At 68.4% G+C, this 57671-nt stretch carries 47 protein-coding genes (1 of these 47 running past the window's edge); 14 read left to right on the top strand and 33 right to left on the bottom strand.

The genetic code is table 11. The annotated features are described in order from the left end of the window. From iolD to DIE03_RS30575, 4 genes are all read left to right on the top strand, one after another. A protein-coding gene (iolD, locus tag DIE03_RS30590; protein ID WP_124455953.1) for a 3D-(3,5/4)-trihydroxycyclohexane-1,2-dione acylhydrolase (decyclizing) crosses the window boundary here: on the top strand, positions 1 to 197 show its end. Its footprint begins 1687 nt before the window's first position; 197 of the gene's 1884 nt are visible here — the last part of the coding sequence; the start codon falls outside the window, past its left edge; the stop codon is at positions 195 to 197. 65 nt (positions 198 to 262) lie between these two features. Beyond that, positions 263 to 1192 (top strand): myo-inosose-2 dehydratase, encoded by a 930-nt coding sequence (gene iolE / locus DIE03_RS30585; protein WP_124455952.1) that lies wholly within the window; start codon positions 263 to 265, stop codon positions 1190 to 1192. Between the two features lie 52 nt (positions 1193 to 1244). Beyond that, complete coding sequence (iolB, locus tag DIE03_RS30580; RefSeq protein ID WP_124455951.1) at positions 1245 to 2063, top strand: 5-deoxy-glucuronate isomerase; 819 nt, start codon at positions 1245 to 1247, stop codon at positions 2061 to 2063. Between the two features lie 98 nt (positions 2064 to 2161). Beyond that, positions 2162 to 2656 carry a heme-degrading domain-containing protein gene (locus DIE03_RS30575; RefSeq protein ID WP_124455950.1) on the top strand — a complete coding sequence of 165 codons (495 nt, stop codon included), beginning with the start codon at positions 2162 to 2164 and terminating at the stop codon, positions 2654 to 2656. 48 nt (positions 2657 to 2704) lie between these two features. Here DIE03_RS30575 and DIE03_RS30570 read toward each other — a convergent pair whose 3' ends face one another. From DIE03_RS30570 to DIE03_RS30535, 8 genes are all read right to left on the bottom strand, one after another. Then, on the bottom strand, positions 2705 to 3451 hold the full coding sequence (locus DIE03_RS30570) for an SDR family NAD(P)-dependent oxidoreductase (protein WP_124455949.1): 747 nt from the start codon (positions 3449 to 3451) through the stop codon (positions 2705 to 2707). 168 nt (positions 3452 to 3619) lie between these two features. After that, positions 3620 to 4324 (bottom strand): ABC transporter ATP-binding protein, encoded by a 705-nt coding sequence (locus tag DIE03_RS30565; RefSeq protein ID WP_124455948.1) that lies wholly within the window; start codon positions 4322 to 4324, stop codon positions 3620 to 3622. Further along, complete coding sequence (locus DIE03_RS30560; protein WP_124455947.1) at positions 4321 to 5073, bottom strand: ABC transporter ATP-binding protein; 753 nt, start codon at positions 5071 to 5073, stop codon at positions 4321 to 4323. The genes DIE03_RS30565 and DIE03_RS30560 overlap by 4 nt, the downstream gene beginning before the upstream one ends. Continuing rightward, positions 5070 to 6299 carry a branched-chain amino acid ABC transporter permease gene (locus DIE03_RS30555; RefSeq protein WP_124455946.1) on the bottom strand — a complete coding sequence of 410 codons (1230 nt, stop codon included), beginning with the start codon at positions 6297 to 6299 and terminating at the stop codon, positions 5070 to 5072. The genes DIE03_RS30560 and DIE03_RS30555 overlap by 4 nt, the downstream gene beginning before the upstream one ends. Further along, entirely contained in the window at positions 6292 to 7227 is a 936-nt protein-coding gene (locus tag DIE03_RS30550) for a branched-chain amino acid ABC transporter permease (RefSeq protein ID WP_124455945.1), read from the bottom strand. The genes DIE03_RS30555 and DIE03_RS30550 overlap by 8 nt, the downstream gene beginning before the upstream one ends. A gap of 9 nt (positions 7228 to 7236) precedes the next feature. Next, entirely contained in the window at positions 7237 to 7674 is a 438-nt protein-coding gene (locus tag DIE03_RS30545) for a thioesterase family protein (protein WP_124455944.1), read from the bottom strand. Between the two features lie 139 nt (positions 7675 to 7813). After that, entirely contained in the window at positions 7814 to 8350 is a 537-nt protein-coding gene (locus DIE03_RS30540; protein ID WP_124455943.1) for an NUDIX domain-containing protein, read from the bottom strand. Between the two features lie 120 nt (positions 8351 to 8470). Beyond that, complete coding sequence (locus DIE03_RS30535; RefSeq protein WP_124455942.1) at positions 8471 to 9733, bottom strand: YbfB/YjiJ family MFS transporter; 1263 nt, start codon at positions 9731 to 9733, stop codon at positions 8471 to 8473. A 123-nt stretch (positions 9734 to 9856) separates the two neighbouring features. On the opposite strand from DIE03_RS30535, the gene DIE03_RS30530 reads away from it, so the two are divergent. Next, the gene (locus DIE03_RS30530; protein ID WP_124455941.1) at positions 9857 to 10771 is read left to right on the top strand and encodes a LysR family transcriptional regulator; all 915 of its coding nucleotides are present in this window, start codon (positions 9857 to 9859) and stop codon (positions 10769 to 10771) included. Between the two features lie 130 nt (positions 10772 to 10901). Here DIE03_RS30530 and alaS read toward each other — a convergent pair whose 3' ends face one another. Continuing rightward, on the bottom strand, positions 10902 to 13526 hold the full coding sequence (gene alaS, locus DIE03_RS30525; protein ID WP_124455940.1) for an alanine--tRNA ligase: 2625 nt from the start codon (positions 13524 to 13526) through the stop codon (positions 10902 to 10904). A gap of 254 nt (positions 13527 to 13780) precedes the next feature. On the opposite strand from alaS, the gene DIE03_RS30515 reads away from it, so the two are divergent. Then, the gene (locus tag DIE03_RS30515) at positions 13781 to 15001 is read left to right on the top strand and encodes a CaiB/BaiF CoA-transferase family protein (protein WP_124455939.1); all 1221 of its coding nucleotides are present in this window, start codon (positions 13781 to 13783) and stop codon (positions 14999 to 15001) included. A gap of 60 nt (positions 15002 to 15061) precedes the next feature. On the opposite strand, the gene DIE03_RS30510 is transcribed toward DIE03_RS30515, so the two are convergent. From DIE03_RS30510 to DIE03_RS30495, 4 genes are all read right to left on the bottom strand, one after another. After that, positions 15062 to 15634, bottom strand: coding sequence for a hypothetical protein (locus DIE03_RS30510; RefSeq protein ID WP_124455938.1), 573 nt, complete (start codon positions 15632 to 15634; stop codon positions 15062 to 15064). Next, positions 15631 to 16059, bottom strand: a complete 429-nt coding sequence (locus tag DIE03_RS30505) for a L,D-transpeptidase (RefSeq protein WP_124455937.1) — start codon at positions 16057 to 16059, stop codon at positions 15631 to 15633. Before DIE03_RS30505 ends, DIE03_RS30510 begins: the two co-directional genes overlap by 4 nt. 276 nt (positions 16060 to 16335) lie before the next feature. Continuing rightward, positions 16336 to 16890 (bottom strand): alpha/beta hydrolase, encoded by a 555-nt coding sequence (locus tag DIE03_RS30500; RefSeq protein WP_124455936.1) that lies wholly within the window; start codon positions 16888 to 16890, stop codon positions 16336 to 16338. Between the two features lie 192 nt (positions 16891 to 17082). Beyond that, positions 17083 to 17292 carry an ornithine acetyltransferase gene (locus tag DIE03_RS30495; protein WP_006497729.1) on the bottom strand — a complete coding sequence of 70 codons (210 nt, stop codon included), beginning with the start codon at positions 17290 to 17292 and terminating at the stop codon, positions 17083 to 17085. 253 nt (positions 17293 to 17545) lie between these two features. Between DIE03_RS30495 and DIE03_RS30490 the strand changes: the two genes are divergently transcribed. Then, a complete protein-coding gene (locus DIE03_RS30490) occupies positions 17546 to 19255 on the top strand; it encodes a glutamine--tRNA ligase/YqeY domain fusion protein (RefSeq protein WP_124455935.1) in 1710 nt (569 codons plus the stop codon). Positions 19256 to 19384: 129 nt separating this feature from the next. Here DIE03_RS30490 and DIE03_RS30485 read toward each other — a convergent pair whose 3' ends face one another. From DIE03_RS30485 to DIE03_RS30475, 3 genes are all read right to left on the bottom strand, one after another. Beyond that, positions 19385 to 19855 (bottom strand): NUDIX hydrolase, encoded by a 471-nt coding sequence (locus DIE03_RS30485; protein ID WP_124455985.1) that lies wholly within the window; start codon positions 19853 to 19855, stop codon positions 19385 to 19387. An 11-nt stretch (positions 19856 to 19866) separates the two neighbouring features. After that, positions 19867 to 20253 (bottom strand): hypothetical protein, encoded by a 387-nt coding sequence (locus tag DIE03_RS30480; protein ID WP_124455934.1) that lies wholly within the window; start codon positions 20251 to 20253, stop codon positions 19867 to 19869. Between the two features lie 398 nt (positions 20254 to 20651). After that, positions 20652 to 22004 carry a cytochrome-c peroxidase gene (locus tag DIE03_RS30475; RefSeq protein ID WP_124455933.1) on the bottom strand — a complete coding sequence of 451 codons (1353 nt, stop codon included), beginning with the start codon at positions 22002 to 22004 and terminating at the stop codon, positions 20652 to 20654. 231 nt (positions 22005 to 22235) lie between these two features. Here DIE03_RS30475 and DIE03_RS30470 point away from each other — a divergent pair, with 231 nt between their 5' ends. The 4 genes from DIE03_RS30470 to DIE03_RS30455 all read left to right on the top strand — a co-directional run bounded on the left by DIE03_RS30470 (position 22236) and on the right by DIE03_RS30455 (position 26922). After that, a complete protein-coding gene (locus DIE03_RS30470; protein WP_124455932.1) occupies positions 22236 to 23822 on the top strand; it encodes an acid phosphatase in 1587 nt (528 codons plus the stop codon). 169 nt (positions 23823 to 23991) lie between these two features. Beyond that, a complete protein-coding gene (locus DIE03_RS30465; protein WP_124455931.1) occupies positions 23992 to 25572 on the top strand; it encodes a sodium:proton antiporter in 1581 nt (526 codons plus the stop codon). Between the two features lie 52 nt (positions 25573 to 25624). Continuing rightward, positions 25625 to 26017 carry an OsmC family protein gene (locus DIE03_RS30460; protein WP_124455930.1) on the top strand — a complete coding sequence of 131 codons (393 nt, stop codon included), beginning with the start codon at positions 25625 to 25627 and terminating at the stop codon, positions 26015 to 26017. A 20-nt stretch (positions 26018 to 26037) separates the two neighbouring features. Beyond that, on the top strand, positions 26038 to 26922 hold the full coding sequence (locus DIE03_RS30455; RefSeq protein ID WP_124455929.1) for a pirin family protein: 885 nt from the start codon (positions 26038 to 26040) through the stop codon (positions 26920 to 26922). 55 nt (positions 26923 to 26977) lie between these two features. Here DIE03_RS30455 and DIE03_RS30450 read toward each other — a convergent pair whose 3' ends face one another. From DIE03_RS30450 to bcsB, 9 genes are all read right to left on the bottom strand, one after another. Then, positions 26978 to 27175, bottom strand: coding sequence for a hypothetical protein (locus DIE03_RS30450; RefSeq protein WP_124455928.1), 198 nt, complete (start codon positions 27173 to 27175; stop codon positions 26978 to 26980). Continuing rightward, a complete protein-coding gene (gene bcsG / locus DIE03_RS30445; RefSeq protein WP_124455927.1) occupies positions 27157 to 28713 on the bottom strand; it encodes a cellulose biosynthesis protein BcsG in 1557 nt (518 codons plus the stop codon). Before bcsG ends, DIE03_RS30450 begins: the two co-directional genes overlap by 19 nt. A gap of 27 nt (positions 28714 to 28740) precedes the next feature. Beyond that, on the bottom strand, positions 28741 to 31278 hold the full coding sequence (bcsA, locus tag DIE03_RS30440; RefSeq protein WP_124455926.1) for a UDP-forming cellulose synthase catalytic subunit: 2538 nt from the start codon (positions 31276 to 31278) through the stop codon (positions 28741 to 28743). Continuing rightward, entirely contained in the window at positions 31275 to 32054 is a 780-nt protein-coding gene (bcsQ, locus tag DIE03_RS30435) for a cellulose biosynthesis protein BcsQ (protein ID WP_124455925.1), read from the bottom strand. Before bcsQ ends, bcsA begins: the two co-directional genes overlap by 4 nt. Continuing rightward, the gene (locus DIE03_RS30430; RefSeq protein ID WP_124455924.1) at positions 32051 to 32257 is read right to left on the bottom strand and encodes a hypothetical protein; all 207 of its coding nucleotides are present in this window, start codon (positions 32255 to 32257) and stop codon (positions 32051 to 32053) included. Before DIE03_RS30430 ends, bcsQ begins: the two co-directional genes overlap by 4 nt. Further along, positions 32254 to 34191: a cellulose biosynthesis protein BcsE gene (gene bcsE, locus DIE03_RS30425; protein WP_124455923.1), complete on the bottom strand. Its 1938-nt coding sequence runs from the start codon at positions 34189 to 34191 to the stop codon at positions 32254 to 32256. The genes DIE03_RS30430 and bcsE overlap by 4 nt, the downstream gene beginning before the upstream one ends. 294 nt (positions 34192 to 34485) lie before the next feature. Beyond that, entirely contained in the window at positions 34486 to 38364 is a 3879-nt protein-coding gene (locus tag DIE03_RS30420) for a cellulose synthase subunit BcsC-related outer membrane protein (protein WP_124455922.1), read from the bottom strand. After that, positions 38349 to 39569, bottom strand: a complete 1221-nt coding sequence (gene bcsZ / locus DIE03_RS30415) for a cellulose synthase complex periplasmic endoglucanase BcsZ (RefSeq protein ID WP_124455921.1) — start codon at positions 39567 to 39569, stop codon at positions 38349 to 38351. The genes DIE03_RS30420 and bcsZ overlap by 16 nt, the downstream gene beginning before the upstream one ends. A gap of 3 nt (positions 39570 to 39572) precedes the next feature. Further along, positions 39573 to 41891, bottom strand: coding sequence for a cellulose biosynthesis cyclic di-GMP-binding regulatory protein BcsB (gene bcsB, locus DIE03_RS30410; protein ID WP_124455920.1), 2319 nt, complete (start codon positions 41889 to 41891; stop codon positions 39573 to 39575). 468 nt (positions 41892 to 42359) lie between these two features. On the opposite strand from bcsB, the gene DIE03_RS30405 reads away from it, so the two are divergent. After that, positions 42360 to 43382, top strand: coding sequence for a sensor domain-containing diguanylate cyclase (locus DIE03_RS30405; RefSeq protein ID WP_260434982.1), 1023 nt, complete (start codon positions 42360 to 42362; stop codon positions 43380 to 43382). Between the two features lie 23 nt (positions 43383 to 43405). Here the strand turns inward: DIE03_RS30405 and DIE03_RS30400 are convergent, their stop codons facing one another. The 4 genes from DIE03_RS30400 to DIE03_RS30385 all read right to left on the bottom strand — a co-directional run bounded on the left by DIE03_RS30400 (position 43406) and on the right by DIE03_RS30385 (position 47716). Next, positions 43406 to 43858 (bottom strand): hypothetical protein, encoded by a 453-nt coding sequence (locus DIE03_RS30400; RefSeq protein WP_124455918.1) that lies wholly within the window; start codon positions 43856 to 43858, stop codon positions 43406 to 43408. Beyond that, a complete protein-coding gene (locus DIE03_RS30395; protein ID WP_124455917.1) occupies positions 43858 to 45264 on the bottom strand; it encodes a phosphatase PAP2/dual specificity phosphatase family protein in 1407 nt (468 codons plus the stop codon). The genes DIE03_RS30400 and DIE03_RS30395 overlap by 1 nt, the downstream gene beginning before the upstream one ends. Continuing rightward, positions 45261 to 47030, bottom strand: coding sequence for a bifunctional alpha/beta hydrolase/class I SAM-dependent methyltransferase (locus tag DIE03_RS30390; RefSeq protein ID WP_124455916.1), 1770 nt, complete (start codon positions 47028 to 47030; stop codon positions 45261 to 45263). Before DIE03_RS30390 ends, DIE03_RS30395 begins: the two co-directional genes overlap by 4 nt. An 80-nt stretch (positions 47031 to 47110) precedes the next feature. Further along, the gene (locus DIE03_RS30385; RefSeq protein ID WP_124455915.1) at positions 47111 to 47716 is read right to left on the bottom strand and encodes a CDP-alcohol phosphatidyltransferase family protein; all 606 of its coding nucleotides are present in this window, start codon (positions 47714 to 47716) and stop codon (positions 47111 to 47113) included. Positions 47717 to 48184: 468 nt separating this feature from the next. On the opposite strand from DIE03_RS30385, the gene DIE03_RS30375 reads away from it, so the two are divergent. Together DIE03_RS30375 and DIE03_RS30370 are read left to right on the top strand one after the other, a co-directional pair. Then, complete coding sequence (locus DIE03_RS30375) at positions 48185 to 48817, top strand: lysophospholipid acyltransferase family protein (protein WP_124455914.1); 633 nt, start codon at positions 48185 to 48187, stop codon at positions 48815 to 48817. Between the two features lie 35 nt (positions 48818 to 48852). Then, positions 48853 to 49782 (top strand): phosphatidate cytidylyltransferase, encoded by a 930-nt coding sequence (locus DIE03_RS30370; RefSeq protein WP_124455913.1) that lies wholly within the window; start codon positions 48853 to 48855, stop codon positions 49780 to 49782. Between the two features lie 234 nt (positions 49783 to 50016). On the opposite strand, the gene DIE03_RS30365 is transcribed toward DIE03_RS30370, so the two are convergent. The 4 genes from DIE03_RS30365 to DIE03_RS30350 form a co-directional block, all read right to left on the bottom strand. Further along, positions 50017 to 51756 carry a ShlB/FhaC/HecB family hemolysin secretion/activation protein gene (locus DIE03_RS30365; RefSeq protein ID WP_124455912.1) on the bottom strand — a complete coding sequence of 580 codons (1740 nt, stop codon included), beginning with the start codon at positions 51754 to 51756 and terminating at the stop codon, positions 50017 to 50019. 367 nt (positions 51757 to 52123) lie between these two features. After that, on the bottom strand, positions 52124 to 53350 hold the full coding sequence (locus DIE03_RS38870; protein ID WP_260434981.1) for a hypothetical protein: 1227 nt from the start codon (positions 53348 to 53350) through the stop codon (positions 52124 to 52126). A 595-nt stretch (positions 53351 to 53945) separates the two neighbouring features. After that, on the bottom strand, positions 53946 to 54395 hold the full coding sequence (locus DIE03_RS30355; RefSeq protein ID WP_124455911.1) for a hypothetical protein: 450 nt from the start codon (positions 54393 to 54395) through the stop codon (positions 53946 to 53948). 12 nt (positions 54396 to 54407) lie between these two features. After that, positions 54408 to 57671: hemagglutinin repeat-containing protein (locus tag DIE03_RS30350; RefSeq protein ID WP_185658255.1), on the bottom strand; the 3264-nt coding region annotated here is incomplete at its 5' end.

Genomic DNA, 57671 nt, shown 5'->3' with positions numbered 1-57671 from the left:
TCGAATTGCGTCACGAGATGACACGCGCCCGCGCGGCGAAGAAGAGCCAGGTGCTCGTGATCGACACCACGCACCGGCGCACGACCGACGACGGCGGCGCGTGGTGGGAGGTCGCGTTGCCGCAGGTATCCGAACGCACCGGCGTCGAAGCGGCACACCGCGCGTATCTCGACGCGAAAACGCGGCAGCGGCGCTGAGCGCGCACGCTGCGCCACGAAGACCACGCCCTGCACCCACATCATCCGAACCAAGGAAGCACCTCATGAGCTGGAACGTCCGCATCGGCATCAATCCCCTGTCGTGGATGAACGACGACCTGCCGTCGCTCGGCGGCGAGACACCGCTCGAAACGGCACTGAAGGAAGGCGCCGAAATCGGCTATGCGGGCTTCGAGCTCGGCAACAAGTTTCCGAAGACGGGCCCCGAGCTGAAGGCGAAGCTCGCCGAGTTCGGCCTCGTGTGCGTGTCGGGCTGGTATTCGGGCTTCCTCGCGGAAGTCGCGCCGGGCATGAGCGACGCCGATGCGGTCGCGGCGGAGATCGAGCGCTGCCGCGCGCACCTGACGAAGCTGCAGTTCAACGACGTGAAGGTCGTGGTCTACGGCGAATGCGCGGGCACGATCCAGGGCAGCATCGACACGCCGGTCGCGAAACGGCCGCGCTTCGTCGACGACGACGCCTGGCGGCGCTATGCGGCACGCCTCGACGCGTTCGGCGCACACCTGCTCGACACGTACGGGATCAAGCTCGCCTACCATCACCACATGGGCGCGTACGTCGAGTCGCCCGACGACGTCGACCGCCTGATGGCGCTGACCGACCCGGCGAAGGTGTTCCTGCTGTTCGACACGGGCCATGCCTATTTCGGCGGCGCGGCCGACCCCGTCACGCTGCTGAAGAAGCACGTGGCGCGCGTCGCGCACGTGCATTGCAAGGACGTGCGGCCGCAGGTCGTCACGCAGGCGCGCAACGGCGGCTGGAGCTTCCTGAACGGCGTGATCAACGGCACGTTCACGGTGCCCGGCGACGGCGCGCTCGATTACGACGCGACGCTGCGCACGCTGAAGGACGCCGGCTACGAAGGCTGGCTCGTCGTCGAGGCCGAGCAGGATCCGGCCGTCGCGCCGAGCTATGCGTATGCGAAAAAGGGCTACGAGTCGCTGCGCGCGATCGTCGACCGGTTGAGTGCATGAGTGCATGAGCGCGTGAACGCGTGAGCCCTACCCTATTGCGGAGCCCCATCCCATGACGATTTCTCCCCTGCTGGTCAAGGCCTCGGCCGACCGTGAAATCTGCAACGTCACGCCCGAATCGGCCGGCTGGAAGCACGTCGGCTTTCGTGCGCTGCGCCTGAAGGCCGGTGACACCGAAACGCTCGACACCGGCACGCGCGAGCTGTGCGTGGTCGTGCTGACGGGCACCGTGCGTGCCGAAGTCGACGGCGAAACCTACGATGCGCTCGGCAAGCGCGACAGCGTCTTCGACGAGGTGTCGCCGGACGCACTGTACGTGCCGGGCGGCAAGACCGTCACGCTGGTCGCGACGCGCGATGCGGAAATCGCGCTGTGCACCGCGCCGTACGCGAGCGGCGACAAGCCCGTGCGGCGCCTCGACGGCGAACGGATGCGCCGGTCGGTGCGCGGGCAAGGCACCAACACGCGCTACGTCTGCGACATCCTGATGGGCGACAACCCGGCGGCCGACCGGCTGCTCGTCGTCGAAGTCGTCACGCCGGCCAGCCATTCGAGCAGCTATCCGCCGCACAAGCACGATCGCGACGCGGCGCCCGACGAGACGTCGCTCGAGGAAACCTACTATCACCGGATCGATCCGCCGCAGGGCTTCGCGTTCCAGCGCGTGTACACGGACGACCGCAGCCTCGACGAAGCGTGCGCCGTCGAGAACCACGACGTCGTGATGGTGCCGCGCGGCTACCATCCGGTCGTAGCTCCGCACGGCTACAACCTGTACTACCTGAACGTGATGGCGGGCCCAAGCCGCGCATGGGCGTTCAAGAACGATCCCGCGCACGAGTGGATGATCGACGCGGCGCCGAAACGCTGAGGAACCCTGAAGCATTGAACGGAAGACGGGCCCGCGCGGCCCGTGACGATGCGACGCCCGGCACGCGCACACTGAGCCGGCGACGCCACGGAGCCGCCATGGTGACGACCCATTTTCGCCTCGAACCCCACGCCTTCGACGACGACGCATCGAATCCGGCGCTGCCGCGCTTCAATGCGGCCGCCGCACGGCGGATGGGGGAAATCGCGGTCAACCTCGCCTCGCGGCGCGGGCTGCCGATCGCGGTGAGCATCGTCGGCGAGCAGGCGCCGTTGTTCTACTGCGCGCTCGACGGCAGCGGCGCACACGACAGCGACGCGATCCGCCGCCGGCAGAACACGGTGCTGCGTTTCGGCCAGAGTTCGCTCGCGGTCGGCGCGTGCTTTCGGCGTGCCGGCTGGTCGCTGCAGTCGCAGGGACTGTCCGACGACGACTATGCGCTCGACGGCGGCGGCGTGCCGCTGCGGCTCGCCGGGGGCGGCATCGTCGGCGCGATGACGATCGCGGGGCTCGACTCCGCAGACAATCACGCGCTCGTCGTCGAGTGCCTGCAGTGGCACGTCGGCGCGAACGCGCTGGCAATGCTGGCGTAACGACGCGATCGGCGCACGCACGCCGATCGCGCAGTCACGCAGGATGGGTCAGTTCAACCCGCCGCTCACGACGAGGTGCTCGCCGGTCATCCAGCGCGCATCGTCCGACGCGAGGAACACGGCCACCGACGCGATGTCGTTCGGCTCGCCGAGGCGGCCGAGCGGCGTCTGCCCGAGCACCTGCGCTTCGAGATCGGAACCGATGATGCCCGCGCTGTGCGTGCCTTCGGTCACGACCATGCCGGGGTTGATCGCGTTCACGCGGATCTTGCGCGGGGCGAGTTCGAGCGCGAGCACGCCGGTGATCGCGTCGACCGCGCCCTTCGTGCCGCTGTACACGGCGCTGGCCGGCGGCGTGATGCTGGTCACGACCGAGCTGATGTTGATGATGCTCGCGCCTTCGCCGAGATGCTTGACGGCCGCCTGCGTGGTCAGCAGTACGCCGAACACGTTCGTGTCGAACTGGCGGCGATAGTGCTCTTCGGTGATCGCTTCGATCGGCGCGAATTCGTACACGCCCGAATTGTTGACGAGCACGTCGAGTCGGCCATACGTTTCGATTGCGGTATCGACGATGCGCTGCGCGTCGGCTGCCTTCGACACGTCGCCGCCGACCGCGACCGCGCGGCCGCCCGCTTCGGTGATCGCGCTCACGACCGCGTCGGCACCTGCCTTGCTGCTCGCGTAGTTGACGACGACCGCCGCGCCTTCGTCGGCCAGTGCCTTCGCGATTGCCGCGCCGATGCCCTTCGATGCGCCCGTGACGATCGCTACCTTGCCTGTCAGCTTGCTCATGATTTCATTCCTCAGTCAGAAGACCTTCGATGGTTGGCGCCGGTTGCCGCGTCGATGCGTGGCCGCGGCAATCGGCCTGACTGGAAATTTACGTTGCGGCACTGCAGCGATAAAGCGGCTCGAGACGAATTGACTGGCGGAGTTTGCCGAACAATCGATCGCGCGCCGTCAGCCGGCGCTCAGCCACGCGTTGGCGACCTCGCCGCCCAGCCCGTCGAGCGCGCCGTCGTAGACGATCCGTCCGCGCCCCATCACCGCGACGCGCCGCGCGAGCCGCGGCGCGAACTGCAGCCGCTGCTCGATCAGCAGGATCGCGACCCCGTCGGCCTGCAGCGCGGCGAGGCAGGCGCCGACTTCGTCGACCGCGAGCGGCGCGAGCCCTTCGGCCGGCTCGTCGACGATCAGCACGCGCGGGCTCCCGGCCAGCGCGCGCACCAGCGCGAGCACCTGCTGCTCGCCGCCCGACAGGCGCCCTGCTTTCACGTCCGCGCGCGCGGCCAGCAGCGGAAAGCGACCGAACAGGCGGTCGAGCGCCGCGCGTTCGGCCGGGCCGCGTGCGCCGCGCAAGCCGAGCCGCAGGTTGTCGCGAACGGTCAACAGCGGAAACACGTCGCGGCTTTCGGCCACGTAAGCAACGCCGCGCCGCGCGATCTCGAACGTCCGTGCGCCCGCGCATTCTGCACCGGCGATGCGCACCGAGCCGGCCGTGCGGACGAGCCCCATCACGGCCTTCGCGAGCGTCGAGCGCCCCGAGCCGTTGCGGCCGAGCAGCGCGAGCGTCTCGCCCGGCGCGAGCGCGAGATCGACGCCGTCGAGCACGGGTTGCAATCCGTACCACGCGCGCAGGCCGCGAATGTCGAGCAGTGCGCTCATGCGCGACCCTCGCCCAGATACGCCGCACGCACGCGCGGATCGGCACGGATGGCATCGGGCGCGCCGGTCGCGACCACCGTGCCGCGCACGAGCACCGTGATACGTTCGGCGAAGTCGAACACCGCGTCCATGTCGTGCTCGATCATCAGCACCGTGCGGCCCTGCGTCGTCGCGCGGATCAGTGCGATCATCCGTGCCGCCTGCGCGCGGCTCATGCCGGCCGTCGGCTCGTCGAGCAGCAGCGTGCGCGCATCGCTCGCGAGCGCGATCCCGAGGTCGAGCGCGCGCTGTTCCGCATAGCTCAGTTCGGCGGCCGGCGTGTCGCGCCGCGCATCGAGGCCGATGTCGTGCAGCACGCGCGCGGCCGCGAGATCGACCGACGCCGATTCGCGCAGCCGGTTCCACCATCGGCGCCGTTCGGCCGGCGCATGCAGCGCCGCGCAGCGCAGGTTGTCGAATACCGTCAGCCGCGCGAACGCACTCGTCTGCTGGAAACTGCGGCCGATGCCGAGGCGGCTCGCGACGACCGGCCCGCGCCCGCGCAGCTCGACGCCGTGCAGCACGACGCGCCCGCGCGTCGGCCGCGTCGCACCGGCAATCACGCCGAACAGCGTCGACTTGCCCGCGCCGTTCGGCCCGATCAGCGCGTGACGCTCGCCGGCCGCGATGCTCAGTTCGACGCCGTCGAGCACGGTCTGCGCGCCGAAGCGCTGCACGACGCCGTGGAGCGCGATCGCATTGCCGCTCATCGTGCGTCCTCCCGCTTGCCGGCCTGCCCGCCCTGCACGAACCGCGCGCGCCAGCCCCACAGCAGCGTACCGATGCCGGCCGCCGAGCCGGCGACGGCCCAGCCGGCCGGCGTATCGGCATCGATCGCCCATGCGCCGAACGCGAGGCCCGTGCCGTCGTCCTGCGCGAAGCGCCACGCGTAGCCGAGCTCGGCCGCGCAGACGATCGCGACGCCCCAGAACATGCACGCGCCGAGCGCGCACAGCATCCGCCACCGCTCGGCCGCCGGCGCATCGCGCCGCATCGCGTGCGCGAACGCCTGCGCGATACCCGCGAGCCCGCGCGGCGCGGCCACGACGATCGCGACGAACAGCACGCCGAGATACAGCGCCCATGCACGCGACACGCCCGCGACGCCGATGCTCAGCGCGGTCAGCACGGCAGCGCCGGCCGCCGGCCCGAAGAACGCGCCGGTGCCGCCGATCACCGCGGCGATCAGCACGGTTGCCGAGCGCGCCATCGACACGCTGTCGGGCGTCGCGATCTCGATGTCGATCAGCGTCAGCGTGCCGGCGATGCCCGCGAAGAACGACGCGCAGGTGACCATCGCGAGCCGCACGCGGCGCGGATCGGTGCCGAGCGCGGCGACGCGCGCGGGGTTGTCGCGCACCGCGTTCGCGAGCCGCGCGAGCGGCGTGCGCGTCAGCGCGTGCATGGCCCACGCCGACACGACGCACCACGCGGCGATCACCGCATAGGCATGTGCCGGTGCGCCGAAATGCCAGTTGCCCCACGGCGCGCCGCTCGCGCGGTCGATCGGCACGCCGCCCAGGCCGCCGAACCACGCGGGCACGCTCCACGCGGCGGCCGCGACGCATTCGCCGAGCCCGAGCGTGATCATCGCGAACGCGGTGCCGGAGCGGCGTGTCGCGAGCAATCCGGCGACGAACCCGAAGCCCGCGCCGGCCGCGCCGCCGACGAGCGGCAGCAGCGGCAGCGGGCCGCCGACATGATTGAACCAGTGCGCGGCCGCGAACGCGCCAAGGCCCGCGAACGCCGCGTGCCCGAACGACAGCAACCCGGTCGTGCCGAGCTGCAGGTTGTACGACAGCGCGAGCACGACGAGCGCGGCCGTCTGCGCGAGATAGCCGAGCACCGCGCCATGCGGCCACAGCCACGCGGGCAGCGCGAAGCACGCGGCGAACAGCGCCCAGCGCACGCAGCCGGCGAGCACGCGGCTACGCATCGACACGCTCGCCGAACAGCCCGCGCGGCCGCGCGACCAGCACGGCGACGAGCAGCAGGTACGGCACCAGCGGCGCGAGTTGCGCGATCGTCACCGCGGCGACGCGATCGGGCAGCGCGACGCCGGCCCATTGCGCGAGGTCGCGCAGCGACGTATCGCTCGCGGCCGCGAAGGTCTGCGCGAAGCCGACCGCGAGCGACGCGACGAACGCGCCGCCGAGCGAGCCGAGCCCGCCGATCACGACGACCGCGAACACGACCGACCCGACGGTCTCGGCCAGCGCGGGCTCGATCACCGCGAGCGGCGCGCCGATCACGCCGGCCAGCGCCGCGAGCGCGGTGCCGGCGCCGAACAGGCCCGTCATCACGCGCGGCACGTCGTAGCCGAGCGCCTCGACGGCCGCGCGATGCGTGAGCGCCGCACGCACGACGAGCCCGATGTGCGACACGCGCAGCAGCGCGCCGAGCGCGACCAGCATCGTCGCGGACATCGCCATCATGAACAGCCGGTAGCGCGGCAATGCGAGGCCGAAGACGGTCACGGGCGCGCCGTCGAACAGCGGCGGCACGGGCGCCGGCAGCGGCGCGAGGCCCCAGGCGAGTTTCGCGCCCTCGCCGATCAGGTAGGCGAGACCAAAGGTCAGCAGCAGTTCGCTCGTATGGCCGCGCGCCTGCACGCGGCGCAGCAGCGCGCGTTCGCAGCCGGCGCCGAGCAGCCCGACCGCGAGCGGCGCGAGCACCAGCGCGGGCCAGAAGCCCGCGTAGGCCGCGATGCTGTAGCCGACATACGCGCCGAGCATATAAAAGCTCGCATGCGCGAAGTTCAGCACGCCCTGCACGCTGAAGATCAGCGTGAGGCCGGCCGACAGCATGAACAGCAGCAAGCCGTAGCTGAGGCCGTTGAAGGCCTGGAGCGCGAACGCGTGCACCGCGCGCCGTCAGGCCGTGAGCGGCTCGAGCGCGGCGCGCAACGCATCGGGCAGCGGCACGGGGCGGCGTGTCTCGCGATCGACGTACACGTGCACGAAATGCCCCTGCGCGGCCGGCGCCGCGTCGCCTTGCGCGAACAGGCCGACCTCGTAGCGCACGCTCGACGTGCCGAGCTTCACGACCCGCAGCCCCGCGTCGATCGACTGCGGGAACACGAGCGGCGCGAAGTAGTTGCACTGCGTCTCGACGACCAGCCCGATCGTCTGCCCGTGCTCGACATCGAGCACGCCGGCGCGGATCAGGTACTCGTTCACGACGGTGTCGAAGTAGCTGTAGTAGACGACGTTGTTCACGTGCCCGTAGACGTCGTTGTCCATCCAGCGGGTCGTGATCGGCAGGAAGTGGCGATAGGCGTCGCGCGGACGCGGCTGCGGCTTGTCGGACATGGCGATGGCGGTCAGGACGAGGGAAACGACGAGGATGACGCGCGGCGGCCATGCGGCACGGCACGCCGGCGAGAAGCGGAACGCCGCGTCGCGATCGCTCGCGGCGCGGCGGCAGACACGCTGCGGACCGGCCGGCCCATCACTGCCCCGGCCGGTCGACGAACTCGAAATCGAGGCCGCGCGCGCGCATCCAGTCGGCGAGCGCGATGCCCGTGCCGGCACGCCACGGGCGCAGCAGCGGCGGATCGACGAGCTTGTATTCGAGCAGTTCCGGCGACAGCGACACCGTGCCCGACGCACGCACGTGGTACGCGATGATCAGCTCGTTCTTGCGAATGAATTCGTACACGCCGACGAGCGACACCTGCTCGGCCTTCAACGCGGTTTCCTCGAACACCTCGCGCGCGATGCCGTCCTCGGGCGTCTCGCCGTTTTCGAGGAAGCCGGTGATCAGCGCGAACATCCCTTCGGGCCAGGCCGCGTTGCGCGCGAGCAGGATCTTGCCGCCGAGCTCGACGATCGCGGCGACGACGGGCAGCGGATTGTTCCAATGCACATAGCCGCAGGTATCGTCGGGGCAAGCCTGGCGCACGCGGCCGCCTTCATGTTCGGGATCGGCTCGCTCGGTCAGCGGGCTCGCGCAGCGCGGGCAGAAACGGTAGTCGGCGGTGGTCATCGGTGAGGATCTGGCGAGCGCCGGACGGCGCCTCACGGCTGCCCGCGCACCCGCTCGGCGCGGGAAAGGCTTCATTCTAGCGAGTTTGCCCGCGCCGCAGACGATCCGTCCCCGCCGCCGTCAGGGTTGCCGGCGCCCGCTCACGGCAGTCGCCGCAAAACCGGCCGCACCGGCGAGCAACGCGCCCACCGCGACCCACAACGCCGGCGTAAACGACCCGAAACGCGCGGCCAGCGGCGCCGCGACGAGCGGCCCGAGGATCTGCCCGATGCCGTATGACGCCGTCGCATAGCCCATCAGCCCGGCTGCGCGCTCGCCGTGCAGGCGCCGCGCCTCGCGCATCGCGAACAGCGTGATCGCGGTGAACGGCAGGCCGAGCAGCGCGCTGCCGGCCGAGAAACCGGCCGCGTTCGGCCACACGATTCCGGCCACGATGCCGAGCGCCTGCGTCGCGCAGCCGGCCGCGAGCAGCAGGCGGTTGTCCCAGTGCGCGGGCAGCCGCGCGGCGGAGATCGCGCCGACGATCAGCGCCGCGCCGAACATCGGCCAGAACAGGTCGGGCCACGGCGAACCGGCCGGCAGCGCGGCGCGCGCGATCACCGGCAGGAACGTCGCGGTGATGATGTAGCCGAAGCCTGGCGCGCCGTACAGCACGACGAGCCACGCGGCATCCATGCGGCGGCTTCGCAGGCCGGCGGCAGGCGCCGTCGAAGCGGCCGCTGCTCCGGCAGCCGCATGCGGCGCGGCGGCGGCCGGCGGTGCCACGTGCGCCGGCGCCGGCACGGTGCCGAACGTGCGCCAGATCGCAACCGACAGCACGGCCGACAGCGCCGCGAAGCCCAGCCAACCCGACGCCGCGCGCTGACCGGCCAGCGCGCTGCCGATCACCCCCGTCAGCACGATGCCGACGCCGGGCCCCGCGTAGATCACCCCGCTCCATTCCGGCGCGTGCAGCTCGGCCAGGCGCCGCAATCCCCACTGCGACACGAACACGAACGTCCAGGCACTGACGACGCCCGCGACGAAGCGCACCGCGAGCCACACGGGCAACAGGTGCCCGACGCCCATCGCCGCCGTCAGCAGCACGGTGGCCGCGAGCCCGAAGCGCACCATCCGCGCGGGCGCGACACGCAGCGCCGCGCAACTGACCGCGCCGGCGAAGTAGCCCGCGTAGTTTGCCGACGCGAGCCAGCCGCCGGCCTTCAGGCCGATCGAGCCGTCGGCGAGCATCAGCGGCAACAACGGCGTGAACGCGAAGCGGCCGACGCCGAGCACGACGGCGAGGCCGACCATGCAGGCCAGCGCGGCCGCGCGGGCGCGACGATCGGCCTGGTCTGACGAAAGCACGCCGGCAGCGGCGGTCGGGGCATCGAAGCGGGACATGGCGGCATCGGCCGGCACTCAGCGCGCCGGCCGGATCGGAAATCGGAATGCCTTCATCGTAGCTTGACCAAACGTTCTCAAAAAATGAATAATTGAGAATCGACTCATCCTCTGGAGAGAATCATGGATCTGGCCGCGCTGGCGATATTCCGGGCGGTCGTGCGCGAGAACGGTGTGACGCGTGCGGCGGCCAAGCTCAATCGCGTGCAGTCGAACGTCACGACGCGCATCAAGCAGCTCGAGGAGGAACTCGGCGCGGCGCTGTTCGTGCGCGACGGCCGCCGGCTGGTGCTGACGCCGGCCGGCCACACGCTGCTGCCGTATGCGGAACGCCTGCTCGCGCTCGCCGACGAAGCGCGCGACGCAGTGCGCGAGGACACGCCGCGCGGCCGTCTGCGGCTCGGCACGATGGAAAGCACGGCCGCAAGCCGGTTGCCGACGATACTCGCACGCTATCACCACGCATGGCCCGACGTGTCGCTCGAACTGCTGACGGGCACGACGGGCTGGCTGATCGACCGCGTGCGCGACTTCGAGGTCGATGCGGCATTGTTCGCCCGCCCGCCCGAGCCGGACGCGCTGCCCGACACGTTCGAGACGGTGCCGATCTTCCGCGAGGATCTCGTGCTGCTGACGCCGCGTGGCCATCCGCCGGTGCGCACGCCGCGCGACGTGATCCTGCCGACGCTGATCGCGTTCGAGCGCGGGTGCACGTATCGCAAGTACGTCGAGCGGTGGTATGCGGCGCATGGCGTAAAACCGGCGCGCGTGCTCGAACTCGGCTCGTATCACGCGATCGTCGCGTGTGTCGCGGCCGGCGCGGGTGTCGCGGTCGCGCCGCGCTCGGTACTCGATCTGCAACCCGAAACCGGCAACATCGCCGCGCACACGATCCCCGAACTCGAAGGCATCGACACGCTGCTCGCGTGGCGGCAGGGCTATGCATCGGCGGCCCTCGCCGCGCTGCGCGATGCGCTCACGGAAGCCGGACGGCCGCCCGCCGATGCGACGCAGCCGACGGCGACCGTGACGGCCTGACCCGTGTTCGCGCGTCGCCGCACGGAGCGACGCGCACAAACAAAACGACCCGACCGGCGCGTGCCGATCGGGTCGTTTTTCAGTCAGGCAATGCCGTCAGTGAAACGGCATCGCCTCGATGACGTGACGATCAGAGCCGCTCTTCGACCCAGCCCTTCACGCCGGCCAGCGCGCCCGGCAGGTTGGCCGGCTCGGTGCCGCCTGCCTGCGCCATGTCCGGACGGCCGCCGCCCTTGCCGCCGACCTGCTGCGCGACGAAGTTCACGAGTTCGCCGGCCTTCACCTTCTTGCTCGCGTCCGGCGTGACGCCCGCGATCAGGCTGACCTTGCCGCCCTCGACGGCCGCCAGCACGATCGCCGCGCTCTTCAGCTTGTCCTTCAGCTTGTCGACCGTTTCGCGCAGCGTCTTCGCGTCGGCGCCGTCGAGCGTCGCGGCCAGCACGTACACGCCGCCGATTTCGACGGCCTGCTGCGCGAGCTCGTCGCCCTGGCTCGACGCGAGCTTCGACTTCAGCGCGCCGAGCTCCTTCTCGAGCGACTTCACCTGGTCCTGCACCTGTGCGATGCGCTGCGTGAGTTCCGACGGTTGCGCCTTCAGCGCAGCAGCCGCTTCGTTCACGCGCGCGTCGAGCTCCTGCACGTAGCGCACCGCGTTGTCGCCGGTGATCGCCTCGACACGGCGGATGCCGGCCGCGACGCCGCCTTCGACGACGATCTTGAAGAAACCGATGTCGCCGCTGCGCTGCACGTGCGTGCCGCCGCACAGTTCACGCGAGAAACCGAGGTCGAGCACGCGCACTTCGTCGCCGTACTTCTCGCCGAACAGCGCCATCGCACCGCCCTTCACCGCTTCGTCGTACGGCATCACGCGCACGATGCCCGGCGCGTTGGCCAGGATCTCGTTGTTGACGATCTGCTCGACGCGACGGATTTCGTCGTCGGTCATCGGCGCGTTGTGCGCGAAGTCGAAGCGGGTCTTTTCCGCGTCGACCAGCGACCCCTTCTGCTGCACGTGCGCGCCGAGCACTTCGCGCAGCGCCTTGTGCATCAGGTGGGTGGCCGAGTGGTTGCGCTGCGTGCGGGCGCGGCGATGCGCGTCGATTTCCGCGCGCAGCACGTCGCCGACCTTCAGCGTGCCCTGCTCCAGCGTGCCGTGATGGCCGATCACGTCGGCCTGCACCTTCAGCGTGTCGGCCACCGCGAAGCGCGTCGCGGCGTTCGCGAGCACGCCCTGGTCGCCGACCTGGCCGCCCGATTCCGCGTAGAACGGCGTGTGATCGAGCACGACGACCGCGTCCTGGCCGGCCTTCACTTCGTTGACGGCCGAACCGTCGACGTACAGCGCGACGACCTTCGCGTCGTCGAACGCGATTTCCTCGTAACCGTGGAAGGTGGTCTTCGCGCCCGAGTATTCGAGGCCCTGCGCGGCCTTGAACTTGCCGGCCGCGCGCGCCTGCTCGCGCTGGCGCGCCATCGCGTCGTCGAATGCCGGCTCGTCGACCGTCATCCCGCGCTCGCGGCAGACGTCGGCCGTGAGGTCGAGCGGGAAGCCGTACGTATCGTGCAGCTTGAATGCGAGTTCGCCGTCGAGCACCTTGCCGCCCTTCGCCTCGACGTCGGCAAGCGCCCCTTCGAGGATCGACATCCCGTGCTCGATCGTCTCGAAGAAGCGCTCTTCTTCCTGGCGCAGCACGTCGGTCACGCGCTGTTCCGCTTCCTTCAGCTCCGGATAGGCCGTGCCCATCTCGGCGACGAGGTCGGCCACCAGCTTGTGGAAGAACGAACCCTTGCGGCCAAGCTTGTAGCCGTGGCGGATCGCGCGGCGCACGATCCGGCGCAGCACGTAGCCGCGGCCTTCGTTGCCGGGGATCACGCCGTCGACGATCAGGAACGAGCACGCACGGATGTGATCGGCGATCACCTTCAGCGAGTTGTTCGTGAGGTCGCTGATCTCGGTCACGCGCGCGGCGGCCTTGATCAGGTTCTGGAACAGGTCGATCTCGTAGTTGCTGTGCACGTGCTGCAGCACCGCGGCGAGGCGCTCGAGGCCCATGCCGGTGTCGACCGACTGCTTCGGCAGGCGCGTCATGTTGCCCTGCGCGTCGCGGTTGAACTGCATGAACACGAGGTTCCAGATCTCGATGTAGCGGTCGCCGTCTTCTTCAGGCGACCCCGGCGGGCCGCCCCACACGTCCGGGCCGTGGTCGTAGAAGATTTCGGTACAGGGGCCGCACGGGCCCGTGTCGCCCATCGTCCAGAAGTTGTCCGACGCGTAGCGCGCGCCCTTGTTGTCGCCGATGCGGATGATGCGCTCGGTCGGCACGCCGACTTCCTTCGCCCAGATGTCGTACGCCTCGTCGTCTTCCTGGTAGACGGTGACCCACAGCTTGTCCTTCGGCAGCTGGTAGACCGTGGTCAGCAGCTCCCACGCGAACTTGATCGCGTCGTGCTTGAAGTAGTCGCCGAACGAGAAGTTGCCGAGCATCTCGAAGAACGTGTGGTGGCGCGCCGTGTAGCCGACGTTCTCGAGGTCGTTGTGCTTGCCGCCCGCGCGCACGCTGCGCTGCGCCGTCGTGGCGCGCGAGTACGGGCGCGGATCCGTGCCGAGGAAGACGTCCTTGAACTGGACCATGCCCGAGTTCGTGAACATCAGCGTGGGGTCGTTACCGGGCACGAGGCTCGACGAGCGGACGATCGTGTGGCCCTTCGATTCGAAGAATTTGAGGAATTTCTCGCGGATTTCGGCAGCTTTCATGGCGTGCGGGGACAGTCTGGCAAAGACGGCTTCAAACGCCGGCGCCCCAGGCGGGGCGCGCGGCGGCATGGATTCGGAAACGATCGATTATACGGGATCGGGGCCGGCTTCCGGGCAAAGCGCCGGCAAAGCGGCTCGGCCATCCGGCCGGCCCGGCTGGGCCACCCGCGCGGCCGATTCGCCTTAAGATGCTCGGCATGCCAATCGGCCCGGCCGGACAAGACGGGCCAGCCATGAAAGGAGACGATTCGACGATGGGTGCCCTGAGCCATATCCGCGTGCTGGACCTCACCCGCGTGCTCGCGGGGCCGTGGTGCGCGCAGACGCTTGCCGATTTCGGTGCGGACGTGATCAAGGTCGAGCGCCCGGGCGCCGGCGACGACACGCGCCACTGGGGGCCGCCGTACCTGAAGGACGCGGACGGCGCGGATACCGCCGAGGCCGCGTACTACCTCGCGGCGAACCGCAACAAGCGCTCGGTGACGATCGACATCGCGACGCCCGAAGGCCAGCAGATCGTGCGCGAGCTCGCCGCGCAAAGCGACGTCGTGCTGGAGAACTACAAGGTCGGCCAGTTGAAGAAATACGGGCTCGATTACGACTCGCTGCGTGCGGTGAAGCCCGATCTCGTCTACTGCTCGGTCACCGGCTTCGGCCAGACGGGCCCGTACGCGCACCGCGCGGGCTACGACTTCATCGTGCAGGGGATCGGCGGCTTCATGAGCATCACCGGCGAGCGCGACGGCGAGCCGGGCGGCGGCCCGCAGAAGGCCGGCGTCGCGATCGCCGACCTCGCGACGGGCCTCTATTCGACGATCGCGGTGCTGGCCGCGCTCGCGCACCGCGACCGCACAGGCGTTGGCCAGTACATCGACATGGCGCTGCTCGACGTGCAGGTCGCGCTGCTCGCGAACATGAACACCAACTTCCTCGCGAGCGGCAAGCCGCCGGCACGCTGGGGCAACGCGCATCCGAACATCGTGCCGTACCAGACGTTCCAGACGCGCGACGGCTGGATCATCGTCGCGGTCGGCAACGACGGCCAGTTCCGCAAGTTCGTCGAGGCCGGCGGCCGGTCCGAACTGGCCGACGACGAGCGTTTCGCGACGAACCCGTCGCGCGTGCGCCACCGCGACACGCTGGTGCCGATCCTCGCGGAGATGGTGAAGGCGCGCGACAAGGCCGACTGGATCGCCGTGCTCGAAGCGGCCGGCGTGCCGTGCGGGCCGATCAACGATCTCGACGAAGTGTTCGACAACGAGCAGGTGGTCGCGCGCGGGATGCAGGTATCGCTGCCGCACCCGTGCGGCGCGGACGTGAAGCTCGTGCGCAACCCGATCCGGATGAGCGCGACGCCGCCCGATGCGCGCACGGCCCCGCCGCTGCTCGGCGCGCAGACCGACGACGTGCTGCGCGACATGCTCGGCTACGACGACGCACGGATTGCCGCGCTGAAGGCGAAGCAGACGATTTGAGCGCGCGTGACACCCGGCCCGACTGCCCACGTAAGGAGCGTCGGCCGGGTATATCGGGAGTCAGCGCTGCGCAAGCGTATCGCACCCACCAGCAAGCAGTGCGAGCGCCGCACGCGCGGCCGGATCGACGACGATTGCGCGATCGCCCGCGCCCGGGAGGCCGGTGACCACCACCGCGTCCGTGTCGGCCGCCCCCCGGAACACTAATGTCGGAAGCGGTTCGGAGGCGATGCGATCGCGCATTTCCAGCGTGCCGAGCGGCGCCGGGAACGCCGTCTCGAGCTCGGCGCCGGACACACCACCGCGCGCGATCAGCGTGGTGAGCGGCGCGAGCCGGTCGGCCAGCCCAGGTGGCGCGACACACTGCCGGGAAGCGCGGCCATCGGAAAACGTGACGCGCACGGAGAACGGTGCCGCCGGCTGCACGCGATGCGCGTTCACGCTCAGCGTACCCGCGGTGTAGACGAACGACATCACCTCATCCGGCTGCACGCTGAGTATTTCGGTACCCGGCGCGATAGGCGCGGGACTGCCGGCGCTTCCGACCATGCTTCGCCAAGCCAATCCCACGAGCACGGCGACGAACACCACGCCAGCCGCGCGAACGAGCCGGCCTGTTGCCGCGCGCGTCATGACACGTGCACCATGGTTCCGACCGGTGTCCATTCGTACAGTTGCCGCGCATCGGCTTCGCTCAGCCGCACACATCCGCGCGAGCCGAACCGGTCACTCACCGAATGGCGAGCCAGCCGCACGACGCCGAGCGGCATTGGTCCGTGATATTGATGAAAAGCTTTGCCATCCGTGGTGAAGAACATTGCACGATCCATCTGCACGTTATACGTGCGGCTACGATAAGGGTGATGCTTGCGGAGGATTCTGAACGTGCCCCGATCGGTCGGGTGCTCGCGGTCGCCTGTCACGCAGTCGAAGCGGAACACGCAAACGCGCCCCTCGTATGCTTCCACGCATTGCCGTGACAGATCAACCTGAATCCGTTTCGTCGCGGCTCCGTTGTTTTCTTTGGTGCGGTCGGATCGTGCGGGCTGGACTGGCATGGAGGCTTTCCGTCTGGTCAAATGGCCCGCCAGACTACCCACTACCGACTTCAAACGATATGGGACACGTCAGAAATTCGGAGCGCTGCCCAACGGCAGACGTGCCTGCTGCCGCACATGCCCACCAAGCGATGAGCCCGGATGGCGCGACATGCGTCGGGGGACTGCCGACGCGCGTGGCTCCCCCCGCTGCTCGGCGACGACGACGAACGGATCGCGGCGTTGAAGGCGAAGCAGACGATCTGACGGTCCTGCGATCAGCCCTGCGCAACACGGTCAACCTGCGACCGCCAGCGCGTCGAGCCAGCCGCGCGCTTGCGGCCAGTCGCCGAGCCCGCTGTCCGCGTTGATGTGGCCGCGCGGGCCGATGTCACGGAATTCACTGCCCCACGCGTGCGCGCAGCCGTGCGCGAACGCAAGCGAACCGTACGGATCGTCGCTGCTCGCGACCACGCAGGTCGGAAACGGCAGCCGCTCGTGCGGCACCGGGCCGAAACCGTGCGCATCGGCCGGAAACGCCGGCGCGGCGGGATCGGGCAACGCGACGAGCAGCGCCCCGCGCACTTTCGCGAGCGCGGCCGGGCGCGCATAGCGTGTCGCCCACCATGCGGTGGTCAGCGTGCCGAGGCTGTGGCCGGCGATCAGCACGGGCCCGCGCGCGGCTTCGACCGCACGGTCGAGCGCGAGACACCAGCCGTTGCGGAACGCGCGATCCCAGTCGGGCATCGCGACCCGCGAGAAGCGCGCGTCGGCGCGCTCCCAGCGGCTTTGCCAGTGAAGCGGGCCCGAATTGGCGTAGCCCGGCAGGACGAAAACGAAGGGGGCGCTCATGGAGGAATGCGTCGACGAATGGAATCGTGTTGTGGCGTCGACGCAGTGTCGCACACCCTCCTCTCCCTGATGCTGCCTGTCGAAAACCGGAGGGATGTGCGAGAAGGCCGAGCGGGCCGTGACGCGTGTTCAGGTCGACGTCACGACCGTCCGGCGTTCAATGGCGCCTGCGTCGCGGGCGCCTGCCTGCGATCAGCGTACGCCGGCGCCGACCAGGCCGCCTGCCGCCGCACCGGCCACCGTGCCGACCGGGCCGCCCGTGATCAGGTAGCCGAGCGCGCCGCCGGCGGCCGCGCCGATACCGGCATTACGCTGCGTATGCGTCATCGCGCATGCGCCGAGTTGCGACAGGGCCGCGACGATCACCGCGGTACGAACGAGAAAAGTGGTCTTCTTCATCATGGTTATTGGCTTCCTTCCGCCCGGAACAATATACAAATGGCGGCGTTGTATCGGTAAAGCCATCATAGGAAAACCCGAACGCCGCCAGCAATCCGATTTACGTCGTGTTACAGCCGACACACACTCGATATATTGCGGTACGCATCGCGAACGCACGGTGCCGGACCCGCGAGCCGCGCGGGACGGACCCCGGTCAGGTAGAATTACAGGATTAAACCGGCGCGACGCGCCGACACAACCTGACGCCAACCGCATGAGCACCGAACGCAACGACGCCCCCGCGGCTTCCAATTTCATCCGCAACATCATCGACGACGACAACCGCACCGGCAAATGGGGCGGACGCGTCGAGACGCGCTTCCCGCCCGAGCCGAACGGCTATCTGCACATCGGCCATGCGAAGAGCATCTGCCTGAACTTCAGCGTCGCGCGCGACTACGGCGGCGTGTGCCACCTGCGCTTCGACGACACGAACCCGGAAAAGGAAAGCGTCGAGTACGTCGACTCGATCGTCGACGCCGTGCGCTGGCTCGGTTTCGACTGGCGCAAGGACGCGGTCGATCACCAGTATTTCGCGAGCGACTACTACGACAAGCTGTACGAGTTCGCCGAGCTGCTGATCAAGCGCGGCAAGGCGTACGTCGACAGCCAGAGCGCCGACGAAATGCGCGCGAACCGCGGCTCGCTGACGGAAGGCGGCAAGCCGTCGCCGTTCCGCGACCGCACACCGGAAGAGAACCTGGACCTGTTCCGCCGCATGAAGGCCGGCGAGTTCAAGGAAGGCGAGCACGTGCTGCGCGCGAAGATCGACATGGCTTCGCCGAACATGAACATGCGCGACCCGGTGATCTACCGGATCCGCTACGCGCATCACTACCGCACCGGCGACGCATGGTGCGTGTATCCGATGTACGACTACACGCACTGCATCTCGGATGCGCTCGAAGGCATCACGCATTCGCTGTGCACGCTCGAATTCGAGGATCACCGCCCGCTGTACGACTGGGTGCTGAACGAACTCGCGGAAGCCGGCATGTTCACGCGCCCGCTGCCGCAACAGATCGAATTCTCGCGCCTGAACCTCACGTACGCGATCACCAGCAAGCGCAAGCTGCTGCAGCTCGTCACCGAAGGCCACGTCGACGGCTGGGACGACCCGCGGATGCCGACCATCGTCGGCGTGCGCCGTCGCGGCTTCACGCCGGAGAGCATCCACCTGTTCTGCGAACGGATCGGCGTGACGAAGATCGATTCGTGGATCGACATGAGCATCTTCGAAGGCGCGCTGCGCGACGACCTCGACGACAAGGCCGCGCGTACGGTCGCGGTGCTCGATCCGCTGAAGCTCGTGATCGACAACTATCCGGAAGACCTCGAGGAAGCGTGCACGGCGCCCGTGCATCCGCACCACCCGGACCGCGGCGTGCGCACGTTCCCGATCTCGCGCGAGCTGTGGATCGAGCGCGAGGATTTCGTCGAAAACCCGCCGAAGGGCTATTTCCGCCTGTTCCCGGGCAACAAGGTGCGCCTGCGCTACGGCTACGTGATCGAATGCACGGGCTTCGACAAGGACGCCGACGGCAACGTGACGGCCGTGCACTGCAACTACTTCCCCGACAGCAAGTCGGGCACGGAAGGCGCGAACACGTACAAGGTCAAGGGCAACATCCACTGGGTCAGCGCGAAGCATGCGCAGCCGGCCGAAGTGCGGATCTACGACCGCCTGTTCAAGGAGCCGCACCCGGACGCGGGCGGCGCGAACTTCCTCGAAGCGCTGAATCCCGATTCGAAGAAGATCGTGCAGGCTTATCTGGAGCCGGGCAACGGCGACATCGCGCCGGAAACGCGCCTGCAGTTCGAGCGCCACGGCTACTTTGTTGCCGACCGTGTCGATTCGAAGCCGGGCAAGCCGGTGTTCAACCGGATCGTCGGGCTGCGCGACAGCTGGGGCAAGCCGGCCTGACGGCCTGCTCCCGCACGCGGCGCGCGGCTGCGACGGCCGCCGTCGCGTGACCATGAAAAAACCGGCACTCAGGCCGGTTTTTTTATTGCGTGTATCGAAGCGGAACGCGACGGCGCAAGCCGCGCCCGCTCACTCGCCCGACAACCGCCGATGCAGCGCCGCCAGCGACAGCTTCGTGCGAAACAGCCGCGCGAGGCTGCGGCTCGCATACGCGTCGACGTCGCCCGGCACGGTCCAGCGGTACGCGTCCATCTCGGGAATCATCGAACCGTCGCGACGGCTCGGGAACAGCGACGTGCACGTGCAGTGCGCGGGATCGATCTCCCCTTCGGCCACCCGCACCGCGAACAGGTGCAGGTCCTTGTCGTGCCGGTACGCAAAGCGGCCGAGATCGAGCAGCCTGGCCGGCGCGAATTCGATGCCGGTTTCCTCGAGCAGCTCGCGCAGCGCGGCGTCGGCCGGCGTCTCGCCCGGCTCGCCCTGCCCCTTCGGGATGTCCCAGTGCGTGGTATCCGTCGCGTGCGCGAGGAACACACGGCCGGCCGCATCGAGGATCACGATGCCGCACGACACCGTGCGCGGCGCACCGCCCCGCCTCATCACACGCGTGCTCAGCGCTTCTGCAGCTGCCACTTGCCCGCGGCCGTCTTGCAGTAGACGGGCTTGAGCGTCATCGTCTGGCCCTTCGCGGTGATTTCGGTGGCGATCTCGCGGCAGGTCTTGCCGTCGCTCTCGGACGTGGTCGGCGTGAGCTTCGCGTCGATCTGCGTGCCGCGACCGCTGCTCTGCCACGTCGTGGTTTCGCCGTCCTTGCCTTCGTCGCGCACTTGCACGACCGCCTTGGACAGCGACGCGCGATCGGTCTTGCTGAAATAGCTGATCGGCGTGTCGTTCAGGAAGTTCAGGTTGTTCTGCGCATGGGCGGGCAGCATCGCGGCTGCGCACGCGGCGCCGGCCAGCACGCGCGTGACGACGGAAAGGGATGCACGCATCGACATGTTTTTTCTCCTTGGATGTTCGATCGAACGGCGTGGTGCATGCCGGCGGACCGGTACGCACCACGCCCGTCAGCGAGCGAGCATAGCATGCGTGCTGTAATGAATGCCTCTAGGGCCTGTTCCCGCTAATAACGGGCTTGCGAACGTGCCTTCCCGCCTGCAGTGCAAGGAGTAAGGAGCGCCGTTTGGCCGTGCCAAACAAGCGACGCACGACGCCGCAATGTGGGCGGAAAGGCACGTTCCCCTGTTTGGAAAAATGCATTCGTGGGGCTGGCTCCCAGAAGGGCCGATCGCCGCGTCATGCTCCTCGCGAATACGTCGAGTATTCGCTTCGTCGCAATCCTCGCGCTCGGCCCTTCTGGGGGCCAGCGCAAGCCCGTTATTAGCGGGAACAGGCCCTAGGGCTTGGCCGGCGCCGCCGTTTGCTGATATCCGTCAGTCAGCGTGCCGAGGAACGCGATCACGTCCTTGATCTCGACCGCGTTCAGCGCCGGCTGGTCGCCGCGCTTGCGGTCGAACGGCGGCTCGCGGTTGATGTTCGGCCAGTAGCGCTTCGGCAAATCGTCGTAGATCTGCACCTTGCCGTGCACGACCGGGTAGAACTTCTCCGGATGGATGTCGCGCTCGACGTAGAAGCGCATCACGTCCTCGAGCGAGTGATACACGCCGTTGTGGAAGAAGGTCTTGCGCAGCGCGACGTTGCGCAGCGACGGCGTGCGGAACAGCCCGCAGAATTCGTCGCGGCCCTTCAGGTCGGTGCGCTCGGGGCCGCACGCGCCGAGATCGTAAAAGCGCGGGTCGCGGTTGACGGGCAGCGCGCGGTTGCGCGGCACCGCGACCGCGATCAGCCCGAAATCGCTGAACTGCGGCGGGCCGCCTTCGAGCGTGCGCTGGCTGATGTGGCAACTCGCGCAGTTGCCCTTCTTCTCGTCGTTGAACAGTTGCAGCCCGTGCAACTCCGCGGGCGTGAGCTGCGCGTGGCCGGCCAGGTACGCGTCGTATTTGCTCGTATACGGATCGAACAGTGCCGGCTGCTGCTGGAATGCGTCGAGCGCGCGCAACACTGCATTGAACGTCGCCTGGTCGTCGCCGAGCACCTGGTCGCCGAACGCCTTGCGGAACGCGTCGGCATACGGTGCGGCGCGAACCGCCTTCGCGACCCACGCGGGCGAGCTGCTCATCTCGAACGGCGACATGAGCGGAATGCGCGCCTGCGCATCGCGCGTATCGACGCGGCCATCCCAGGTCAGCCCGCCGGTCGGACCCGCGTCGATGCTTTCGTCACCTTCGTCCGGCGAATCGTGGAAGTGCTCGCTGAACGGCGGGATGCCGCGCAGGTACTTCAGCGACGGCACCGCGCGAAAGCCGGTACGGTGCATGTCGTCGCCGCCGAGCTGCACCGACAGCGCATTCGGCGGCCCGAACGCATGCTCGGCGCTATGGCACGACGCGCAAGCGAGCTTGCCGGACCCGGACAGCGACGGATCGAAGAACAGCTGCTTGCCGAGCGCCGTCATCTGCTTCACGCCCTCGAATACCTGCGCGCGCGTCTGCGGCTGGCCGGCCGGCGCGACCGCCGGGGCGGCCGGAGCAGCAGCCTGGGCCGCCGGTACGACGGACACGGCCGACGCATTCGTGCCGGGCTGTGCATCGCAACCGGCGAGCGCCGCGAGCGCGCCGACCAGCGCCAGCGTCGCCGCGGCGGAAACCAGCGAGCGCGCGGACGCGAAGGATTTCAGAAGGGTGTGCATCGTCGTTGTTCTAGTAGCGGTGGGCAGGTGGGCAATCGGCCGGAGCTTATGTCAGTTCCGTGACCGTTGAATGACGTTCGACCGACAGTCAATTGAAAGCGTGCCTACACCCGGCTGTCAAATCGGTTCCAGATAATGCGCGCAGCCGGGCGGTACCGCGAGGTTCGTGCGCCGGCCCTCCCGCCACCTGGTTCCCACACGCGACCAACGACGAATGAGAGAGAACATCGCATGAAGAAGTACGCCTGGATTCGCTACACGCCGATCGCCCTCGCGGCGGCGCTCAGCCTGACCGCCTGCGGCGGTGACGATGTCACGCAGCAAGGCCTGTCGGCCGTCAAGAACGTCGTCGTGATCTACGCGGAAAACCGCAGCTTCGACAACCTGTACGGCAATTTCCCGGGCGCGAACGGCCTGCAGAACGCGACGGCCGCGAACTCGGTGCAGAAGGATCGCGACGGCTCGACGCTGGCGACGCTGCCGAAGATCTGGGGCGGCCTGACCGCGACCGGCATCACGCCGGCGGTGACCGAGGCGATGACGGCGAACCTGCCGAACGCGCCGTTCGCGATCGACGATCCGAAGGGCTTCAACCAGTCGATGAGCATCGCGACGCGCGACATCGTGCACCGCTTCTACCAGGACCAGATGCAGATCAACGGCGGCAAGAACGACATGTACGCCGCATGGACCGACGCGGGCGGCCTGACGATGGGCCACTACACGGCCGATCCGTCGAAGCTGCCGCTGTGGAAGATCGCGCAGCAATACGTGCTCGCGGACAACTTCTTCATGGGCGCGTTCGGCGGTTCGTTCCTGAACCACCAGTACCTGATCTGCGCGTGCGCGCCGTACTACGCGAACGCCGACAAGAGTCCGGCGGCCGGCAAGATCGCCGTGCTGAATGCCGACGGCAAGTCGCTGAAGGTCGCGACGAACTCGCCGGCCTCCGCGCTGAGCGGCCCGCCGAAGTTCGTCAACGACGGCGCGCTCACGCCTGACTTCTACGGCATCAACACGATGCAGCCGGCGTACCAGCCGAGCGGCAACAAGGCGGCCGCAGGCGGCGACCCGCTGCTCGCCGACCCGGCCAATCCGTCGACGATGCCGCCGCAGACGGCGACCAACATCGGCGACCTGATGACCAACGCGGGCGTGTCGTGGGCGTGGTATGGCGGCGCATGGGGCCAGGCGCTGCAGGCGAGCCAGAACGGCACGTCGAACGTGATCTACGGCGCCGACCTGTCGACGCCGAACTTCCAGCCGCACCACCAGCCGTTCAACTACTTCGCGAACCAGGCGCCGGGCACCGCGAGCCGCGCGCAGCACCTGCTCGACGGCGGCGCGAACGGCGCCGAGTTCATCAAGGCGATCGATGCGGGCACGCTGCCGCAGGTCACGTTCTACAAGCCGCAAGGCAACCTGAACGAGCACCCGGGCTACACGGACGTCACGTCCGGCGACCAGCACATCGCCGACGTGATCGCACACCTGCAGGCCAGCCCGCAGTGGAAGAACATGGTCGTGGTCGTCACGTACGACGAAAACGGCGGCTTCTGGGATCATGCCGCGCCGCCGACCGCCGACCGCTGGGGTCCGGGTACGCGCATTCCGGCGCTGATCGTGTCGCCGTTCGCGAAGAAGGGCTTCGTCGACCACACGCTGTACGACACGGGCTCGATCCTGCGCTTCGTCACGCGCCGCTTCTCGCTGCCGCGCCTCGCGGGCCTGCAGCAGCGCGACGACGCGCTGAAGGCGAACGGGTCGCAGCCGATGGGCGACCTGACGAACGCGCTCGCGCTGTCGCCGAACCTGTAATCGCGTCACCGTTACGGCAAACCGGCCGGTCGCACGGCCGGGCCGGACCAACGAAGGACGGCCCCGCGGGGCCGTCCTTTTTTTCTTTACGCAAACCCGCTACGCTTTCAACACTTTGACGGTGCCGTTCCGGTAGCCGTCGTGATGCCCCCCTCGCTCGCGGCCGCGCATGACCAACGTCGAACTGTTCCATTACCTGCTGTTGCTGATCTGCGGCGCGGGCGCGCTCACGTGGCTCGCCGAGCGGATCTCGATTCCGCCGGCCGTCGTGCTGCTGCTCGGCGGCTGCGTAATTGCGGTCGCCGGCAAGCGCGTGCCCGACATGGATCCGGCGCTGCTGCTCGCGGCCGTGCTGCCGCCGCTGCTGATGTCGAGCGGGTTCTACACCGCATGGAAGGAATTCCGCGAGCAACTGGCATCGATCGCGTCGCTCGCGCTCGGCGCGGTGGCGTTCACGACCGTCGCGGTCGCGCTCGCCGTGCATGCCGCGAACCCGGGGCTGCCCTGGGCCGCGTGCTTCACGCTCGGCGCGATCGTCTCGCCGCCCGACGCGGTCGCCGCGAAAGCCATCCTGCAGCGCCATCCGCTGCCCGCACGACTCGTCGCGGTGCTCGAAGGCGAAAGTCTCGTCAACGACGCATCGGGCCTGCTGCTGTACCAGATGGCCGTCTCGGCCGCGCTCGCCGTCTCGATCACGGCCGCGAGCGCCACCGGCCTGTTCTTCTCGCTCACGCTGATCGGCATCGCGGTCGGCCTCGCCTGCGGCCATGCGATGAGCTGGGTGCTGCCGCGCCTGCGCGACCCGATGCTCGGCATCGTCGTGACCTTCGCGATGGCCTGGGGCAGCTACGGCATCGCGGAAGCCGTCGACGGCTCGGGCGTGCTGTCGGTCGTCACCTGCGGCCTCGTGCTCGGCGTACGCCAGCATCGCGTGTTCGACGCCGACATGCGGATCAAGGCGAAGGCCACGTGGGAAGCGATCGTGTTCGTGCTCGACGCGCTCGTGTTCATCCTGATCGGCCTCGCGCTGCATGCGATCCTCGCGCGCGTGAACCACGAAGGCGCGGTGCTGATGGCCGGCCTGCGCGTCGCGCTGCCGGCCACTGCCGCCGCGATCGGTGCGCGCGTCCTGTGGGTATTCGTCGCGATGTGGCTGCCGGGCCGCCTGCGCGCGCCGCGCGCGGGTCACGCGCCGTGGTCGTGGCGCGAAGCCGTCGTGCTCGGCTGGTCGGGCATGCGCGGCGTCGTGAGCCTCGCGGCCGCGATCGCGCTGCCGGGCAACTTCCCCGGCCGCGACCTGATCCTGTTCAGCACGTTCCTGCTGATCATCGCGACGCTCGTCGTGCAAGGCGGCACGCTCGCGCCGCTGATCCGCGTGCTGAAGCTGCGCCCGGCCGCGCGCCACACGATGTCCGAACATGCGGTGCGGGCGCACACGTTCGGCGCGGCGCTCGCCGAACTCGACGCACGCGAGCGGCGCGGGTCGGATCTCGAACGCCCGTCGCTCGACCGCCTGCTCACCGAATACCGCAACCGCGTCATGTTCAACGAACGCGCGCACCGGCAAGGCGCCGAACCGGCCGGCGTGCGCGCGCGCATGCTGCGCGTCGAGCTCGAACTCGTCGGCGTGTCGCGCGGCGCGCTGCTCGACCTGCACCGCGACGGCAAGGTCGACGACGCGACGCTGCACCGCATAGAATCGGAACTCGATTTCGAGGAACTGCGCCTGCAGCGGCTGCTCGAACCGTAACGCCCGGCCGGCCACGCCGCCGGCCCACCCTCCTTCCCCACCTGGAATTGCAATGAGCGAACTGTCCGTCGAAGCGAGCATCGGCTCGGTCGATTACCTCGTCCACTTCAGCGATGGCGTCCACCAGTGGCGCGCCGACGAACCCGCGCCGCTCGGCGGCGGCGATGCGGCACCGACGCCCGTCGCGCTGCTGCTGTCGAGCCTCGGCGCGTGCACCGCGATCACGCTGAAGATGTATGCGCAACGAAAAGGCTGGCCGCTCGCCGAAGTGCACGTGAAGCTCGCGCACGAATCGGGCAGCGCGGGCAGCACGATCGTGCGCCGCATCACGCTGGACGGCGACCTGACCGGCGAGCAGCGCGAGCGCCTGCTGCAGATCGCGAACGCGTGCCCGGTACACAAGATCCTCACGCACCCGATCACGATCGACACGGCGATCGCCTGACGCTTCCCGGGATCCCCACCATGTCCGCCTCGATCAAGACCCTGCTCACACCGCGCGAAAGCGACATCGGCAACCTCGTCGTGCGCCGCGTGCTTCCCGCGCGTGCCGCGCGCCTCGTCGGCCCGTTCATCTTCTTCGACGAAATGGGCCCGGCCGTGCTGCCGGCCGGCCGCGGCATCGACGTGCTGCCGCATCCGCACATCGGGCTCGCGACCGTCACCTACCTGTTCGACGGCTCGCTGATGCATCACGACAGCCTCGGCTTCCGGCAGAAGATCGTGCCGGGCGACGTGAACTGGATGACGGCCGGCCGCGGCATCGTGCATTCGGAACGCTCGCCCGACGAGGACCGGCCGCGCGAGCAGCCGGTGCACGGGATCCAAACCTGGGTCGCGCTGCCGGTCGAGCATGAGGACACCGCGCCCGCATTCGTTCACCACGCGGCCGACACGCTGCCGTCGTTCGTGCGCGACGGCGTGAACGTGCGCGTGATCGCGGGCACCGCGTTCGGACTCACGTCGCCGGTCGCCGTGTTCTCGCCGACGCTCTATGCGTATGCGGAATTCGCGTCGGGCGGGCAACTCGCGCTCGATGCGGAGCACGACGAGCGCGGCGTGTATCTCGTCGACGGCGATCTCACCGTCGACGGCACGCCGCTCGCCCCGGCGACGATGGCCGTGCTCGAACCGGGCGCGACCGCGGCGCTCGCCAGCGCGAACGGCGCGCGCGTGATGCTGCTCGGCGGTGCACACCTGCCGGGCGAGCGGTTCATCGAATGGAATTTCGTCTCGAGCGAACGCGCGAAGATCGACGCGGCGCGCGCCGCGTGGGCCGATCAGACGTTCGGCAAGGTGCCGGGCGAAGAAGACGAGTGGACGCGCCAGCCGGCGCGCAAGGCGCAATAGGCGGACGCGCGCGCCCGACCAAGGACGGCCGGCACGCCTGCCGGCCGTCGTGCGTTTACGGCTTCAATCCCATCAGCTTCGCGAGCGTCGGCCAGCGGTCGAGCGACTCGACGAACGCGCGGCGCGCCTGCTCGTCGACATAACGCTCGGGATCGAGCGCGGGCAGATGCCGCGCGAGACCGATCACGTCGTTCGGTTGCGACAGGCGATCGTCGTCGCCGTCGCCGGGAAGGATTACTGTTCGTCGATCCATACGCCGTCCGGAGTTTTCACCGCGTAGCCCGCGGCCGTCTGCATCGTCACCGTGCCCTCGTTCTCGCCGACCATCCGCGTGCGCGGCAGGTCCGCCGCGTACTGCGCGAGCGTCGTGCCCGGCTTGAACGGGCTGTTCGACACCAGGTTCGACAGCAACTGCGACAGTGCGAGGAAGCTGGTCGGCTGGTCGATCACGGTCGTCGCGCCGTGGTTGCCGGTGAAGCCGACGAGCCGCACGCCGACCGGCCCGTGCACGATGCGCGGCGTCGGGATCTCGCGCAGGCCCGCGACCTGGTTCTTGTCGCCGCGCAGCGCGGCACCGTGCTCGGGCACGAACACGATCACCGCGCGGCGGCCCGACTGCGCGATCAGGTCCGCGAGCCGGTCGAAGTCGTTCATCAGCTTCGTCGCGCGCTGCGGATACGAGTCGATGCTCGTCAGCGCGCTGCCGACGATGCGGTTGCCGTCATGCAGGCTGATCGTGTTGTAGTACAGCGCGACGGGGCCCGGCACCGACGCGCGCTGCGCGTACCAGTTCGCGAGCGTCGAATAGTCGTCCTTGATCGCCGAGCCGTCGAACGCGTGCATCGCGACGGGCGCGGCCGCGTTCGAGATCATCGGCGCATCGGCCACGCCGATGTTGTCGTGGACCACCTGCAGGAAGTTGTCGAAATGGCCGTCGTGGTTCAGCAGCGACTGCACCGAGTAGCCGGCGCTCGCCAGTTGCGAGAACAGGTGGCACTGCTGCGGCGCGGGCTTGTACAGGTCGGCGTGCGCTTCCTGGCCGCAGCTCGCGCGCAGCACGCGGATCGCCGCCGGGCCGCTGTAGCTCGCCGCCGTGCTGAAGTTCGAGAACAGGTAGTCGAAGTGGCTCAGCATCGGGTGGTTGCGCACCTTCGCCGCGTCGAGGTCGTCCCACGACAGCGAGCAGATGTGCAGCACGATCACGTCGAACTGCGCGGCCGGATCGCTGCCGAGATGGCCGAACGCGACCTGCCGCTGCGACTCCTGGGCGCGGAACGTCGCGAGCGCCGCGTTGTGGTCCTCGGGCTGGTCGGCGCGCGCGGCGCCCGTTGCGTTCGCCTGCTGCTGGGCCGGCGCGACGACGCGCGCCATCAGCCCGCTGCCGGCCTGCCACAGCGGCATCACGATCAGCACGGCCAGCACGAACGTCGCGACGCGCAGCCAGCGGTTGACGATGAAATAGACGATCAGCGCGCCGACGACCGTCAGCACCAGCACCGGCGGCAGCAGGCGCGGCAGCAGTTCCATCCAGTAGTCGAGGCGGAACGTGCTCACTTCGCGCGCGGCCTCGGCGAGACGCGCGAGCGGCGGCGCATGCATCTCGCGCGCGAGCAGCGGCACCGCGACCAGGATCGCCACGACCTGCCGGACGATGCGCCAGGCGCGCTGCCGGATCGGCGCGCTCGCCACGAGCGCCACCGCGAACGCGAGGTTCGCGAGCCAGAACGGCTGCAGGTGCCCGGTCGCGAACAGCGCGAACTTCAGGATGAAATACAGATTCCAGAACGTCATCTAAACCACTCCATGATGAGCGCCGCGTCAGTCGCGCGCCCGATCGAGTTTCGGCGCCAGCATCGCCTGCACGCCGCGCGCCGCACCCTTCCACATCCGCACGTAGCCGTCCAGCCCGATCCGCAGCACTTCCTTCAGCCCGCCGAGCGGCGTGTCGAGACGCTCGCCCTCGTGCCAGTCGAGCCAGGCATCGGCACGACCGAACGTGCACTGCACGAGCTGGCGCTCCTGTTCGAGCGTCAGTTCCTCGAAGCTCACGCCGACATGCGTCGGCGTCACGCGGGTCACGCGCACCGGGAACGGGAACGCGCGGTCGCCGCGCGTCACGCACACCGTCAGCGTGTCGCCGACGGCGAGCGGCAGCCCCGGCACGGCCTCGAGGCCGAGGCCGCCGGTCGAGTAGTCGCTCGTGAAGCACGCGGCCGTCGACCCGTCGGCCAGCAGCAACATGGCCGGCACGCGCATCGCGATCCGGTGCGTGACGCGCACCTGCTTGGTCTCGCGCGCGACGGCCAGCGCCGCGCCGAGCATCGCGAGGTTGTACACGGTCCAGCCGAGCGTGATCAGGATCGTCGACGCCTCGTCGCCCTGGTCCGCCGCGAGCCGCCACAGGCCGGCGAGGATCGCGAGCACGTTCATCCCGAACAGCACGAGATACGGCTTCGACGTCGACCAGTCGACGTAGCCTTCGTCGATCTTGCCGCCCTTGTCGGTCACGTTGAACTTGCCGTGCTTCGGGCTGAAGAAAGCGACGGTGGTCGGCAGTGCGATGTACCACGCGAGCACCGACTCGTACACCTCGGCCCAGAACGAATGGCGATAGCGTCCCTGCATCCGCGAGTTCGCGACGTTCGCGAGCACGAGGTACGGGATCACGTAGCTCGCGAGCGCGAGCGACGACGCGTTGATGAAGTACAGGTGGAAGAACAGGTACGCGAGCGGGATCGTCAGGAACACCAGGCGCGGAATCCCGTAGAAGAAGTGCAGCATCGCGTTGCCGTAGCAGATCCGCTGGATGAAGCCGAGCCCGCGCCCGAGGAACGGGTTATCGATGCGGAAGATCTGCGCCATCCCGCGCGCCCAGCGCGTGCGCTGCTTCACGTGGCCCGCGAGGCTTTCGGTCGCGAGGCCGGCCGCCTGCACGGTCGGCAGGTACGCGGACGTATAGCCGCGCCGGTGCAGCTTGAGCGCCGTGTGCGCATCCTCGGTCACGGTCTCGACCGCGACGCCGCCGACCTCCTCCAGCGCCGTGCGCTTGAGCACCGCGCACGAGCCGCAGAAGAACGTCGCGTTCCACAGGTCGTTGCCCGACTGCACGAGCCCGTAGAACAGGTTGCCCTCGTTCGGGATCTCGCGGAACGTGCCGAGGTTGCGTTCGAACGGATCGGGCGAGAAGAAATGGTGCGGCGTCTGCACGAGCGCGCACTTCGGGTCGCGCAGGAACACGCCCATCGTCGTCTGCAGGAACGAGCGCGTCGGCACGTGATCGCAGTCGAAGATCGCGATGTATTCGCCGTGCGTCTTCGGCAGCGCGCGGTTGATGTTGCCGGCCTTCGCGTGACGATTGTCGTCGCGCGTCACGTAGTCGATGCCGGCCTCGCGCGCGAACGCCTCGAATTCGGGGCGCTTGCCGTCGTCGAGCAGGTACACGCGCAGCTTCTCCGTCGGCCAGTCGATGCTCTGCGCGGCGAATACCGTCGGCTTCACGACCGACAGCGGCTCGTTGTAGGTCGGGATGTAGATGTCGACGGTCGGCCAGGTGTCGGGGTCGTCGGGCAGCGGCACGATCGGCCGGTCGAGCGGCCACGCGGTCTGCACGAAGCCGAGCAGCAGGATCATCCACGTATAGGCTTCGGCGCCGTACAGCAGGTAGCCGGCGACAGCCTCGACCGGGCTGCGGAAGTCGAGCGTCTGCGTCGTGCGCCACCACACGTAGCGCACCGTCGCGAGCAGCGCCAGCGACGCGAGCGCGAGCGTCGGCAGGTGGCCCGGCAAGCGCCGCAGCGCGAGCGCCAGCACCGCGACGATCGCGAAGAACGCGAACTGCGCGCCGGGCATCAGCGGCGACATCCCGGCCGCGGCCCACAGCACCGCCCCGGCTACGAGCAGCAGCGGCGCGAGCCAGCGGCGGCGGCCGACGCCGTTCGCGCGCGCATCGAGCCAGCCGCCCCAGCGCGTCCACGGCAGCCGGTCGAGCAGCGCGTTGATGCGCCGGCCGACCGCGCGCCCGGCCACGTAAGCCGGCACGACGGTCTTGTCGAACCACGCGAGCGGATCGCGCGCAGGCCGGCCGTCGGCCGCGCGCGGCGCGCGCACGATCGCGCGCCACAGCCATTCGCGCGGGCTCAGCGGCTGCAGCACGCCCCAGTCGTGCGCGAGCCGCAGGAACGCGACGCGCACCCAGCGGCGCACGTGATCGGGCCGGCCGGGCGGCGGTGCATGGAAGAACAGCCGCACGAACCAGTCGACCAGCGTGCGCTCGGCGGGCAGCCCGATGCCGCGTGCGCACCAGTCGGCCACACGGCGGCCGAGCGTGCGCAGTCGCGGCGCGAACGCGGGCTTCATCGCGCCGCTCCGCTGCGGCCCGCGGCGACGGCGGTCAACCATGCATGGACCCAGTTCGCGATGCCGTTCAGGTCGTGCGACACCTGCGAATACGGCGCGTCGTCGAAGATCCAGCTGCCGCGCGCGAGCGCTTCGGGCACGGCCGCGTCGACGTGGATCCGTTGTTCGAGCATCGATGCCGGCCCCGCGACCGCGCGCAGCATCGCGAGCGCGTCGCGCTGCATGTCGCGTGCCGGATTCAGCCGGTTCACGACGATCTGCAGTTCACCGGCGCCGGCCCGCAGCGCACCGAGCCGCGCGGCCGTCGTCGCGCAGGCGGCCGGCTCCGGCGGCACGACGACGAGCGTCAGGTCCGCGCGGCGAATCGCCTGCTCGGCCTGCGGCGACGGATAGCGCGCGGTGTCGACCAGCACGACGCCGTCGGCCGGCAGCGCGATCTCGTCCAGCGCGCGCGACAGCCACGCGGGATCGGCCGCGAGCCGTGCATCGCATGCGGCTGCATCGGCGGCATCGACTTGCCCGTACGGCACGAACAGCACGTCGTCGGCGTTGCGCCACGTATGCGTGTGCCACGGTTCCGCGCCGCCGAGCACGCTTTGCGCGAGACCCTGTTCGGCCAGCGTGTCGAGGCCGAGCGCCGCGCCCATCAGGTTCTGCGGATCGAATTCGATGGCGACGACCGGCCGGCCGCGGCGCGCAAGCAGCACCGCGAGCGCGGCGGCGAGCGTCGTGCGGCCCGCGCCGCCGGTCGTCGACGTAATGGCGATCGTCTTCATCGCGCCGCCTTGTCGTCGACGGCGCCGGGCAGCAACCGGCCGCGCAGCGCAACCGGCACGAGTTCGCACGGCACCGCGTCGTGCCGGTCGATCCCGCGCGGCGCATGAAAGCCGCGGCCGATGCCGAGGTGCTGCGCGACGATCCACACCGGCACCGCGATCACGATGCCGGCGATGAAACCGATGACGAGTACGGCAATCATGCGCGCTCCTGCTTGCGCAGCGGCATCGCGCTGCGGGTAGCGCCGCGCGCACGCGCGGCGGGAATGACGGGAGGCGGCGCCGGTGCGTCGACGGCATCGGGCGCCGGCGATTCACCGATCGCCTCGAGCGCGACGATCGCGTCGATCTGCTCGATCGCCTCGCTCGCTTCGGCCGGCGTCACACCGAGATCGGCGCCCGCGGGCGGCGTGCGTGCGCCGCCGGCCGGGTGCGTCGCCGCGAACAGGTCGCTGTAGTCGGCGATCGGCGCGCGCCGGTTCTCGGCCTTCAGCGCATCGAGCTCGGTGTCGATGCTGCCCTGCCCGAGGCACACGACGCGATCGGACAGCGTGTCGACCGGCACGTCGAAGATCCGCGCGAGCGCGTCGTCGGCGTCGACCGGTTCGCACGCGAACAGGAACACGAACAGATGCCCGGGATCGGCCGTCACGACGTCGCCCGCACGGCGCGGGCGGCAGTGCCGCAATGCATCGACGTGCGACACGCCCGGCAGCAGCGTGATCTTCGCGAGCGTGTGCGGCAGCGCGAGCACGGCGCCGCGATCGAGCACCGCGCGAATGCGCAGGCAGAACGCGCCGACCGGCAGATAGCCGAGCACCGAATCGCCGAGCGCGGCCGCGAGCGCCGCGCGATAGTCGGGCGCGACCGGCCGCGCGTAGAGCTGGCCGCGCAGCGCATGCACGGCGGCCTGCATCCGCGAGACCGGCAAATCGCGCGCGACGACACGGTTCGCGCCGACGCTCAGCACGAGCATCTCGAACTGCTGGCGCAGCACTTCGCCGCGCTCCACGACCGCGATCTTCAGCGCGCCGCCGCATTGCCGGCGCAACGCATGCACGTCCGCGCACAACGCTTCGAGCTGCGCATGCGAACGGAACACGAGCACCGCGGTGGCAGCCTGGGCATGCGCGCACGCCGCGACGACGGCCGCGTTGTCTTCGACGATTTCCCAGCCGGCCGGCACGCGATTCGTGCCGTCGAGCACCGCGCGGCTGACGACGACACGATCCTCGTCGCTCGCGAGCTTCATCCGGTGCGCCGGCTCGGTCGCGCCGCCGTCGACGCTCGCGGACAGCCGGCCGCCCGGCGCAAAGCGCAGCGGCCGCACTTCACCGGCCGCGAGCGTGTCGCCCGCGCGCCAGAAATCGACGATCCACAGCAGTTCGCCGTGCGTGCGCTGCAACTGCGCGACGCCCGAGCAGATACCGTGGAAGCCGCTGCGCGGCGTTCGGTCCGCCGCGCGCACGAGCGGCGCATCGTCGGTGCGCACGCCGTCGCCCGCCCGCGCCGCTTCGGGATCGAGCAGCAGCACGAGCGCGATCCGGTGCGTCCGGCACCAGTCGGCCAGCGCGCGTGCTTCATCCGCGAGCGCGATCGGGTCGTCCCAGCTGAACCAGCGCTGGGCGCCTTCGACGAAATACAGCGAACGCGCGCGAAAACCGTAGCGCTTCATCGCGCGCAGGCCGCCGGTCAGCCGTGCGAACGGGCCCGGCGCCGCGCGGCGCGGCGCGTCGGTGCCGTCACCTTTGGCCGGCTCCGCCGCCGGCATCGCCAGCACGTTCAGGTTGCGCGGCCAGCCGGCCGGTTGTGCGCCGTCCGCGAAACCGAGCGACTCCATCTGGTCCGCGACGCGCGCCGCATCGCGCGCGAGCACGACCGTCACGTTGCGCGTGCGCGCCTGTCGCGCGCTTTCCCAGACGAGTGCGTCGCACCCCGGCGTGCCGCCGGCCGCGTAGATCGCGTACAGGCCACCCGCCTCCAGTTGCGTCCATGCGTCAGGCAGGCCGTCGATCGCGAGCCGGCTCAGCGTGCCGACGCGGCCGCCGGCCGGCCCCATGCGCAGCAGCGCACGCAGGCGGCCCAGCAGGCCGGCGGCGCCGAGCGCGGAACGGGTGGCATCGATTTCCGTATTCACGACGTTCCCCTAGGGTCTGTTTCCACATGGAACGCACATGCGTTGCCACGAGAACGGCCGCTCGCGAGGCGCGTGACGCCGCGAATACTGACGTATTCGCCAGGAGCGCAACGCGGCGAGCGGCCGTTCTCGTGGCAACCCCAAATTAAAAAATCCATTCCACGGGAATGCCCGAAATCGCCCGTATGGCGGCGTCGCTCGTCGCTTGTTTGGCTCGGCCAAACGGCGCTCCTCACTTCTTGCCCTACGAGCGATTTCGGGCATTCGCATGTGTGTTCCATGTGGAAACAGACCCTAGTAATCCGAATAAAGCCGCACGGGCGTCGGCGTCACGAGCCAGCTGCGCGGCGCACGCGCTTGGAACGCATAGCGCAGGTACACGAGCGCCGAGCTCGGCGCATAGTCGTGCGACCGGTCGATCTGCAACTGCGCGCCGACGCTCAGGTGCGGGTTCACGCGGTACTCGACGATGCCGTTGACGCCGTACGAGAACGACACGCCGCGCGTCGAACTGCCCGCATACACGAACCCGGCCGCGACCTGTGCGGCCCGCTGGCTCGAGAACGTCGGGTAGTACAGCGAATCCTTCTCGTAGCTGTTCGAAATCCCGCCCGTGAACGTCAGGTCCCACGACAGCGCGTCGCGCCGCCCCGCCCATTCGATCGGCACGCCGAGCGACAGGTAGCGCTGCGGGCTGTAGTAACCGCCCTGCCCGTACGTGTAGTAGCGCAGGTTCTGCGCGTAGTGCCACGCATTGCCGACGAGACCGGTGCTGACCTTCATCGTCGCACGTTCGTACACGGGCACCGTGAAGCCGGTGCGCAGCGTGACTTCCGCGTTGCGTTCGACGTTGCGGCCGGACAGCACGCCCGCGCCGAGTTCCGCGAACAGGTTCGTGCGGCCGACGTCGACCGACGCGCGCAGGTTCACGCCGTCGCGGCGCACGCCGCCCCACACCGCGCCCGTCCACGGGTCGCGCATCCCCGCGTACGACAGCACGCTGCTCGTTTCCGGCCGCCGCGACGCATTCACGCTGAAGCTCGCCGGGCCCGCGTCGAAACGATAGCGCACGCCGCCGACGAGGTAATGCACGGGAAACCCGAGCGGCGACGTGCCGAGGTCGAAACGCCAGGCGTCCGACAGATAGCCGGCGCCGAGCGCGACGCCCGTCGTCGACTGGTGCAGCGAGCCCGGCGGATTCGCGAGCAGCGCGGCGGTTGACGGATTCGCCTGTGCCCTGAGCGCCGCATAGGTGCCGAACGTCTTCAGCGAATACGCGTTCGGGTCGCTCATATCGAGCGTGCCCGGGTCGAGGTGCACGGTGTCGATCTGCGCGAACACGTGCCCGTCGTAACGGACCGGCATCTGCATGTAGATCGGCACTTGCTGCGCGCGATACGACGAGACGCCTTCGTCGCCCGATTTGTACGCGGGTAGCCAGCCGGTCTCGATCTCGGGATTGCGCCGCTGCTGCAGATCCGCGAACGCGGCCTGGGCGGGCGTCAATCCGTCGCGGCCCGGGCTCACGCCCGTCGCGCGCTCCTGCGACTGCGACAGCCGATACAGCGACGCCGCGTCGTCATAGCGACCCTGGGCCTCGGCCACGCGCCCGGCCGCGACCGTCACGTCGGCGCGCGCCGGATATGCGGCCTGCAGCCGATCCGTCACCTGCGCGGCTTCGTCCGGGCGGCGCAGCGCGTTCAGGCGACGCACGGCCGACAGTTGCGTGTCGACGTCGTCGTCCGGCGTGCGCGCGAGCACGGCCTGCACGCGTGCAAGCGCGGCCGCACGGTTGCCGCTGTCCTCGTCGATCCGCGCGAGCGCGAGTTGCGTATCGGCGTCGTCCGGCGTACGCGCCACGACCGGCGCGAGCGCGTCGCGCGCCGCGCCGTAATGGCCCTGCGCGCGTTCGAGATCGGCCAGTTCGAGCGCATGGCGCTTGTCCGCGCGGCCGGCCGGGCTCGCGCGGTCGAGCAGCTGGCGCGCCCGTGCGTAGTCCTGCTGCGCGATCGCGTCGTCGGTCTGCCGCAGCACGAGCCGCAGCGACTGATCCTCGAGCCGCGCCGTCTGCGCGGCGGTCAGCGACGGGTCGCGACGCAACGTGTCGAGCCATGCGGCGAGCGCATCGTCGCGCCCCGCGCTGCCGAGCAGGTCGCCGTAGCGCAGCCGCACGTCCGCATCGGCTTCGCGCGGATGCGCGGCGATCCAGTCGTGCAGCGGCGCGAGGCCGCGATCGGGTTCGCCCGCGTCGATCCACTGCGCGCCGATCGCGGCGAGCATGTCGGGATCGTCCGGCGCGCTCGCCTGAGCATGCGCGAGCGTGGCGGCGAATGCCGCGCGGTCGCCGCGCCCGAGCGCGCCGCGTGCGTCGGCCAGCGCGCGTTCGCCGTCGAGCTTGCGCGCGAGTGCGCGCATCCCGTCCGAACGATGCGCGTCGTCGACGGGCGCGAGCGCGGCCTGCGCGCCCGCGACGTCGTCGAGCGAATTGCGGTACAGCGCGGTCGCGTAGCGCATCTCAGGCGTATCGCTCAGCGCGAGCCCGTCGTCCATCACCGTGCGGCCGAGCTGCGGCAACCCCATGTCGCGATAGAGACGCGCGAGCGCGAAGCGCGTCCACGGCGCGTCGGGCGCCGCGCGCACGGCCGCTTCGTAGCGTTGCGCGGCGGGCCCGCGTTCGCCCTTGTCGGCCAGCACGCGGGCCTGGCTCGCGAGCAGGTCGGCCCGCAGGCCGTCGAGCGCGCGGCGATCGTCACGCCCCGCCACGCGCCCTTGCAGCGCGTCGAGCAACGGGCCGATCCTGTCTGCGCGGCCGGTGTTTTCGTACAGCATGGCCGTGCCGCGCACGGCCGACAGGTCCGGCGAACGCGCGGCCAGCAACTCGCGCAACAACGGCTCCGCGTGCGCCCAGTCGCGCTGCGCGAGCAGCGCATCGGCAAGCTGCAGCTTCGCGTCCGGGCTGCCCGGCTGCATCGCGAGCGCCGCCCGCGCCGCGCGCTCGGCGTCCTGCGGACGTCCCGCGTTGGCCGCTTCGCGGCCTTGCGCGAGCAGCCCCCAGAACTGCGCGGTACGCGCGAGGCTTTGCCATTTGCCGCGTTGATCGGTCGCGCGCGTCGCGGCCTGCGTGAACAGCGCACGCGCTTCGTCGTGCCGCCCTTCGCGCAGGCGCAGCAGGCCGAGTCCGCCGACCGCGTCGGCGTCGTCCGCCCGCGCCCGCGCGGCGCGCGCGAGCAATGGGTCGGCGGCAGCCAGGTCGCCGCGCGCGAGCGCCTGCAACCCGCGCTGCTGCGCGATGTAGTCCGGATCGCGCTCGAGCCGGCGCTGCGCCTCGCGCTGCTGGTCGAGGCCGGCGATGCGGTCGCGGAATTCGGTGTCGTCCGGCACGAGCGCGAGATACGCATGCAGCGCATCGAGATAGGCGGGATCGCTGCCGGCCGACTGCAGCACGCGGCGCCACAACGCCATCGCCTCCGTATGGTCGGCGTCGGTGCGCTTCGCGAGCGACCACGCGATCCGGTTCGCTTCCGGGCGCGTGTCGGCGCGCTGGTTCAAGAGCCGCGCGAGCGCGATCGACGCGCTCGTGTCCCGCGGATCGGCCGCGACCGCGCGGCGCAGCGCGGCGATCGCCGGCTCGCGCCCGCCCGGCGCATTCGACACGATCTGGTAGTACTCGGCGCCGAGCGCCCCCGACGGCGCGCCGTTCGGAAACAGCGCGACGATCCGCCGGGCCGCCTCGTCCGCGCGGCCGCTGCGCGCGAGCAGGCGGATCTGCGCCATCTCGCCGCGCCCGCTCGTCGCGACACGATATTCGTCGGCCACCCGCCGCGTGGCGGGCGCATTCGGCGACTGCGCCTGCAGGCGCGCGAGCGACGCCTGCGCGCCCTTTGCGTCGCCGAGCCGCAGCAGCACGCGGACCTGTTCGGCCAGCAATTCGGGATCGCCCGGCGCGATCAGCAGCCCCTTGCGCAATGCGTCGCGCGCGAGGTCGTCGCGATGCTTGGTGCCCCACATCCGCGCGGTGTCGAGCTGACGCTGCGCGTCCGTGGAAGCGGAGGTCGCCGGCGCATTCGGCATCGCCGTGCCGGATGCCGGGCCCGGCGCCGCCGCGCACACCGACGACGCGAGCCACGCGAATCCCGCGACATGCGGCACGGCGCGCTTCAGCGGGCGGCGCACGAGCGGCCTCCCCAGCGCGGGTCGAGCGTGCCGTCCGCGCCGAACGTGTAGCGCCCTTCGCGCCAGCCGAGGCCGAACAGCGTCAGCACGCTCGTGTAATAGCCCGGTGCCGACTGGCGCGCGAGCGTCTCGACGCGGGCCGCCTGCGCATCCGCGAGCGCACGCTGGCCGCGCGCGTCGAGGAACGGGACGGCCGCCGCCGAAAACCCGCCGTTGCCGTCGCTCGGCCCCGCGACGCCCGTCGTCGTGTCGACCTTCTCCGGCGGCGCGCCATGCGCGGCGATATGGTCGGCGAACGGCGCGAAGCGCGCGAGCAACGGCGCGGCCAGCGGATCGGCGCGGTCGAGCATGCCGGCCCACAGGTACACGCGGATCGCGTTGTACGCGCTCTCCGCATGCGTGTCCGGATCGGGCCCGAAGCCCGTGCCCGCGCGATACAGCGCCCAGTCGGGCGAAAAGCCCTTCGGCGCGGTGTCGAGCAGCACGCGCCCGGTGCTGGATGCCAGCGCGGCCCAGCGCCGGTCGTCGGGCAGGCGCGCGCCGAGCGCGCGGATCACTTGCGGCGGCGAATAGCTCGGATTCACGCGGAACTGGCCGTTGGCGAGCCGGAACCCGGTCGGCCCCGGCAACAGCGTGAGGCCGAGGCCCGGCACGCTCGCCGTCTCGTCGTCGAGCACGCGCTTCGCGAGCAGCGCGCCGCGTGCCGTATAGCTGCGCTCGTGCCACAGCCGCCCGGCTTCGACGAGCGCATACGCGATCCACAGGTCGGCATCCGACGCCGCGTTCGCGTCGAGCACGCGCCACGCGCCGTCGGGCGCGCGGCCCCACAGCCACGCGGGCAGGTGCGCGCTCAGGTCGCCCTGCGCGAGGTTGTTCTCGGTCCATGCGAGGATCGTGTCGAACATGCGCCGGTCGTTCGCGACCAGCGCGAAGAAAAGTCCATACGCCTGCCCCTCCGATACCGTGCGTGAATCGGCCGAGCCGACGTCGATCACGCGGCCGTCGGCCGAGATGAAATCGCGCTTGAACGCGTCCCAGCGCGGCCAGGCCGCGCCGCATCCCGCATCGGGCGCGGCGGCGCCCGCGGCCTGCGCGCGCGTGGCCAGGCCGGCCGCCGTGCACGTCATCGCCAGCGCCAGCGCGAGTGCCGCGCCGACACGTCGCGCCGGCTGCGTTGCCCGTCGCTTCGTCAATGCCCGCGCCATCCGTTACATCCCCCGTCGACGCGCGGCGATTCTCTGCAGCACGCTGAACACGCCGAGCGCCAGCAGCAGCCCCGCGACGACGCCGACCGCGCCGAGCGCGACCGGATGCCGCGCCGCCTCGGTCCACACACGCGCATACCACGGCACGAAGCCGACCACGTAAGGCTCGCCGACGCGCAGGCTGTCGACCTGCCCCGGCCGCACCACCGCGAGGTCGCCCTGCAGTTGCGACACGAGGCCCGGGTTCTCGAATACGTCGAGCAGATCGCCGAGGCGCGGCTGGTCGGTCGCCGTCAGCGCGACGACGCTGCGGCCGCGGCTGCCCGGCAGCTCGAATCCGGCGAGCGTCGCGAGCGGGCCCGTCTGTTCGATATGCGCGCCGCCGTCGGCGAGGCCGACGCCGTTGCGCCACCGCTCCTTCACCGTGAACGCGACGCGCGTGGCACCGTCGCCGCCCGCACCGCCCTGCTCGCCGAACGCGAGCGGCAGCGCCGAGCGCCAGTGCGCGAGCAGCGGCGACGCCGGCGAGCCGTCGATCACGAGCAGATCCTTGTGGCCCGACAGCGCGGCGACGTCGCCCGGCCGCGCGACCTGCACGCGCAGCGCCGGGAAGCCGGTCCATTCGCCCATGTGGCCGAGCATCGTCAGATAGGCCTCGAGCTCCTGCGGCGACGGCCGGTCGGACAGCACGACGGCCGTCTGCGACAGGTCGGCGAAGCGCGTGAACGGGAAGCCGCTGTTCGCGAAGAACGCGAGGTTCGGCAATTGCGCGTAGTGGACGAAGTGCGAGAAGTCGATCGTCGAATCGGGATCGATCGCCGCGCGCTGCGGCTCGGTGGCCGTGCTGGAACACAGGCCCGTCTTCTGCGAATCGAGCGTGAAGCGGAATTGCAGCTGGTTGCCGCTGCCGACGCGGAACGCGGGAATGTCGACGTCGCTCGTCACGCGCCCTTCCGGCACCGACAGCAGCGGCAGCTGCATGCGGCCGTGCGCGTCCTCGGCCTGGGCCGGCCCGAGCCGGTACGACTTCACGAGCTGGTCGTTGATCTCGACCGCGAGCGTCGAATTGTCCTGCACGGTCGGCGCCGTGTAGCGGTAGCGCAGCGTGATCGGCACACCCGCGCCGTTCCACGAATGCAGATCGGCCGGCACGCGCAGGTTCAGGCGGATCGCGTCGGGCGTCGTGCCGCGCACTTCGAGCTGGCGCGGATCGTTGACGAGCTCGCGAAACGTGATCGGCCGGTTCACCGGCAGCCAGCGCGGCGCGTCGTACGGCTTGCGCGGCGCGCCGAGATCGACGTGCGCAACCGTCGCCGCCGGCCCCGACAGCGCCGCGCGGCCGAGCACGAGCGTGGCGACCGCATCGTCGACCTCGGCCGCCGTGCGGCCCGTGACGACCAGCACCTTGCGTCCCGGCGCGGCCGGGTTGTCGGCCACCGCGAGCAGCGGGCCGTTGATCGACGGCAGCACGAGGCCGGCCGGCAGCGTCGCGGCCGTCCCGACCACCACGGCCTGGTCGTCGGCCGGCAGCCCGGACGATACGGGGAAGCGCGCATGCCGGTAGTCGGCCAGCGCGCCGAACCACGACGCGAGCACGCCCGCGCTGCGCAGCGTCGCCGAATCGGGCGCGGCCGGCAGCACGAACGGCAGCCGCACGCGGCCGTTGTCGCGCCGGTCGAAGAACGGCGCAGGCAGCAGCGCGAGATCGTTCGGCAGGCGTACCGGCGATTCGTCGAGGATCAGTTCGCTCGTCGGGCTCACGTCGGCCCACAGCGCCGAGTTCGTCGGATCTTCGCAATGATCGAGCGTGTAGTGCGCGATCAGGCGCAGGCCGATCTGGTTGAAATCGGAGAAGTAACGCGGATCGATCGGAATCTCTTGCGTGACCGTGCGGCCCGCGCGCGCGGCGTCGAACGGGACGGTCGCGATCACTTCGCCGTTCACCGACACCTTCAGGTGCGACATCGGGAACACCAGCGACGGCGAATACGCATAGGTGAGGCGCAACCGCGCGCCCGTCACCACGCGGTCGAGCCGCACGCCCGCGTTGATCGTGCGCGCGTCGTCGGCGCCGCGCAGGCGCAGCGGATCGAACGCGCCGAGCGACGCGAAAGGCAGACGCACGGTCGTCGCCGGCAGGCCGGCCGACGATGCGCTGGCCGCGCTCGGCGCGGCCGCGAGCACCGGCGCGGCCGCTTCGGCGGGCCCGGCAGCCGACGCGGCGGCCGGCACTGCCGGCATCGGCGCGGCCGACAGCGCGGCCGTATGGAAAGCGCCAACCATGGCGGCCGACAGGACGAGCAGCGACGCGGCCGGCTTCATGCGCCGCTCCGTTTCGTCTGATTGATCCGGTCATCAAGCACGTCGGAACCGACGCGCGCTAAGCAGCTATGCCCGTGAGTGCACATCCCCACTGCTTCCCCTCATATGGCGAACTGACCTGATGCATTTATCGAAACGACGCGGCGCATTCCTGAATGGCCGTCGTCGTGCTGCGCGCGCCTGGCACGGGCGCGCACCCATTCGTCACACTATCTCAAAAAAAGGGCAAAACTTGCGCGAATTCGTGACGGTGAAGCGAAAAAAACCTCGATCCAGTCGGAAATGCTGCACGAGCGGGACGAATGGTAAGAATTGCGCCGTTGTCGCCGGACGGGCCGAACGGCATACTGCCGGCGCGGTGCAGCCGGCCGCCGGGCGGCCCGTTGGCTGGGACGCGCGGCCGCGAGGCGGCGCGTATGCTACCGCAATCCCGCGACACCGGATGCGCTTTCTTTCATGGAAACTGACTTGAATCAAATCGTCGACACCGCCACCCCGTCCTCCGACACGCTGCTGCGCATCATCGCCGTGCAGGCCGAGATCGCGAAGCTCGGCCTCGACCTGGGAAGTGTGATGACCTACGTCGCCGAGCAGGTGCCGCTGCTCACGGGCGCGAGTGCGGCCGCAGTCGAATTCGCCGAGGGCGACGACATGGTGTATCGCGCCGCGTCGGGCACCGCCGCCGGGATGCTCGGGCTGCGGCTGCGCCGTTCGGGCAGCCTGTCGGGCCTGTGCGTGCGGCAAGGCGAATTGCTGCATTGCGTCGATTCGGAAACCGACCCGCGCGTCGATCGCGACGCATGCCGCCGGGTCGGCCTGCGCTCGATGCTCGTGATGCCGCTCACGCATGCCGACACGACGGTCGGCGTGCTGAAGGTGATGTCGCCGGAAGTCGACGGCTTCTCGCCGGCCGACGCCGGCACGCTGCGGCTGACGGCCGGGCTGATCGCCGCCGCGATGTTCCACGCGGCGCGCAACGAGGCCAACGAGCTGTACCTGCGCGCCACCCATGACGCGCTCACGGGCTTGCCGAACCGCGCGCTGTTCTACGACCGCCTGCGCCAGTCGATGCACACGGCGCTGCGCGCGAACGGCCGGCTCGGCATTCTCAACATCGACATGGACGGGCTGAAGCCGATCAACGACGGGTTCGGCCACCGCGCGGGCGACGCCGCACTGCGCGAGATCGCCACGCGGATGCAGGGGGCGGTGCGGCGCTCGGATACGGTCGCGCGCGTCGGCGGCGACGAATTCGCGGTGATCCTGCCGAACATCGGCACCCGCGACGACGCGCATGCGCAAAGCACGCGGCTCGCGCGGCAGGTCGGCGAACCGTTCGAATTCGAGGGGCGCGCGTTGCGGCTGGGCGTCAGCGTCGGGATCGCCATGTTGCCGGAAGACGGCACCGACATGACCGCGCTGATCGAGCATGCCGATCAGGCGATGTACGAGGCCAAGCGAACGCGGTCGCAGCGCACGGCTTACGCGTAACGCCTGCCGCGTCACGTGCGACGCTAGCCGATTTGCGGCGCCACGATCGCGAGCCCGACCACGAGCCACTGCACGATCGCGACCAGCACGCCGGCCCGGCACAGCCCGACCGCGCCGCGTACGCGCGCGTCGAGCGCGCGGCCGGCCTTGGCCGCATCGATCCAGCCGAGATCGGCGAGTGCGCGGTCGAGCGCCGCGAGCCCGTCGTCGACCGACGCATCGCCGGCTGTCGCCCGCGCGAGTGCCGCGAACAGCCGGCGGTCGATCTCGATGCGCACCGCGTACCACAGCGCCGCAATCCCCGACCCCGTGCTGACGACGGCCAGCAGCACGCGGGCGACCGTCGCCGGCGCCCAGCCCGCGGCGATCCACCAGCCCGCGCCGGCCGCGGCCAGGGCGGCCGCGATCGCCCACGCGCCCGCATCGAGCGCGCCGCGCGCGGCGGCAATCCGGAACGGCGCCGACGGATCGCCCATCACGCCCCTCCCGCGTGGCGACGATCGATCCAGTGCTGCAGCACGGTCACGCCTTCGTCCGACCACACCGCGTGCGGCTGCACCGCGCGCACCGCGGCCAGCGCGTCGCGCGCGTCCCCCAGCCCGCGTCGGGCCGCGAGCCACGCGGCCGCGCACAACACGCTGCGCCCGTATCCGAGGGCGCAGCAGACCAGCACGTCGCGCCCTTCCCCGTGCAGGCGCTCGAGCGCCGCGACGGCCTCCGAAAGCTGTGCCGCCGTCGGCGCGACGAGGTCGAGCTGCGGCACGGCCGCATACGCGAGCGATGCATCTGCCGCCGCCCAGCGCGGCATCTCGGCGGTCAGGTCGACCAGCGCGGTGAAGCCATGGCGACGCACATCGCGCGTCGTCGGCGTGCGGCCGATCGACACGCGCTCGTCGATCCGCACCGGCGCCGGCTGGCGGAACGTCCACAGCCGCGAATTGACGAACGCGCCGGCGATCGTCGGTGCGAGCAGCCAGCGGATGAATACCGGAAGGCGCCCATGCGGATCCTTCTGGAAGGCACCGGGCGCGCCGCGCCGGTAGGCCCACGCGACACAGGCGAGCGCCAGCGCGACCCACCCGGCCGCCAGCGCCCAGCCCGGCGCGCGCGGCACGCACCACAGTGCCGCCAACGCCACCAGCGCCGCGCCGATCGCATAGCGCCGTGCGAGCGCGCGCCCGGCCGCGTTCGGTGACGCATCGGCGCCCGGCAGCCGGCCCGCCGCATCGCGCAGCGGGAACAGGAACAGCGCGAGACAGCCGACGGCCGCGCCGGTCGGCACGTCGATCGCGTGATGCTGGTAGGTCGTCAGCACCGACACGCCGATCGCCGCGAACCACAGATGCAGCACGGCGCGCGCGAACGTGCCGCGCAGGTGCTGCGCACAGACGGCCCACAGCACGACGAGCAGCCCGATGTGCAGCGACGGTGCCTGGTTGAACGGCTTGTCGAAGCCCATCAGCAGCGTGAACAGCGCGCCGGCCACGCCGCCCGCGTCGGGCCGCTCGAACCCGAAGCGCAACGGCCACGCGATGAAGCATGCGACCGACACCAGTTGCACGGTCAGCAGCCGCTTCACGTGATCGAGCAAATCGGCGCGGCGCGTCCAGAAGAAGAACGACAGCGCATACAGCAGGTCGATCGACCAGTACGGCACGATCGTCCACGGCACGAACGGGATCGCATGCTCCCAGCCGAACGCGAACGTCGGCACCGCCGCGCGGCGCGCCGCGAGCCAGTTCGCAAAGCCGTACGTCGAGAAGAACACCGCGCCCATCACCGCGAGCCAGCCGAAGCGCAGCGCGAACGATGCGTCTCGCGCGCCGGCCGCCGGCTCGGCCAACCCGCCACGCGCGCCCGCGCCGCCGCCGAGCGCGCTCATGACGCGTCGACCCGCTGCGCGAGGCTGACCGTGAAGATGCCCATTTCGTCGATCCGCTGGTCGAGCTTGCGGAAGCCCGCACGCGCGACAAGTTCGTCCATCTCGGCCTGCGAGCGGCGGCGCATCACCCAGGTCGCTTCACCGCGGTGATTGTTCAGCGCGCGTGCGATGAATTCGAGCTGCGGATGCCACGGCTGCCCCGTATAGACGAGATAGCCGCCCGGCGGCACGGCCTGCGCGAGCCCGCGCAGCGAGCGTTCGATCAGCGCGTTCTCGCCGAACAGTTCGTACAGGCCCGACACGATCGCGAGCGTCGGACGCGGCTCGAGCGTCGCGAGCGACGTCTCGTCGAACGCGTCGCCGCGCTCGAAGCGCGCGATCGGCTCGAGGCCGCGCTGGGCGATCAGCACGCGCCCCGCCTCGACGTTCGGCGGGCTGTAGTCGCGCAGCGTGATGTCGTCGGGCGCCGCGCCGTCGCGCTCGGCGGCCGACGCGATCGCGTCGAGCACGTAGCGCCCGTGGCCGGCCGCGATGTCGACGATCCGCACCGGCGAGCCGTGGTTGCGCAGGCGGCCGATCGCCGCGCCGATCAGTTCCTGCAGATGCACCTTGCGCTGGCGGATGCCGACCCAGCCCGGCGAATCGAGGTACGTGCGGTCGATGAGCGCGCCGACGCCGAGCCGCCCCTGCGCACGATTCCGGTACACATAGTCGAGCGTCGAGCCCGAATCGAAGCCGAGCCGGAGCCCGAGCGCGATGCCGTCCGACAGTGCGCCGCCGGCTTTCAGGCCGGCGCGCGTGAGCGCCCAGTACGCCCGCGCGAACACGTTCGCGGGCGGCCGGCCGAGCGCCGCGTATTCGTCGTGGAACGCGCCGCGTCGGTCGGCGTCGGCGAGCGACACGCGCGGGCTCGGCGCATCGAACTCGCGCAGCACGAACGCGCGCAGCGGCGCGAGCGCCTGTGCGCGGTCGCGTTCGCCGAGCGTGTCGTGATAGAAGCCCGGCAGCACGATGCGCTGCTTGCGCGCCGAGCCGAGCCGTTCGAAGAAGCGGTCCTGCGGGCCGCGATGCACGACCCAGTCGGCACCCGAGATCAGCAGCAGCGTCGGCACGGTGATCGCGGCCGCGTCGGCGACGATCCGCTGCGCGGTGTCGTGCAGGTCGAGCAGCATGTTGACCGCGATCGGCCGCGTGATCAGCGGGTCGGACGCATAGCTCGCGATCCGTTCGGGATCGTGCGTGAGGAATTTCGGCTTCACGTAGCTGTTCACGTAGAACAGCCCGCGCAGCTTGTGCATCAGCCGCAGCCCCGGCCGCGCGAACGGCACGTAGAGCTTGATGTGGAAGGCCGGCGACGCGACGACGAGCGCGCGGATCGGCGGCGCGTAGTCGTGCGCCCAGGTGGCCGCGAGCACCGCGCCGACGCTCTGGCCGATCACGGCCATGTCCTCGATCGCGATGCCGTGCGTGTCGCGGATATGTTCGACGAAGGTCTGCAGGTCGCGCACCGACGCGGCCGCGCTCGGGCTGTAGCCGCGCGCGCCGGGCGAACGGCCGTGGCCGCGCGCGTCCCATGCGAAGAAGGCGAAATCGGGCAGGTCGAGCTCATCGACGAGATGTGCGACGCGTGCCGAGTGTTCGTGGCCGCGATGCAGCAGCACGATGGCGCCGCGGCAATGCGGGCCCGTCGCGGGCCAGTGGCGATAGAACAGCGTTTCGCCGTCGTGCGTGATGAAGTCGGCCTCACGTGCCGTGCGTGCGCTCATGCGTTTTCTCTCGTTTCGTTATTGGAATCTTGGTGCGCCGCCCTCCGGCGCCCGGTACTGCAACTACGCTGACTGCCTTTTCAACCGCCCTTTTCCGCGATGCCGGCCTGCACGCGCCGCACCACGGTCACGATCGACAGCACGATCAGCAGCCGCCACAGCCATGCGGCGACACCGCCGACCGGAAACCCGAGCCCGATCCACAGCGCGAACGCGCCGAGGGCGAGCGCCCGGTCGCTCTTGCCGAACGGGCCGTCGTAGCGGCGGCTCACGCCGACCAGCGGGCCGATCAGCCCCGCGCATTCGACGATCACCGCCGTCAGCGCGAACAGCCAGACGTCCGCCGGGGCGAACGCGGGAATCGCGAGAAACGGCAGCACCAGCGCGATATCGGATACGACGTCGCCGAGTTCGTTCAGGTACGCGCCGAGCGTGCTCTTCTGGTTGTGTTCGCGCGCGAGCATCCCGTCGATCGCGTTGAGCGCCATCCGCGCGAACAGCCACAGCGGAATCAGCAGGAACAGCGCGCGGGCGAACACGCCGAGCCCGGCGAGCGCGCCGACGACGATCGAGCCGCCGGCCGCGAACAGCGTGACCTGGTTGGCCGTGACGCCGCGTTCGGCGAGCGAATTCGCGAACGGGCGCAGGCGGTTCTGGAATTTGGGTTTGAGTGCGTAGAGGCTCATCGTTTCGTATTCGTATTATTCGCGCGGCACAGTCGGATACATTTCCCGCCGCCATGCCCCGGGCGGCGAAACGGCCTTGGTCGGCCTTCCATGGACGGCCCTAATCGTCGCCGAGCAGCCCCGATGCGTCAAGCACGCCCCCCGGCTCGCACGCGTGGCGCCAATCTGGTGTTTTTGACGGAAACTCGCGATAATCCGCTGGCCCGATCGCGGCGAGATCCATTCGAACTGCAGACGGGCACTCGTGCAACAGCCGATTATCACGCCGCCGACCGGCGCATTCGCCGCGACGCAACAACGTGTGACGGCGAATCGTCCGATTATCGCGGACCTGCGACAGGCAGCCACGAATTTGAAAAAATTTAAACAAGAGCCGTCCGGCGCGCATCCTGCCGCGCCGGCATTCCGGGGTTCCGCCCGCCGCGCGTGCGCAGCGGGCCGCGCATGCAGGCAGGAGGCGCCGCGCCGATGAACATTCTCAACGTCTGGCAGCGCGACTTCCTGCTGTCCATCGTGCGGCTCGTCGCCGGCGCGTATCCGGTCTGGCATCAGGCGCCGCCGTCCCCGACGCAGAAGATCTATTTCTCGAACCACACGAGCCATATCGACACGCTCGCGATCCTCGCCGCGCTGCCGCGCAACGTGCGCGCGGTCGTGCGGCCGGTCGCGGCGCGCGACTACTGGGACAGCAGCGACCTGAAGCGTCACATCGCGCAGAAGCTGCTGAACGTCGTGCTGATCGACCGTCATCGCGAATCCGGAGGCGACCCGCTCGACCCGGTGCGCGACGCGCTCAAGCAGGGCCACTCGATCATCATCTTCCCGGAAGGCACGCGCGGCGCCGACGTGCTGCCGCAGCCGTTCAAGAGCGGGCTGTTCCATCTCGCGACCGAGTTCCCTGACGTCGCGCTCGCGCCCGTCTACCTCGAGAACCTGCAGCGCATCATGCCCAAGGGCGCGATCTGGCCCGTGCCGCTGATCTGCAAGGTGCATTTCGGCGCGAACGAGGCGCTCGGCGCCCAGGAAGACAAGCCGACGTTCCTCGCCCGCATGCGCGACGCGGTCGTCGCGCTCGCGCCGCCGCAGCGGCCCGCCGGCTGAGCGCGGCCCCCCTTCTCCCTTTCCGGATTTCAACCATGCGAACAATCTTCTGGGAACTGGTCGCGGGCGTCACGGGCGTGCTCGTCGTCGCGACCGTGATCGGCGCGATCCTCGGCGCGCGCAGCGGCGGCCAGAGCGCGACCATCGTCAACCTGAACCAGCGCATCCGCGCGTGGTGGGCGATGATCGCGATCATGGCCATCGCGATCGGCCTCGGCAACAACGTCACGTATCTCGTGTTCGCGCTGCTGTCGTACCTGACGCTGCGCGAATTCATCACGCTCACGCCGACCACCGCGAGCGACCATACGACGCTGTTCATCGCGTTCTTCATCGCGATCCCCGTGCAGTACCTGCTGCTCGGGATCAACTGGTACGGGATGTATTCGATCTTCGTGCCCGTGCACCTGTTCTTCGCGATGTCGCTCGTCTCCGCGCTCACGCAGGACACGCGCGAATTCCTGAGCCGCAACGCGAAGATCAACTGGGCGCTGATGGTGTGCGTGTACGGCCTGAGCCATGCGCCGGCCGTGCTGATCCTCGACATTCCGCGCTACGCGGGGCAGAACGCGCTGCTGCTGTTCTTCTTCCTGTTCGTCGTGCAGATCAGCGATGTGCTGCAGTATGTCGTCGGCAAGCTGTTCGGGAAGCGCAAGATCGCGCCGCAGCTGTCGCCGTCGAAGACGATCGAGGGTTTCATCGGCGGCGGTTTGCTGGCCACGTTGTGCGGCGCATCGCTGTATCGCGTGACGCCGTTCAGCTTCTGGTCGGCGTTCGGCATCTCGCTCGCGATCGTGATCGCGGGCTTCGTCGGCGGCCTCGTGCTGTCGGCCGTCAAGCGCTCGCTCGGCACGAAGGACTGGGGCTCGATGATCGCGGGCCACGGCGGGATGCTCGACCGCGTCGACTCCATCTGCTTCGCCGCGCCGGTGTTCTTTCACCTGGTGCGCTATCTGTATGTGTGAGGCGCGGGCGGCGCGATGCCGCCCGTCGTACGCCAAAACTTGACGCCGATCCAGCACTCTATCGATCGGCCATCTGAAGTAGTACTGGCAAGCCTGGCATTCGAACATCGATAGTCGGCCAACTGTTCGCGAACAAGACTGTCGCGATCTGCGCGATCAGAAACACCATCGATACCCGGTACTCGTCAGCATTGTTGAATCCGTGAAGTGCCGGGCCGCTCGATCGCGTATTCATCAAAACTGGGCCGTCAGCTGGAACCCGAGCGTGACTCGGTTCGTCGGAAAGCCGGACGGCTTGTACACCGGCGTACCGGCGAACAGGTCGTAACCGTAGGCGCCCAATCGAGTCGCGACGCTGCCCTTCAAGCCGATCACGGCACCTGCCAGTTGCGTGCCAACCAGCGTGACCGGCTGCGGGCCCCACACTCGACCGTAGTCGAGGCCCGCGTAGACCGCCATCCCCGTCTGTCCGATCGGCGCCTGCAATTCGTTGCGCCAGTAGAAACCGCGAGAAGCCGCCAGCATCGTTTCGCCGTCAAAGCCGCGTACCGTATAGCGGCTGCCGATCGTCAGGTCGTCGATGTAATAGAGCGCGTTACCTGTGTACTGGCCGTGGAACGTCGTGACGTACCGAAGCGGCTGCTGCGCGACCGCGAACGGCACCGACAGGTTCGCATCGAGTACCGCCATCTTGTAGCGGTAGGTCGGGCCGCCGTCGGCCGCCAGCATATCGTCCTGCGCGCCGAATGCGCCGATGCCCTGCCGATACGCGAGCGTGCCATCGAACTGCGCGTTGCCAAAGTAGTGCCGATCGGTCAGGCCGAACTCGACGAACGTATTGTTGCGGCGCTGCTGCGGAATTTCGGTGTCTTCGATGAAGCTCTGGCCGAAGCGGCGCGACAGCCGGAACTGCGCACCGAACACGTCGTTCTGGCTGCGCGATAGCACGCGGTTCAGCTTGAGGTCGACCGTCTTCGAATTGCCGCTCGCGATGAACGTCTGGTTCACGCCGGCGATCTGCTGGTAGTACGTGCTCGTGTATGCGGAGAGCGTCGCGGTCCAGTAGCCCCACGGAATCGAATAGAAGCCGTTCCATCCGTGCGAACCGAGCCGCTTGTCGCCGAACTCGAGATCCTGGCTCACGCCGATGTTGAAGATGTCGTTCAGACCGAGCGGGTTGTCGATGCCGAGTGACATGTTGCCCTGCAGGCGGCCTGTCGCGCGCGTGCCCGAGTTGTCGATCGACGCGACGACCGTCCACGGCTTGCCGCGCTTCACGTCGAGCACGACGTCGCTCTCGCCCGACACATCGGCGGGAACGATCTGCATCGACACGTCCTGGCTCGAGACGCGTTTCATCTGCTCGAGGCCCTGTTCGAGATCGCGCAGGTTCAGCAGCTCGCCGTCGCGCGTCGGGAAGGCAGTTTTCCATGTGCCGCGAAGCTTTTCGTCGGCGAAGCGCACGTGGCGGATCACGCCGGGGATCAGCGAAAACTTGAGGGTGCCGGTCGACAGATCCTGTTCGGGCAGCAGCACGCGCGTCGTGATGTACCCACGCGCCAGGATCGCTTGCGACAGGCCCTTGACGAGCACGTCGAGCCCCTGTTTGCCGACGCACTGGCCGGTGTAGTGCTCGAGCCATTCGCGCGCGAAGGCGAAACGATCCATCGGCAACGCCGACGCTTCTTGCGATTTCAGGGATGCAGGCAGCGCATCGGGTACGTCGAGTGCGAAACGGTCAATGCGAAAGCACGGCGTTTCGGACGGCAGCGCTGGATACCCTGCGCTGGCCGTCACGTTCGATCGCACCCCGGGCGCGGTGACGGTCCGCTCGCGCTCACGTGCCTCTTCTTGCTGTCGGGATTGCTGATAGTTGCCCGGAACGGTCAGGCGCGGCGCTTCCTGCGCCGACACGCTCGTCGCGATAAACAGCAGTGCTGCGGCGGCCGAATTCCCTCGGCGAATGATTTTCATCTTCTTCTAGATATGGGGGCGTGGACTACAACCGGATCACGCGTATTCGTCAAGGATGCGACTGCTTATTAACGCTGTCAGCACACTGATCATTCAAAAAGTCCGGCAAAAAAATGCATGGGTGACACCCATACTGATCCAAGCAGCAGGATTATGCTTGTGCGTCATCTTGGCCCGTTGCTCTGGATTTTTACCACCGCCGACTGCTCGTCATCCGACCATCCTGCTTTCCAAGAAATATCTTAGCTAAAGAAGATATTTTTCAGTATCACGTAAACGATGAAGCCCATAATCGCAGTGAAAAAGCACCACCAGATGATTTTCTGTATCCGCGTTTTCGGAACAGATGTAATTGACGGTCCCATGGCTACCACCTAATCCCAGTTTTCCCTTGATCAACGGAGAAGCCCCAGCCAACTGAAGCAGGGTTGTTTGTCTTCCCCACGTTTACACCTGCACCAAAGCCTACAACAGTTGCCGTACCGTTTCCAGGCGACACCATGATGCCGCCCCCCATACCACCATAAAGTGCGGATCCGCCGCCTGCGTATCCGCCAGCAAAATTATTTGTCTGTCCCGGTCTGACCGTATTCGTATTCAGATAGCCAACCGATATGCTCGCGCCCGCACCTACCGGGTTTGGCAAGCCCATATTCAATCCACCGCCGAAAAACGAATTCCCATCTCGCGTAAACGTTCCCCACACACTTCCCACAAAGTAGTCGACTTGGAAATTCACAAAGTCTGGTGCCCTCACCAATCCCGGATTCGAGCCCGTCGTCGTCGCTTGATAGGAGAATCCGCTGCCCTGCGCTCCCTTCGCAATATACGCCTGCAAATCTGGATCCCCCGGGCCGAGCGATTGGGTCCACACCGTTTGCCCGGCCCTGTTCACGCCGTACTGCGTCCATTCCGTCCCGTCTTGCGGCTTGTCGCCCGACGCCACCTGTACATTACCCGGCAGCATCCCGCCATTCGACGTTACCAGATTCATCTGTGCCATCTGGTCCACGATTTGCTCTGCCGTGTACTTACCGCCGCTCTCCGTCGCCAGCTTCTTCGCCAGAGTCAGTTCCTTCGCCTTGCTGTCCTCGTGCAGCTGCCGGTTGAACCGATCGACGTTGTACCCCGAGAACGCCCCGGACTCGCCACCCACAGCCGCACCAGCCCCCGTCGCAAGTGCGTTCGCCACGATGTTGCCCAGCGCCTGATTCATATTGGCGTTGCCGGTCGGATCGCTGCCGGCGATCGCGCTGCTCAGTTCGTTCAGCTTGCCCGACGCGATCGACGCAATCGCCGCACCGGCTGCGCCACCGACCGCATTGCCGCCCGCCAATCCCGTCACCAGCGCCGCCCCAGCACCTTGCATCAGTGCGCGGTTCGCTCCGCCTTCCTTCCACGCGTCAACACCTGCCTGGTCACCATTCTTCTCGGCCTGCCGTTTCATCTCGTCGGCATAGTCCCCGATCCGGCGCGACACCGCTTCGCCGGCCGCGCTGGCCGCAGCCATCATGTCCGACTGGTTGGCCAGCAGGTTCTGCATGTCCGGAAGTTTCGCGACCGTTCCGTTCGTGTTCGTCGTATCGCGATTCAAGCTGGCCACATCCTGCTCCGACATGGCAGTCCCTTACCAATAGGAGTGCAGGTCGGTCAGTTCTCTCGGTTTTTTTGTGCGGTATGCCCTAAAAATGCAACGAGAGTGACAGTGGCAGACAAGCCCACAAATACAAGCAGCGCGAAAGGTGTAAGGAACTCACCAAATCTAGATACTGTAGCCTTGAAGCCAACCACCACAATCCCCGCCGCAAATAGTCCTAGATATATAAGCAACATTGACGCAAAAAAACCTTCCAGAGACGAAATTTCCCGAGAATCCTTCCGAAAACTGGGCCAAATAATCCTCCTATAAGGCTACTTATGGATTCAAGCGACATTCTCACTCCTTATTGCTTATAAGGTTCACCAGACTTCACGACTGCCTGCGCTGCTCTGCCAGCCGTTTGACTTAGCGCAAGCCCGACTCCCCGGATCACAAACCCTGGAATAGTTGCGACATTCAATCCCTCCCCCACTGCCGTTCATCCGGATGCAGTTGCCGGTTGAAATCAAATCCCGATTTACCCTTGCTCTTCTCGGCTAACTGTTTCGCGAGCGTCTATTCCTCTGAATGCAACCGACGATTGAACCGGTCAGCGTGTTCTCCGACGACAGAAATCCTCGGTTCCCGCATTGAACTCCATACTTACCGAAAACGCGCGCCTTTCAAATTCGTTCGTAACTTCTTTATCCGGCGATCTAGAAATAGAAAATTTCATTCCGCTCTTACACATAACGTATGCGCGGTCATCCTCGCCCACAAACACCCATCCCCTTTCTTTCAGAGAATCTTTGAGTATGCCTGCTTTTTTATCATCGAGAGTTGATGCATCCACATCGTACATAGCAAGAGCCGCACCCGATTTTGCGGTCTCATGGCGAGACAAAATTACTGAATTCTTGAATAAATAATCCAGATCTTTAACCGCAACATCCAACCTCTCTTTTGTAGTGGAGCTAGTCGGATTCCGTAAAATAACCCAGGTCGCCAAAATTATCCACAAGGAAAAAACAAGAATTTTCTTTGTCGAAATTTTCTTCATGTTCTCGCTTGATTACTTCCCGAATGGATTGGTGATCTGGCCAGAATAACCGCCTGTGGCATTTCCATTGACATTTGGAGCTTTGGTAAAACCACCAAAGCCAACCCCGAACTCGAACGCAGTCGCCCCACCGATAGCATGGTTGACACCTACACACGCCCCAAAGGCACATCCACTTGCGCCTGCCGATTGCCCAGAGAGAAATGCATCTGTCAGTTTCCCTTTGTCGACTGAGGACTGACCAACATTATCCGCAATAACTCCCGCTGTAATCGCTCCGCCTGCCGAACGAGAGGCAGCGATAGATGCACCATAGTAAAGGTTTCCATTATGTGTATTGATGGTCAATGCACCGCCAATTCCTGCACCGTATTGAATGCTCACGTAGTCAACAGTTCCTGGCCGCTGGGCCGCCATTCCTGACGCCCACGACTTCTGGTCCGCCTGGATATCAGTCACACTGTACTGAAACAAACTGCCATCCGGCGTCTGCTTCACCATGCCGCCGTAGCTAGTAGTCGCGAAGTACGTCCCGTTGTAATTCTTTAGTTGAGCCTGTTCGGCCGTATAACCGGCGCCTTCCTGCTCCAATGCTGAATACTTTGTGTAGTCAGCCGTACCCGGCGCATATTCCGCGGCGCAATGCACCAACGCACAACCCGCCGCTTCTAGACGATGTTCTTTGTCTGCATTCCCATTGGCTAGAGTCTTGATCGCTTGCTTCTCCTCCGGATGCAACTGCCGGTTGAACCGATCCACGTTGTATCCAGAGAACGCCCCCGATTCACCGCCCACGACACCACCAGCCCCCGTCGCAAGCGCATTGGCCACAATGTTGCCCAGCGCCTGATTCATATTCGCGTTCCCGGTCGGATCGCTGCCTGCGATCGCGCTGCTGAGCTCGTTCAGCTTGCCGGAGGCGATCGATGCAATCGCGGCACCGGCTGCGCCACCGACCGCGCTGCCGCCTGCCAGTCCAGTCACCAACGCCGCGCCTGCGCCTTGCATCAGTGCGCGGTTCGCTCCGCCCTCCTTCCATGCGTCGACACCGGCCTGGTCACCATTCTTCTCGGCTTGCCGCTTCATCTCGTCGGCATAGTCCCCGATCCGGCGCGACACCGCTTCGCCGGCCGCGCTCGCCGCAGCCATCATGTCCGACTGATTGGTCAGCAGGTTCTGCATGTCCGGAAGTTTGGCAACCGTACCATTCGTGTTCGTCGTATCGCGGTTCAAACTCGCCACGTCCTGCTTCTGATTTGCCGAATCTGTAATCGTAACGGTCCCCGCACTCACGCCGCTCTTCGTCATCGCGCTATCACTGCCGCTGTCGTTCTGACCAAGCATGGGCGCGGCGCCACCGGCATTCTTACCCGACGTGCTGCCGTGCGTGCTGTAATTCATCCCGCCGTCGCCGGTCGTCGCACCCGCACTGAAGCCGCTCGAGCTCGCATCGTAATGCGACTGGTTCTGAACGTCCGAGAACGACAGCGAGCCCGTCGTCAGGGAATTCTTCGACGCATCCGCGTCGCTCGCGATCAGCCCACCCTTCAGATCGGTATTGCCGGTGACGTTGATATTGAAACCGCCATCGCCTGCGTGAATCCCGGCCTGTTCATTGACGCCCGCATAGCTGCCCGAAGCGTTGCCCTTGCTTTGGCTGAAGCTCCCGCTGGCGCCGCCCTGACTGACGCTGAAGCCACCGCCCGAACTCGACTGATGCGCCGCGCTCGACAACGTATCCTGCACGCTGACGATGTTCAGATTCCCGCCCACATCGGCGTTGACCTGATTACCCTTCACGTTCGAGCCGATGATGTTCGTATCGCCGCCCGAGATGATCGTCACATTGTTTGCTGCGGTTACATGGCTATTGTTCTGCGTAGCCAGATCGCTGTTGCCGTCACCATTGGCCTTCGACATCGCCGCGGAAACACCGAGCCCGCCCGTGCCGACCGACACGCCCACGCTCGCGCTCTTCGATTCATTCGTGCTGCGCGTCGAATCCGTATCCGTCGTATTGATGATACTGACCTGATTCTTCGCCGCCAGGATCACGTCGTTTGCGTTCACGTTCGAACCGGCGATCGTCACATTGCCACTGCCAGCCTGACCGGTGCCGGTTGCCGCAAACGCGACCGTTCCCCCCGCGTTCACGTTCGAGCCGCGACTCGTCACGCTGTCTTCGGAAAATGCGCTCTTGCTGTGACTGCTGCCGACGCTGACTTCGACCTTGAACTGCGGCGTCTCGCCAGCCCCCAGCACCCGGACCACATCGCCTGCGGCCATATTCGCATCCCACGCCGCGCTGGCTGCCGCCATCCCATGCAACGCTGCCGCGCGACCATCCTGGCTATTGCCGGACGCACGCGATTGACCCACAGCGTTCGATACCGCGTCGATCACCGGCGCCTTCAGCGCTAGCGTCAGGCCGCTCTTGGAGACTTCCTGCGTTTCACTGCGGTGGTTCTTGTCCTGCGCCGCGTCAATCGTCACGTTCGCGCCTGTCCCGCTGAGATTCTTCGCGGCGATCAGGTCGCTGCCCGTCACGTGCAGGTCGTTTCCAGCCGTGATGCTGAGGTTGCCCTTCAGCGAACCGATCGCGCTGCTGTTGTTCGACACCTCGGTTGTCTGACTGGTCGTCTTCAGCGAACTGCTGCCCACTGACACAGACAGCCCCCCGCCCGACATCAGCCCGGATTCCTTCTTCTTGTAGTAGCTCGACGACTGCAGGGTGTCCTGCGACGTCGTGACAGTTACGTTACGCGCTGCCGTGAGCGTCACGTCGTTCGTTCCGACAATGGTGCTGCCCTGAACATTGACGTCCTTTCCGCCGACGATGTTCACGCCGTCCGCCGACACCAGACTGCCGCGATTGAGCGTCATCGTCTGGTCGATCCCGCTCGCAACCTTCACGCCGCTCACGACATTGCTGTGGCTATGCGTTTCGTGCGAATTCAGCTCATGCGTCTCGGTTGCCGCGCCGACGTTCACGTCGCCAGCCGCCAGCAGGTTCGCGTTGCCTTTGTCGAGGGTGATCGCGCTGCCGGAGAGCGTAATGTCCTTGCCCGACACGATATTCACCGTATCGCCGCCCCTGAGCGTCGTGCCTGTGAGCGCCTGATCGGACGTGTGCAGTGTCTCCGCGTAGCTGCCGTGACTGTCACTACCCGAACTGTTGCTGTTCACCGTCGATGTCGCACTCGCCGCACCGAGCGTCACGTTGCCCTTGGCAGCGAGTGTCCCGCCCTGGCCGAGGTCGATCTGCGCGCCCTTGGC

The organism is Burkholderia sp. Bp8992, from assembly GCF_003853705.1.
Taxonomy (GTDB): Bacteria; Pseudomonadota; Gammaproteobacteria; order Burkholderiales; family Burkholderiaceae; genus Burkholderia.
The sequence above is the reverse complement of the archived record's forward strand: the minus strand, read 5'-3'. Positions and strand labels throughout refer to the sequence as shown.

What these genes read in the sequence shown, in the direction of transcription:
- iolE (WP_124455952.1), top strand. Translation starts at nt 263, where the DNA reads ATGAGCTGGAACGTCCGCATCGGCATCAATCCCCTGTCGTGGATGAAC.
- iolB (WP_124455951.1), top strand. Translation starts at nt 1,245, where the DNA reads ATGACGATTTCTCCCCTGCTGGTCAAGGCCTCGGCCGACCGTGAAATC.
- DIE03_RS30575 (WP_124455950.1), top strand. Translation starts at nt 2,162, where the DNA reads ATGGTGACGACCCATTTTCGCCTCGAACCCCACGCCTTCGACGACGAC.
- DIE03_RS30570 (WP_124455949.1), bottom strand. Translation starts at nt 3,451, where the DNA reads ATGAGCAAGCTGACAGGCAAGGTAGCGATCGTCACGGGCGCATCGAAG.
- DIE03_RS30565 (WP_124455948.1), bottom strand. Translation starts at nt 4,324, where the DNA reads ATGAGCGCACTGCTCGACATTCGCGGCCTGCGCGCGTGGTACGGATTG.
- DIE03_RS30560 (WP_124455947.1), bottom strand. Translation starts at nt 5,073, where the DNA reads ATGAGCGGCAATGCGATCGCGCTCCACGGCGTCGTGCAGCGCTTCGGC.
- DIE03_RS30555 (WP_124455946.1), bottom strand. Translation starts at nt 6,299, where the DNA reads ATGCGTAGCCGCGTGCTCGCCGGCTGCGTGCGCTGGGCGCTGTTCGCC.
- DIE03_RS30545 (WP_124455944.1), bottom strand. Translation starts at nt 7,674, where the DNA reads ATGTCCGACAAGCCGCAGCCGCGTCCGCGCGACGCCTATCGCCACTTC.
- DIE03_RS30540 (WP_124455943.1), bottom strand. Translation starts at nt 8,350, where the DNA reads ATGACCACCGCCGACTACCGTTTCTGCCCGCGCTGCGCGAGCCCGCTG.
- DIE03_RS30535 (WP_124455942.1), bottom strand. Translation starts at nt 9,733, where the DNA reads ATGTCCCGCTTCGATGCCCCGACCGCCGCTGCCGGCGTGCTTTCGTCA.
- DIE03_RS30530 (WP_124455941.1), top strand. Translation starts at nt 9,857, where the DNA reads ATGGATCTGGCCGCGCTGGCGATATTCCGGGCGGTCGTGCGCGAGAAC.
- alaS (WP_124455940.1), bottom strand. Translation starts at nt 13,526, where the DNA reads ATGAAAGCTGCCGAAATCCGCGAGAAATTCCTCAAATTCTTCGAATCG.
- DIE03_RS30515 (WP_124455939.1), top strand. Translation starts at nt 13,781, where the DNA reads ATGGGTGCCCTGAGCCATATCCGCGTGCTGGACCTCACCCGCGTGCTC.
- DIE03_RS30510 (WP_124455938.1), bottom strand. Translation starts at nt 15,634, where the DNA reads ATGACGCGCGCGGCAACAGGCCGGCTCGTTCGCGCGGCTGGCGTGGTG.
- DIE03_RS30505 (WP_124455937.1), bottom strand. Translation starts at nt 16,059, where the DNA reads ATGCCAGTCCAGCCCGCACGATCCGACCGCACCAAAGAAAACAACGGA.
- DIE03_RS30500 (WP_124455936.1), bottom strand. Translation starts at nt 16,890, where the DNA reads ATGAGCGCCCCCTTCGTTTTCGTCCTGCCGGGCTACGCCAATTCGGGC.
- DIE03_RS30495 (WP_006497729.1), bottom strand. Translation starts at nt 17,292, where the DNA reads ATGATGAAGAAGACCACTTTTCTCGTTCGTACCGCGGTGATCGTCGCG.
- DIE03_RS30490 (WP_124455935.1), top strand. Translation starts at nt 17,546, where the DNA reads ATGAGCACCGAACGCAACGACGCCCCCGCGGCTTCCAATTTCATCCGC.
- DIE03_RS30485 (WP_124455985.1), bottom strand. Translation starts at nt 19,855, where the DNA reads ATGAGGCGGGGCGGTGCGCCGCGCACGGTGTCGTGCGGCATCGTGATC.
- DIE03_RS30480 (WP_124455934.1), bottom strand. Translation starts at nt 20,253, where the DNA reads ATGTCGATGCGTGCATCCCTTTCCGTCGTCACGCGCGTGCTGGCCGGC.
- DIE03_RS30475 (WP_124455933.1), bottom strand. Translation starts at nt 22,004, where the DNA reads ATGCACACCCTTCTGAAATCCTTCGCGTCCGCGCGCTCGCTGGTTTCC.
- DIE03_RS30470 (WP_124455932.1), top strand. Translation starts at nt 22,236, where the DNA reads ATGAAGAAGTACGCCTGGATTCGCTACACGCCGATCGCCCTCGCGGCG.
- DIE03_RS30465 (WP_124455931.1), top strand. Translation starts at nt 23,992, where the DNA reads ATGACCAACGTCGAACTGTTCCATTACCTGCTGTTGCTGATCTGCGGC.
- DIE03_RS30460 (WP_124455930.1), top strand. Translation starts at nt 25,625, where the DNA reads ATGAGCGAACTGTCCGTCGAAGCGAGCATCGGCTCGGTCGATTACCTC.
- DIE03_RS30455 (WP_124455929.1), top strand. Translation starts at nt 26,038, where the DNA reads ATGTCCGCCTCGATCAAGACCCTGCTCACACCGCGCGAAAGCGACATC.
- DIE03_RS30450 (WP_124455928.1), bottom strand. Translation starts at nt 27,175, where the DNA reads ATGGATCGACGAACAGTAATCCTTCCCGGCGACGGCGACGACGATCGC.
- bcsG (WP_124455927.1), bottom strand. Translation starts at nt 28,713, where the DNA reads ATGACGTTCTGGAATCTGTATTTCATCCTGAAGTTCGCGCTGTTCGCG.
- bcsA (WP_124455926.1), bottom strand. Translation starts at nt 31,278, where the DNA reads ATGAAGCCCGCGTTCGCGCCGCGACTGCGCACGCTCGGCCGCCGTGTG.
- bcsQ (WP_124455925.1), bottom strand. Translation starts at nt 32,054, where the DNA reads ATGAAGACGATCGCCATTACGTCGACGACCGGCGGCGCGGGCCGCACG.
- DIE03_RS30430 (WP_124455924.1), bottom strand. Translation starts at nt 32,257, where the DNA reads ATGATTGCCGTACTCGTCATCGGTTTCATCGCCGGCATCGTGATCGCG.
- bcsZ (WP_124455921.1), bottom strand. Translation starts at nt 39,569, where the DNA reads ATGGCGCGGGCATTGACGAAGCGACGGGCAACGCAGCCGGCGCGACGT.
- bcsB (WP_124455920.1), bottom strand. Translation starts at nt 41,891, where the DNA reads ATGAAGCCGGCCGCGTCGCTGCTCGTCCTGTCGGCCGCCATGGTTGGC.
- DIE03_RS30400 (WP_124455918.1), bottom strand. Translation starts at nt 43,858, where the DNA reads ATGGGCGATCCGTCGGCGCCGTTCCGGATTGCCGCCGCGCGCGGCGCG.
- DIE03_RS30395 (WP_124455917.1), bottom strand. Translation starts at nt 45,264, where the DNA reads ATGAGCGCGCTCGGCGGCGGCGCGGGCGCGCGTGGCGGGTTGGCCGAG.
- DIE03_RS30390 (WP_124455916.1), bottom strand. Translation starts at nt 47,030, where the DNA reads ATGAGCGCACGCACGGCACGTGAGGCCGACTTCATCACGCACGACGGC.
- DIE03_RS30385 (WP_124455915.1), bottom strand. Translation starts at nt 47,716, where the DNA reads ATGAGCCTCTACGCACTCAAACCCAAATTCCAGAACCGCCTGCGCCCG.
- DIE03_RS30375 (WP_124455914.1), top strand. Translation starts at nt 48,185, where the DNA reads ATGAACATTCTCAACGTCTGGCAGCGCGACTTCCTGCTGTCCATCGTG.
- DIE03_RS30370 (WP_124455913.1), top strand. Translation starts at nt 48,853, where the DNA reads ATGCGAACAATCTTCTGGGAACTGGTCGCGGGCGTCACGGGCGTGCTC.
- DIE03_RS30365 (WP_124455912.1), bottom strand. Translation starts at nt 51,756, where the DNA reads ATGAAAATCATTCGCCGAGGGAATTCGGCCGCCGCAGCACTGCTGTTT.
- DIE03_RS30355 (WP_124455911.1), bottom strand. Translation starts at nt 54,395, where the DNA reads ATGAAGAAAATTTCGACAAAGAAAATTCTTGTTTTTTCCTTGTGGATA.